Source organism: Paenibacillus sp. HJGM_3, assembly GCF_045062745.1.
In the GTDB taxonomy this organism is placed as follows: domain Bacteria; phylum Bacillota; class Bacilli; order Paenibacillales; family NBRC-103111; genus Paenibacillus_AA.
Window position 1 is genome coordinate 1 of the sequence record NZ_JBJGED010000032.1, and the last position, 56,280, is coordinate 56,280.

At 54.1% G+C, this 56,280-nt stretch carries 59 protein-coding genes and 1 pseudogene (1 of these 60 only partly in view); 44 read left to right on the forward strand and 16 right to left on the reverse strand.

What is annotated here, in order from left to right; translation table 11 throughout:
- Positions 1-327 (reverse strand): hypothetical protein (locus ACI5FR_RS27585; RefSeq protein ID WP_405460510.1); only part of this gene is annotated, 327 nt, incomplete at its 3' end.
- Positions 324-530 carry a helix-turn-helix transcriptional regulator gene (locus ACI5FR_RS27590; RefSeq protein WP_028608609.1) on the reverse strand — a complete coding sequence of 69 codons (207 nt, stop codon included), beginning with the start codon at positions 528-530 and terminating at the stop codon, positions 324-326. The genes ACI5FR_RS27590 and ACI5FR_RS27585, both read right to left, overlap by 4 nt.
- A gap of 274 nt (positions 531-804) precedes the next feature.
- On the opposite strand from ACI5FR_RS27590, the gene ACI5FR_RS27595 reads away from it, so the two are divergent.
- The 3 genes from ACI5FR_RS27595 to ACI5FR_RS27605 are packed head-to-tail and all read left to right on the forward strand — an operon-like array spanning position 805 to position 2,658.
- Positions 805-1,593 carry a hypothetical protein gene (locus ACI5FR_RS27595; protein ID WP_405460511.1) on the forward strand — a complete coding sequence of 263 codons (789 nt, stop codon included), beginning with the start codon at positions 805-807 and terminating at the stop codon, positions 1,591-1,593.
- A 5-nt stretch (positions 1,594-1,598) separates the two neighbouring features.
- The gene (locus ACI5FR_RS27600) at positions 1,599-2,057 is read left to right on the forward strand and encodes a hypothetical protein (RefSeq protein WP_405460513.1); all 459 of its coding nucleotides are present in this window, start codon (positions 1,599-1,601) and stop codon (positions 2,055-2,057) included.
- 28 nt (positions 2,058-2,085) lie between these two features.
- The gene (locus ACI5FR_RS27605; RefSeq protein ID WP_405460516.1) at positions 2,086-2,658 is read left to right on the forward strand and encodes a CBO0543 family protein; all 573 of its coding nucleotides are present in this window, start codon (positions 2,086-2,088) and stop codon (positions 2,656-2,658) included.
- 152 nt (positions 2,659-2,810) lie between these two features.
- Here ACI5FR_RS27605 and ACI5FR_RS27610 read toward each other — a convergent pair whose 3' ends face one another.
- The 4 genes from ACI5FR_RS27610 to ACI5FR_RS27625 form a co-directional block, all read right to left on the reverse strand.
- Positions 2,811-3,221 (reverse strand): VOC family protein, encoded by a 411-nt coding sequence (locus ACI5FR_RS27610; protein WP_405460517.1) that lies wholly within the window; start codon positions 3,219-3,221, stop codon positions 2,811-2,813.
- A gap of 130 nt (positions 3,222-3,351) precedes the next feature.
- Entirely contained in the window at positions 3,352-4,167 is an 816-nt protein-coding gene (locus tag ACI5FR_RS27615; RefSeq protein WP_405460520.1) for a DUF6597 domain-containing transcriptional factor, read from the reverse strand.
- 73 nt (positions 4,168-4,240) lie between these two features.
- Positions 4,241-5,380, reverse strand: coding sequence for a sensor histidine kinase (locus tag ACI5FR_RS27620; RefSeq protein WP_405460522.1), 1,140 nt, complete (start codon positions 5,378-5,380; stop codon positions 4,241-4,243).
- Positions 5,377-6,063 (reverse strand): response regulator transcription factor, encoded by a 687-nt coding sequence (locus ACI5FR_RS27625; RefSeq protein WP_405460524.1) that lies wholly within the window; start codon positions 6,061-6,063, stop codon positions 5,377-5,379. The genes ACI5FR_RS27620 and ACI5FR_RS27625 overlap by 4 nt, the downstream gene beginning before the upstream one ends.
- 187 nt (positions 6,064-6,250) lie before the next feature.
- Between ACI5FR_RS27625 and ACI5FR_RS27630 the strand changes: the two genes are divergently transcribed.
- The 18 genes from ACI5FR_RS27630 to ACI5FR_RS27715 all read left to right on the forward strand — a co-directional run bounded on the left by ACI5FR_RS27630 (position 6,251) and on the right by ACI5FR_RS27715 (position 19,626).
- The gene (locus tag ACI5FR_RS27630) at positions 6,251-6,727 is read left to right on the forward strand and encodes a DUF6220 domain-containing protein (protein WP_405460526.1); all 477 of its coding nucleotides are present in this window, start codon (positions 6,251-6,253) and stop codon (positions 6,725-6,727) included.
- A 257-nt stretch (positions 6,728-6,984) separates the two neighbouring features.
- Positions 6,985-7,377, forward strand: coding sequence for a VOC family protein (locus ACI5FR_RS27635; RefSeq protein WP_405460528.1), 393 nt, complete (start codon positions 6,985-6,987; stop codon positions 7,375-7,377).
- Positions 7,378-7,379: 2 nt separating this feature from the next.
- Positions 7,380-9,626 (forward strand): MMPL family transporter, encoded by a 2,247-nt coding sequence (locus ACI5FR_RS27640; protein ID WP_405460531.1) that lies wholly within the window; start codon positions 7,380-7,382, stop codon positions 9,624-9,626.
- Positions 9,627-9,764: 138 nt separating this feature from the next.
- A complete protein-coding gene (locus ACI5FR_RS27645) occupies positions 9,765-10,361 on the forward strand; it encodes a class I SAM-dependent methyltransferase (RefSeq protein ID WP_405460533.1) in 597 nt (198 codons plus the stop codon).
- 316 nt (positions 10,362-10,677) lie between these two features.
- Entirely contained in the window at positions 10,678-11,004 is a 327-nt protein-coding gene (locus tag ACI5FR_RS27650; RefSeq protein WP_405460657.1) for a PadR family transcriptional regulator, read from the forward strand.
- Positions 11,001-11,348 (forward strand): DUF1048 domain-containing protein, encoded by a 348-nt coding sequence (locus tag ACI5FR_RS27655; protein WP_405460534.1) that lies wholly within the window; start codon positions 11,001-11,003, stop codon positions 11,346-11,348. The genes ACI5FR_RS27650 and ACI5FR_RS27655 overlap by 4 nt, the downstream gene beginning before the upstream one ends.
- 9 nt (positions 11,349-11,357) lie before the next feature.
- Positions 11,358-11,708 (forward strand): DUF1048 domain-containing protein, encoded by a 351-nt coding sequence (locus tag ACI5FR_RS27660; protein WP_405460535.1) that lies wholly within the window; start codon positions 11,358-11,360, stop codon positions 11,706-11,708.
- A gap of 16 nt (positions 11,709-11,724) precedes the next feature.
- Positions 11,725-12,483, forward strand: a complete 759-nt coding sequence (locus tag ACI5FR_RS27665; protein WP_405460537.1) for an ABC transporter ATP-binding protein — start codon at positions 11,725-11,727, stop codon at positions 12,481-12,483.
- Positions 12,483-13,250 (forward strand): ABC transporter permease, encoded by a 768-nt coding sequence (locus tag ACI5FR_RS27670; protein ID WP_405460539.1) that lies wholly within the window; start codon positions 12,483-12,485, stop codon positions 13,248-13,250. The genes ACI5FR_RS27665 and ACI5FR_RS27670 overlap by 1 nt, the downstream gene beginning before the upstream one ends.
- 263 nt (positions 13,251-13,513) lie before the next feature.
- A complete protein-coding gene (locus ACI5FR_RS27675) occupies positions 13,514-14,311 on the forward strand; it encodes an alpha/beta fold hydrolase (protein ID WP_405460540.1) in 798 nt (265 codons plus the stop codon).
- A gap of 28 nt (positions 14,312-14,339) precedes the next feature.
- A complete protein-coding gene (locus tag ACI5FR_RS27680) occupies positions 14,340-14,789 on the forward strand; it encodes a YdeI/OmpD-associated family protein (RefSeq protein ID WP_405460542.1) in 450 nt (149 codons plus the stop codon).
- A gap of 26 nt (positions 14,790-14,815) precedes the next feature.
- Positions 14,816-15,250: a YciI family protein gene (locus ACI5FR_RS27685; RefSeq protein WP_405460545.1), complete on the forward strand. Its 435-nt coding sequence runs from the start codon at positions 14,816-14,818 to the stop codon at positions 15,248-15,250.
- Positions 15,247-16,503, forward strand: a complete 1,257-nt coding sequence (locus ACI5FR_RS27690; protein ID WP_405460547.1) for an RNA polymerase sigma factor — start codon at positions 15,247-15,249, stop codon at positions 16,501-16,503. Before ACI5FR_RS27685 ends, ACI5FR_RS27690 begins: the two co-directional genes overlap by 4 nt.
- A gap of 145 nt (positions 16,504-16,648) precedes the next feature.
- Positions 16,649-17,005 carry a YciI family protein gene (locus ACI5FR_RS27695; protein ID WP_405460549.1) on the forward strand — a complete coding sequence of 119 codons (357 nt, stop codon included), beginning with the start codon at positions 16,649-16,651 and terminating at the stop codon, positions 17,003-17,005.
- 95 nt (positions 17,006-17,100) lie between these two features.
- On the forward strand, positions 17,101-17,532 hold the full coding sequence (locus ACI5FR_RS27700) for a YciI family protein (RefSeq protein ID WP_405460551.1): 432 nt from the start codon (positions 17,101-17,103) through the stop codon (positions 17,530-17,532).
- A 73-nt stretch (positions 17,533-17,605) separates the two neighbouring features.
- The gene (locus ACI5FR_RS27705; protein ID WP_405460553.1) at positions 17,606-18,262 is read left to right on the forward strand and encodes a dihydrofolate reductase family protein; all 657 of its coding nucleotides are present in this window, start codon (positions 17,606-17,608) and stop codon (positions 18,260-18,262) included.
- Between the two features lie 104 nt (positions 18,263-18,366).
- A complete protein-coding gene (locus tag ACI5FR_RS27710; RefSeq protein WP_405460659.1) occupies positions 18,367-18,759 on the forward strand; it encodes a DoxX family protein in 393 nt (130 codons plus the stop codon).
- Positions 18,760-19,056: 297 nt separating this feature from the next.
- Complete coding sequence (locus ACI5FR_RS27715) at positions 19,057-19,626, forward strand: hypothetical protein (RefSeq protein ID WP_405460555.1); 570 nt, start codon at positions 19,057-19,059, stop codon at positions 19,624-19,626.
- 8 nt (positions 19,627-19,634) lie between these two features.
- Here the strand turns inward: ACI5FR_RS27715 and ACI5FR_RS27720 are convergent, their stop codons facing one another.
- Entirely contained in the window at positions 19,635-20,030 is a 396-nt protein-coding gene (locus tag ACI5FR_RS27720; RefSeq protein ID WP_405460557.1) for a VOC family protein, read from the reverse strand.
- 137 nt (positions 20,031-20,167) lie between these two features.
- Positions 20,168-20,779 (reverse strand): zinc dependent phospholipase C family protein, encoded by a 612-nt coding sequence (locus ACI5FR_RS27725; RefSeq protein WP_405460558.1) that lies wholly within the window; start codon positions 20,777-20,779, stop codon positions 20,168-20,170.
- A 100-nt stretch (positions 20,780-20,879) separates the two neighbouring features.
- Here ACI5FR_RS27725 and ACI5FR_RS27730 point away from each other — a divergent pair, with 100 nt between their 5' ends.
- From ACI5FR_RS27730 to ACI5FR_RS27760, 7 genes and pseudogenes are all read left to right on the forward strand, one after another.
- A complete protein-coding gene (locus ACI5FR_RS27730) occupies positions 20,880-21,587 on the forward strand; it encodes a DNA alkylation repair protein (RefSeq protein WP_405460561.1) in 708 nt (235 codons plus the stop codon).
- A gap of 202 nt (positions 21,588-21,789) precedes the next feature.
- Entirely contained in the window at positions 21,790-27,522 is a 5,733-nt protein-coding gene (locus ACI5FR_RS27735; protein ID WP_405460563.1) for an FIMAH domain-containing protein, read from the forward strand.
- Between the two features lie 183 nt (positions 27,523-27,705).
- Positions 27,706-28,386 (forward strand): response regulator transcription factor, encoded by a 681-nt coding sequence (locus ACI5FR_RS27740; protein ID WP_405460564.1) that lies wholly within the window; start codon positions 27,706-27,708, stop codon positions 28,384-28,386.
- A complete protein-coding gene (locus ACI5FR_RS27745) occupies positions 28,383-29,795 on the forward strand; it encodes a sensor histidine kinase (RefSeq protein WP_405460566.1) in 1,413 nt (470 codons plus the stop codon). Before ACI5FR_RS27740 ends, ACI5FR_RS27745 begins: the two co-directional genes overlap by 4 nt.
- Before the next feature lie 79 nt (positions 29,796-29,874).
- Positions 29,875-32,094, forward strand: coding sequence for an MMPL family transporter (locus ACI5FR_RS27750; protein WP_405460568.1), 2,220 nt, complete (start codon positions 29,875-29,877; stop codon positions 32,092-32,094).
- A 79-nt stretch (positions 32,095-32,173) separates the two neighbouring features.
- Positions 32,174-32,566, forward strand: a complete 393-nt coding sequence (locus ACI5FR_RS27755) for a DUF1259 domain-containing protein (protein ID WP_405460570.1) — start codon at positions 32,174-32,176, stop codon at positions 32,564-32,566.
- Between the two features lie 69 nt (positions 32,567-32,635).
- A pseudogene (locus tag ACI5FR_RS27760) lies at positions 32,636-32,716 on the forward strand (formylglycine-generating enzyme family protein); the annotation flags it as partial.
- Between the two features lie 30 nt (positions 32,717-32,746).
- Here ACI5FR_RS27760 and ACI5FR_RS27765 read toward each other — a convergent pair.
- Positions 32,747-33,151, reverse strand: coding sequence for a VOC family protein (locus tag ACI5FR_RS27765; protein ID WP_405460573.1), 405 nt, complete (start codon positions 33,149-33,151; stop codon positions 32,747-32,749).
- Between the two features lie 73 nt (positions 33,152-33,224).
- Positions 33,225-33,920, reverse strand: a complete 696-nt coding sequence (locus tag ACI5FR_RS27770; RefSeq protein WP_405460662.1) for an RNA polymerase sigma factor — start codon at positions 33,918-33,920, stop codon at positions 33,225-33,227.
- A 159-nt stretch (positions 33,921-34,079) separates the two neighbouring features.
- Here ACI5FR_RS27770 and ACI5FR_RS27775 point away from each other — a divergent pair, with 159 nt between their 5' ends.
- The 3 genes from ACI5FR_RS27775 to ACI5FR_RS27785 all read left to right on the forward strand — a co-directional run bounded on the left by ACI5FR_RS27775 (position 34,080) and on the right by ACI5FR_RS27785 (position 36,129).
- A complete protein-coding gene (locus tag ACI5FR_RS27775) occupies positions 34,080-34,670 on the forward strand; it encodes a TetR/AcrR family transcriptional regulator (RefSeq protein WP_405460575.1) in 591 nt (196 codons plus the stop codon).
- Positions 34,671-34,850: 180 nt separating this feature from the next.
- Entirely contained in the window at positions 34,851-35,675 is an 825-nt protein-coding gene (locus ACI5FR_RS27780) for an SDR family oxidoreductase (RefSeq protein ID WP_405460578.1), read from the forward strand.
- Positions 35,676-35,796: 121 nt separating this feature from the next.
- Positions 35,797-36,129: a DUF6220 domain-containing protein gene (locus ACI5FR_RS27785; RefSeq protein WP_405460580.1), complete on the forward strand. Its 333-nt coding sequence runs from the start codon at positions 35,797-35,799 to the stop codon at positions 36,127-36,129.
- Positions 36,130-36,178: 49 nt separating this feature from the next.
- Here ACI5FR_RS27785 and ACI5FR_RS27790 read toward each other — a convergent pair whose 3' ends face one another.
- The gene (locus ACI5FR_RS27790; RefSeq protein WP_405460582.1) at positions 36,179-37,318 is read right to left on the reverse strand and encodes an NADH:flavin oxidoreductase; all 1,140 of its coding nucleotides are present in this window, start codon (positions 37,316-37,318) and stop codon (positions 36,179-36,181) included.
- A gap of 176 nt (positions 37,319-37,494) precedes the next feature.
- On the opposite strand from ACI5FR_RS27790, the gene ACI5FR_RS27795 reads away from it, so the two are divergent.
- The 9 genes from ACI5FR_RS27795 (at position 37,495) to bshB2 (ending at position 43,413) form a co-directional block, all read left to right on the forward strand.
- The gene (locus ACI5FR_RS27795; protein WP_405460583.1) at positions 37,495-38,148 is read left to right on the forward strand and encodes a helix-turn-helix transcriptional regulator; all 654 of its coding nucleotides are present in this window, start codon (positions 37,495-37,497) and stop codon (positions 38,146-38,148) included.
- Positions 38,149-38,270: 122 nt separating this feature from the next.
- Complete coding sequence (locus ACI5FR_RS27800; RefSeq protein WP_405460586.1) at positions 38,271-38,630, forward strand: GIY-YIG nuclease family protein; 360 nt, start codon at positions 38,271-38,273, stop codon at positions 38,628-38,630.
- Between the two features lie 68 nt (positions 38,631-38,698).
- The gene (locus tag ACI5FR_RS27805; RefSeq protein WP_405460588.1) at positions 38,699-39,088 is read left to right on the forward strand and encodes an iron chaperone; all 390 of its coding nucleotides are present in this window, start codon (positions 38,699-38,701) and stop codon (positions 39,086-39,088) included.
- A gap of 46 nt (positions 39,089-39,134) precedes the next feature.
- Positions 39,135-39,374 (forward strand): 5' nucleotidase, NT5C type, encoded by a 240-nt coding sequence (locus ACI5FR_RS27810; protein ID WP_405460664.1) that lies wholly within the window; start codon positions 39,135-39,137, stop codon positions 39,372-39,374.
- A complete protein-coding gene (locus tag ACI5FR_RS27815) occupies positions 39,368-39,712 on the forward strand; it encodes a YrdB family protein (RefSeq protein WP_405460590.1) in 345 nt (114 codons plus the stop codon). Before ACI5FR_RS27810 ends, ACI5FR_RS27815 begins: the two co-directional genes overlap by 7 nt.
- A 209-nt stretch (positions 39,713-39,921) precedes the next feature.
- A complete protein-coding gene (locus ACI5FR_RS27820; protein WP_405460592.1) occupies positions 39,922-40,473 on the forward strand; it encodes a PadR family transcriptional regulator in 552 nt (183 codons plus the stop codon).
- 40 nt (positions 40,474-40,513) lie between these two features.
- Positions 40,514-41,665, forward strand: a complete 1,152-nt coding sequence (locus ACI5FR_RS27825; RefSeq protein ID WP_405460594.1) for an MFS transporter — start codon at positions 40,514-40,516, stop codon at positions 41,663-41,665.
- A 732-nt stretch (positions 41,666-42,397) separates the two neighbouring features.
- The gene (locus ACI5FR_RS27830) at positions 42,398-42,742 is read left to right on the forward strand and encodes a YojF family protein (protein ID WP_405460596.1); all 345 of its coding nucleotides are present in this window, start codon (positions 42,398-42,400) and stop codon (positions 42,740-42,742) included.
- 14 nt (positions 42,743-42,756) lie between these two features.
- A complete protein-coding gene (gene bshB2 / locus ACI5FR_RS27835; protein ID WP_405460598.1) occupies positions 42,757-43,413 on the forward strand; it encodes a bacillithiol biosynthesis deacetylase BshB2 in 657 nt (218 codons plus the stop codon).
- A gap of 78 nt (positions 43,414-43,491) precedes the next feature.
- Here bshB2 and ACI5FR_RS27840 read toward each other — a convergent pair whose 3' ends face one another.
- Entirely contained in the window at positions 43,492-46,434 is a 2,943-nt protein-coding gene (locus ACI5FR_RS27840) for a DEAD/DEAH box helicase (RefSeq protein WP_405460600.1), read from the reverse strand.
- Positions 46,431-47,999 carry an SWIM zinc finger family protein gene (locus ACI5FR_RS27845; RefSeq protein ID WP_405460601.1) on the reverse strand — a complete coding sequence of 523 codons (1,569 nt, stop codon included), beginning with the start codon at positions 47,997-47,999 and terminating at the stop codon, positions 46,431-46,433. The genes ACI5FR_RS27840 and ACI5FR_RS27845 overlap by 4 nt, the downstream gene beginning before the upstream one ends.
- 132 nt (positions 48,000-48,131) lie before the next feature.
- Here ACI5FR_RS27845 and ACI5FR_RS27850 point away from each other — a divergent pair, with 132 nt between their 5' ends.
- Together ACI5FR_RS27850 and ACI5FR_RS27855 are read left to right on the forward strand one after the other, a co-directional pair.
- Positions 48,132-49,226 carry a glycosyltransferase gene (locus tag ACI5FR_RS27850; RefSeq protein ID WP_405460603.1) on the forward strand — a complete coding sequence of 365 codons (1,095 nt, stop codon included), beginning with the start codon at positions 48,132-48,134 and terminating at the stop codon, positions 49,224-49,226.
- Positions 49,223-49,843 carry a glycerol-3-phosphate acyltransferase gene (locus ACI5FR_RS27855; protein WP_405460605.1) on the forward strand — a complete coding sequence of 207 codons (621 nt, stop codon included), beginning with the start codon at positions 49,223-49,225 and terminating at the stop codon, positions 49,841-49,843. The genes ACI5FR_RS27850 and ACI5FR_RS27855 overlap by 4 nt, the downstream gene beginning before the upstream one ends.
- A 19-nt stretch (positions 49,844-49,862) precedes the next feature.
- On the opposite strand, the gene ACI5FR_RS27860 is transcribed toward ACI5FR_RS27855, so the two are convergent.
- Complete coding sequence (locus ACI5FR_RS27860) at positions 49,863-50,615, reverse strand: spermidine synthase (RefSeq protein ID WP_405460607.1); 753 nt, start codon at positions 50,613-50,615, stop codon at positions 49,863-49,865.
- An 82-nt stretch (positions 50,616-50,697) separates the two neighbouring features.
- Between ACI5FR_RS27860 and ACI5FR_RS27865 the strand changes: the two genes are divergently transcribed.
- Positions 50,698-50,874 carry a hypothetical protein gene (locus tag ACI5FR_RS27865; protein WP_405460608.1) on the forward strand — a complete coding sequence of 59 codons (177 nt, stop codon included), beginning with the start codon at positions 50,698-50,700 and terminating at the stop codon, positions 50,872-50,874.
- On the opposite strand, the gene uraA is transcribed toward ACI5FR_RS27865, so the two are convergent.
- Positions 50,871-52,169, reverse strand: coding sequence for a uracil permease (gene uraA / locus ACI5FR_RS27870; RefSeq protein ID WP_405460609.1), 1,299 nt, complete (start codon positions 52,167-52,169; stop codon positions 50,871-50,873). The genes ACI5FR_RS27865 and uraA overlap by 4 nt on opposite strands.
- Before the next feature lie 228 nt (positions 52,170-52,397).
- Here uraA and ACI5FR_RS27875 point away from each other — a divergent pair, with 228 nt between their 5' ends.
- Entirely contained in the window at positions 52,398-53,459 is a 1,062-nt protein-coding gene (locus tag ACI5FR_RS27875; RefSeq protein WP_405460611.1) for a TolB family protein, read from the forward strand.
- Positions 53,460-53,631: 172 nt separating this feature from the next.
- Here the strand turns inward: ACI5FR_RS27875 and ACI5FR_RS27880 are convergent, their stop codons facing one another.
- A protein-coding gene (locus ACI5FR_RS27880; RefSeq protein ID WP_405460614.1) for a heparinase II/III domain-containing protein crosses the window boundary here: on the reverse strand, positions 53,632-56,280 show its 3' portion. 1,896 nt of this gene lie beyond the right edge of the window; only the last 2,649 of its 4,545 coding nucleotides appear in the window; its start codon lies beyond the right edge, outside the window; its stop codon occupies positions 53,632-53,634.

A 56,280-nucleotide genomic window follows, 5' to 3' on the forward strand; every position in this document is an offset into this window, starting at 1 on the left:
GGCAAGTGCTAATATTAAGGCTCCAAACACAAAAACCATCATGTCATATGCTTTCGCTTTTCCCCGATTAGCGATTGCCAAATTACGTTCATCATTCTGGTCAATCTCTAGCTGCTTTGCTGCGGCGGGATTATTCTTCATAGCGCTTCGAACGATTATTTCTCCCATACCGTGACCGAATATACCACAGCCAAGCCCTACACAGATATAAGGCAACGCTCGCAGCATACCTTGTGGATCATCAATTGTTTTGATGAAGTACAGACCACCTGCCAGCAGTCCTAAGCCTACAACGGTAAGAAAATAAGACGAAATCGTTTTTTTCATACATTTTCATCCTCCTCATAAATAAAGATTTCTTCGATACTCATACCGAAAAAGCGAGCAATCTTGAACGCTAAAAGGATCGATGGGTTATAACGTCCGTTCTCCAGCGAACCGATAGTTTGCCTGGAGACTTCAAGAGCCGTCGCTAATTCTTCTTGCTTAATTCCGCGTTGCTTGCGGATTTCTTCCAAACGGTTGTTCATGTGTTCACTCTCCTTATGGAAAGTTAGCTTTCCGTGAAAGGAGTATATCGTGCAACGCAAGCGATGTCAAGCGCACTTTCCATTTCGAATGTTTGGATGGGAAATGAGGATGGAACTTGAGGAAGTACCAGGGATGCGGATAGCCCTAATTTTCATTCTCTGTGGTGCCCGACAAGGCACGGGGGGGCGACCGGGCAGGATAAATTGTGAATAAATATCGCTTGGCCATGGAAATATATGCTGTAAGCGGTAACTATATAGTGATGGTGGTTGAATGAATAACTATTCAAATGACAATACGGCAAGAAGATATAAAGCGCATGTTAGTATCCTGGGCACAACTCAAGTACATCTTAGAAATCCTTATATTATTGCTTGGTGGTCCGCGGCGTTCCCTGGATTCGGGCACATGCTCTTATCGAAGTATGTTAGGGGGTATGCCTTATTCATTTGGGAAGTTGGTATTAACCTCAAAGCACATATAAATGCCTCCATGATTCATTCCTTTCAAGGGAATATCGATATGGCTAAAGAGGTTCTAGACACAAGGTGGCTTCTTATGTATATTCCGGTTTATCTTTTCGGCATTTGGGACAGCTATCGAACAACCGTCGATTTGAACAAGGTTTATATTCTAGCCGATCGTGAGGACCACCTTTATAATACTTTCGCTATGGGCGCTTTGGAGATTAACTACCTGGATCGCCGAAGTCCAATAAACTCCTTATTTTGGTCGTTTCTTGTCCCAGGTTTAGGGCAACTCCTTATCCATCGTATTTTAACTGCCATATTTGTCATTGTTGCAACCGTAATCTTTTTTTATTATTCGCATGCTCAAGAAGCGGTATTACTCTTGTTTTTAGGTAAAGTCAAAGAAGCTACCTCTGTTTTAAACCCGGAATGGCTCCTTTTTCTGCCCTCGCATTATGGATTCTCTGTATTTGATTCTTACATGAACACCATTGAAAATAACAAATTGTTCGAAAAGGATTTAAGGCGGTATTTAGTCATGAATTATCAATCGAAGAGATTCCAAATCCAAAAAGGACAAAAAGTGGAGTGATCCTCGTGCAGGTATTTTCAACGTTTGAAACAAGTTTGTTTTTAGAAATGGCTATTGCCACGTTAACCCAAAAAGGCATACCCAGTGAAAGCATATTTGCGGTTCCGCTGGATAACAGACAAGAAAACCATAAGATTTTGGATACCTTACATCGCTCAGACGGTACCAGTCTAATTGATATTGGTTTTGCAGTTGCCACAGGATTCTCAGTGATTGGAGCGAGTATCGGATTTAGATTGGCTTGGGGGCCTATTTATTGGGGGCTGATCGGTGGCTTTGTCGGATTCGTCCTTGGTTTTGCTATTCGCCTGTTTATTGAACTGGCAGTAAAGAAAAGGAGAAGAGTTCTGAGGGGCAAACATTCTGAAGTCATTCTGATTGTGGATTGTGAGGACTCTCAGGCTGAATTAATTGAGAGTATCCTTTGGAGCCATCTTGCGTTAGGAGTGGCGAAGGTACAATGATCGGCGAAATAAAGGAGTTGCATCTCTTATGTCAGCCCAATATCCTTCCTTTGAAGAAATAAAGGATGTAAACCATAAACTTACTGAAATGAGAGCGCAATATCACCGTCACCATGACCTTTTCACATTTCAATGGTGGCTCTTATTAGCGCTTTTAGTTGTACCCTGGATCATTTGGTGGAAGCTCGTGGATAAATCAAGAGTGAGGGAGATCTTACTATACGGAATTACATTAGCCATCATCATTGTTATTCTTGATGATATTGGTGGTGAACTGGGATTATGGTCTTACCCTTATCAACTCATAAGGTTCATTCCTCGACTAAATCCAGTTGATTTTTCAGTATTGCCTGTTTTCCACATGTTGGTTTATCAATATTTTAGAAGTTGGAAATCCTTCTTTGTTGCAAATGTAATCATGGCTTTCTTGATTGCTTTCATTGCTGAACCAATCTTTTCCTGGATAGGGATTTATGATTTGGATAATTGGAAATATTTTTACTCTTTCCCCATCTATATAGTTATAGCTTGTTTTGTTAGATGGTGTCTTGAGCTAATACATGAACGAGCTCATGTATTGCAGCAAAAACAGGATCAATAAGCAACGTTAGTTCAATAAGTAGGCAGATTTCGGACTCTTTTTGGGACCGAGGTGGGGAGGACTTCGCATCCTCCGCCGCAGTCGGTCGGACTTGGCCTATGCCGCCGTAGGCATCTTGCGAGTTCCTTGGACTCCAAGAAGTTGGATGAACGTCAATCGTAATAACCGCGCCCTTCACCTCTTTGAAACGTTGCAATAAACCAGCTGTTTCCGAATGCATCTTTGATACCGCCGTTTCTTTCTCCATACGGCATGTCTGCCGGTTCATACAGAGAAACGGCTCCTGCCTCCAACGCTCGCCTGTAGCACTCATCCGTGTTGCGAACAAAAACATGCAGGGATGTTTCATTGGCCGGCCACATCTCATTAGCATCCGATACTTCCACGATCCCATGTCCGATACGCACCTCTGCATGCGTAACCTTCCCCTTTTCATCCGTCGTGCGGTGAAGCACTTCCGCATCGAAAACGGCTTGCAAAAAATCCAACAATCGATCGGCGTGCTCCGCACGCAGTGTCGGAACAACGGAAGCATAATTTTCAGGCGTCCACTCGTTTCCCATCCTAATGTCCTCCTCGCGTTTAAGTGTGAAATGCATTCAGCGATAAGCTGCGGTTTTGTTATATGCTTGTTCCTCGATTCATTTTACAGCAAACCTCACACACCGTATTGTAAATAATTGACCCCATTCGTCATAAGCGAACATGGTTGTAGTGCCTCCCGGGAATCGTCTCATAATCAGTCGGGCTCAACCCGGAAAAAGAGCGAAAATCCTTAATAAAGTGAGACTGATCGTAATACCCGCAATCGACTCCGATATCTGACCAATCTAAAAGGTTTTGTCGGTCATTGATTTTCCATAGCACCCTTTGAAATCGTCGGATGCGGCTGTAACGTTTTGGGGTATAGCCGGTTTCCCTCTGGAATAGTTCGATAAATCTTCTGTGACTGATGCCGATTTGGTCAACAATGTGTCGAACGTGATCCGTCCGGGCACTTTTCCTACCGAAGTGCTCGATCGCATACTGAACCGCCGGATGGATATCAAGCGGCTTAACCGCCAAGTGCAGCAATCGGTCGTTAAGCACACGAAACATTTGCTCGACAGTGGGCAAATCGATCAGTTCCTCACGCAGATCTCCGGCTAAATGCCCCCAAATCGCATCCATCGATTGGATGACATTATGGAATTCATTCAGTGGGTAACCGAGAAACGGATGGGCGCCGCCAGGTTTAAAATGGATTCCAATCACTCTCGTTTCAAGCGAATTGCAGATCACGAAATGACTCGAATGAGGCCCGCAGACCAATACATTGTTGAGCCGCAATGTCTCGTTCGATGCAGTTGCCATGAGGACTTTATCCGCAGCTAAATCAATAATGAGATCAACGGAACCGTCCGGTATGGACAGCTCATTTTGACATGCCGTATTTTGGCTTTCCATGTACCAAAAATAATCCACAAATGCGGATAATTGTCTAGACGGTTTGCAGGTGTGTAGGATCATACCGAAACGGCTCCTTTTCGTAACGGCTTTTTAACAGTCTTCAAATCGAACTGTCGTCTGTGATTCTGGGTCGTCATTCCCTTAGTACTGGCAAATAAACGCTAAATGTCGTACCTTGACCAGGCTCACTCACGACGCGGATAAACCCGCCGTGGGCCCTCACAAAATGATGAGCGATCGCTAATCCGAGCCCCGCTCCGCCTGTATGCCGCGATCGGGCCTTTTCCACGCGATAAAACCGATCGAACAGGTGGACCAGCTCTTCGGGTGGAATACCGATGCCGGTGTCTTTCACGGAGACACATGTATAGAAGGCATTCCGATCCAGGACCTTGTCTTCAAGATCAACCGAAATCTGTCCGCCTTCCGGCGTGTAGCGGATGGCATTCGTCAACAAATTGATGAATACCTGCGTGAGCCGTCTCGCGTCGGCCATAACCGTGACCGGCCTCGTGTTCGAAGAGAAGCGTATTTCCAGTCCGCTCTCCTCCGCCTCCATTTTCACATCGTCAACAATTTGTTCCAGTCGGGCCGACAGATCGAGCGGTTTGCAGTCCAATGCCAACCGGCCCGCCTCAGCCAACGACAAAACATGTAGATCCTCCACGAGCAGGCCTAAGCGGATCACTTCGTCATGGAGTCTAAGCAGCATTTCCGGAGGGACATGTTGACCGGTCTGTTGAGCATTTTCCAATTTTAGCTGCATGATAGACAGCGGAGTTCGAAGCTCATGAGCAACGTCAGCTACCAATCGTCTGCGGGCATCCTCCGCTTCCCGAAGGCGCAGCGTCATATCGTTGAAGGTTTGAGCGACTTTCCCATACTCGTCTTTGGAGTTTACAGGTACTTGGACGTTCAGCTCGCCCTGCGACACGCGCTCTATTGCGGCAATAAGCTTTTTGAGCGGAAGGGTCAGCACCCCCGATAGCCAATAACTGAAGATCATCCCGATCGCCACAAAAAAGAACAAGCGCACGCCGTGTGTGACATTAAGCAGGGCTTTTAGCTGCATGTTGTCTAGGAAATAAGATTTAAAGATTTCGATTTGCTCTTCGGGTGTGGCGCTCAAGTAGTGGGCATCGATTCGTTCTCTTTCGAATTGATCGATCAAGCTGCTTGAGTAGATTTGTGTTGTAAGCGCGAAAGTGAGACTTACAATGCCCACAAGCAGCCCCATACAGGCAAATAATTTCATGCGGACCGTCATCTTCATGAACGTTCACCGAATCGGTAACCGAAACCGTATACCGTTTGAATATAACGAGGATTCGCAGGATCGTCTCCCAGCTTGCGGCGAAGATTCCGGATATGGGAATCCATCGTTCTTTCGTACCCCATATATTCGTCCTCTAATGCGGCTCTCAATAATTGCAGGCGGCTGAAAACCATTCCGGGACGCGCAGCCAGCGTGTACAAAATTTTGAATTCCGTCGGTGTCAATTGGATCTCCTGGCCGTCCTTGAATACCTGACATTTGGCCTCGGAAATGATCAGGTTGTCTCTTTCCAACAGCATCGACCTGTCTTCAGGACCTCGCAAGCGGCGAAGTAAAGCTCGGATGCGCGAAGTGAGCTCGCGCAAGCTGAACGGCTTCGTCAAATAATCGTCGGCCCCGATTTCCAAACCGACGATTTTATCCGATTCATCCGATCGTGCTGTGACCATGATAATGCCGCATTGCGATGTTTGCCTTAATTCACGGCATACGTCGATGCCGCTTTTCTCGGGGAGCATCCAATCCAGCACGACGAGATCAGGCCGCTCAGACCGGGCAATCGTGAGCGCTTCCTTCCCGGTACGGGCGGTCAATACCCGAAACCCCTCACGTTGCAGATAGGTGTACATCTCCTCGAGCATGCCCGGTTCGTCCTCGACAAGCAGCAATTTCGGCTCCATTCCAATCCCATCTTTCTGTTTAGTCTGCTTTCCAGTGTCTCAACGCAACACTTACCGCAAATTATACCGTTATCGAACATGTTCTTGTAGGAATCCACGCAAAAAGAGGAAGATCTGCATAAGTTCTCGACATTTACGGTTTAAACTGACGGTGAAATCTTATTTTAACGAAAGCGAGGATACAAAGATGAGCAACCTATCCGTAAACCGCAACGACCCTGAAGCCCCAGATCGCGTGGTGGAAATAACCAATCTTTCGCCGCTCGTGGTTAGAGCGCGGTTAGTGTTTAAGGGTATGGTAAGGATATTTGCGATTTGCATTTTGATCCAGGTGTTTCTTGCCGGTCTCGCCCTGTTTTGGGATTCGGCCCAATGGGCCAGCCATACAGGCTTTGCCAGATTGCTGATCGTGGTTTCGATCCTGATACTCGTGAATTCCTTCATCGCTCGGCTGCCGCTTTCCCTTCGACTGCGCAGCGCGAGTTTGTTCGGCATCATCATTTTGATAGCGGTCAGCGCCAAATTGCCGTCTGGAATCGGATATTTAGCTGCCCTTCATCCGGTACTCGCTCTGATGTTGTTTTTTGGAACGGTGTCCCTCGTACGGGAGACCGACGGCTTCATCAAACAAAAAAAGCAAGAATCTGCGAAGCAAAGCGTTTGAATTGAGTTTTGATCCGAATCTTCAACATGGATGGAGAGGAAAGATGCCACCCTAATCTATTCGGTTATCTACTGGTCTTTCTATTCCTTATCGTGTCTGGAGTATCGCTGCAACTGATTGCGCATGATGATGGGAATAGAACTCATTGGTTTCGAATCCTTGTAACGGTTCTCTATGGAATATCCGGTATCCTTGTTCTCTTTATTATGTTTCCAAGATACTAAAGTCAAAAAAACTTTTGAATGGAGGAAAAAAGAATGGCTGCTATCAAGGTACGTTACATCGTCGACGACGTAGATGCTACTATCGCCTTCTACACCCAGCATCTTGACTTCATTGTCAAAGCACATCCTGCACCCGGTTTTGCCGTTTTACAGAGAGGAGACTTGAATCTTCTCGTGAATGCCAAGGATGGTCCGGGCGGAGCCGCGCAACCCATGCCGGATGGGCGAAAACCGGAACCCGGCGGCTGGAATCGGATTCAAATCGAGGTCGATGACCTTGGCGACTTAGTCGAAACGCTGCGTAAAGCAGGCTTACGCTTCCGCAATGATATTGTCACAGGCTTTGGCGGCAAGCAGATCTTACTCGATGACCCGGCAGGTAATCCGATCGAACTCTTCGAGCCTCCAGGTCAAAAAGGAGAGTAGGCATGAAGGATCGAATTCGAATCGATAAATGGCTGGTAGGCCCAATAACCAGATGGGTCACGTTGCTTATTTGGTTAGTCGCTGCCGTGTTGTTAAACACGCTGGCACCTCCCATTAGCAAGGAAGTCGTAAACAATGCTCCCCCACTGCCTGACACCAAGCCATCCGTGCAAGCGCGTGAATTGGTTACGAGAGAATATCCGAACGCGGAAAATGCTTCTGCACTGTTCGTATGGCATCGCCAAGGAGGACTTACCGATACCGATCTGCAGCGCATCCAACAATTTACCGAAAGATTATCGACGCGTCCCGTACCGTATCAGACTTCCGTGCCGCCATTGCATCAAATGCCGCTTCAGGCTTTGAAAACGAAGCTGTCGGAGGACCGCAGCACCATCGTCTCACCAGTTTTCTTCAGTAAAAGCGCGCAATCGAATGAGTGGAAGGAAGGCGTAGATCAAGCGAAAAAAGAAGCGGCCGACATATTCGGTTCAGATCCGTTCGCCGTCGCCATCGATTCTCCGGCCGACTTGAACGCAAGAGTTACCGGTCAGGTCGGCATACAGATCGACGCAACCGGAGTATTCGGACAGGCCGACAAAACGTTGCTGCTCGCTACTGTACTGCTTGTGCTCGTGCTGCTGCTGGTCATTTACCGCTCCCCGATTCTGGCCATAACCCCGCTGGTCGCCGTAGGCATCGCTTACTTCGTCATCAGTCCCATCTTGGGCTGGATGGTGCACAGCGGCCTGATAACGGTGGAGAAGCAAGGAACCAATATCATGACGGTGTTATTGTTCGGCGCCGGTACGGATTATTGCTTGTTCCTCATTTACCGGTTCCGACAACTGCTCAAGATCGAACCGGACAAGGGCAAGGCACTTCGCGGCGCCATTACCGGATCGTCAGGGGCGATCGCGATGAGCAGTTTAACCGTCATTCTCGCGCTCCTGACGATGATCGCAGCGGAGTACGGTTCGTTCCGACTACTCGCCGCACCGTTTGGGATTTCCATCTTCATTATGGGACTGGCCAGCTTGACGCTTGTACCTGCTTTGCTAGCCATTATGGGGCGCGCTTCCTTCTGGCCGTTCATTCCGAGGACGCCGGGCATGCTGGCCGAACGAGCCAAGCGTAAGGGACATCCGGCCCCGGCTGTAGGCAAGCCCTCGCGCAATATGGTCGGTTCCCTTGTCGTACGTCGGCCTTGGCTCATTATGGTCGTGACCTGCATCTTGCTTGGCGGGTTTGCCTTATTCTCGACTCAGGTGAAGTTCACGTTTGATAAGCTGGCCATGTTCCCCAAAACGATGGCATCCATAGAAGGATTCACCGTCATCGGCGAGCAGTTCTCGCCCGGCCAGCTCGCTCCCGTTAAAGTGATCGTGGATACCGGCGGCAAGGATCGTGATGTTGCCCAGACTTTGGCCTCGCTTCCTTACGTGTCCCAAGTATCCGCGCCGCAAGCCGGGAAGACGAACCCGAAACTATTGGCGTATGACATCTCCCTTAACATGAACCCTTATTCGATGGAAGCGATGAATCTCATTCCGGAACTTCGCCAAACGATCGAAGGTGTGTTGCGTCAGTCAGGCGACACGGACGCTGCGACACATGTATGGATTTCCGGAGAAACAGCGGAGCAATATGACACGAAAGAAACCAACATACGGGATATGAGCATCATTTTGCCGCTGATTATTATCATGATCGCCACTCTCCTTGTTGTGTATTTACGTTCTTTGATCGCCGCGGCTTACCTTATTGTAACCGTATTGCTCTCGTATTTGTCGGCTTTGGGGTTAGGGTGGATCGTCTTGCACTACTTTATGGGCATGGACATGATTCAAGGCACCATCCCGCTATATTCGTTTGTATTTTTGATCGCGCTGGGCGAGGATTACAACATTTTCGTGATCTCTTCCATCTGGCAAAAAAGCAAACGCATGCCCTTGAAGCAAGCGATCAAGGAAGGCGTGGGCGAGACGGGGTCCGTTATTACATCGGCAGGTCTCATTCTTGCGGGTACGTTCGCCGTTTTGGTCACGATGCCGGTTCAGTTGATGGTGCAAATGGGTGTCATTACCGCGCTTGGGATTCTGCTCGATACGTTCGTTGTGCGTCCGTTCCTCGTACCGGCCCTTACTTTGCTCCTCGGCAAGTGGGCCTTCTGGCCCGGACGCCGTAACTCCGTTACAGACCCGAATTCAACAGCTATCGAAAAGCAATTCGCAGGGTCGTCTGCGTGAAGCAGGTCGCATGAAATTTACCTAATTTGATAAACTCAAGCGTTATGTGGCTTGAGTTTTTTCAATTTTTGTGCCGGCAAATTCTTGTGAATGCCCCAAGGCCTGGTTACAATAAATTATAGAATGGAGGTTGACAGGATGAGAGAGTGGGATGAAGTTTATACCAGCGGAAACTTTCGAGACTACTGGGATCTCCCATACCCGTCTCAAGAATTGGTCGCGTTCGTGGCTTCCATGGACCTTCCCTCTAACATTGCCGCTTTGGATGTAGGCTGCGGCGCAGGCAGCGAAGCCATTTTTCTTGCCCAGCGGGGATATCGCGTAATCGGTGTCGATCTGAGTGCCGCTGCCTTGAACATCGCAAGGGAACGGGCAAACAAGGCGGAGGTTCAGGTGGATTGGCGTCAGGGCGATGCCTTGAAAATGCCGTTGGAAAACCGGTGCGTGGATATGGTCAATGATCGAGGATGTTTTCACACTATCGCCGAAGAAAATCGGGGGCGATATGCGGAGGAAGTCGCGCGGGTGCTCAAACCGGGCGGGGTGATGCTGCTCAGAGGCTGTCGCGAGAAGGCAGAAGAAGGACATTTTGTCTTAGTGACCGAACAATCCGTGGACCAGCACTTCAGCCGGTATTTTAAACGCGGCCCGGTGCTGCCGATCCAGATGACGGTCGGCAAAGGTTATAGCGAAGAAGGAATGAAGGGCAACCTGGTCGTTTTGAAAAGAAAGTGAAAATCGACGCAGGGCGATCGCAAGAAGGCTGCAGCCTTCTTGCGTATGGACCGGTGGACGAGGCTAGGGCGGCTTGTGCATAAAACGGATGTAAAAAACTAAGCCTAAAAGAACGAAGAAGACGCCGGGGTAACGCCCGCGCGTCTTTTCTATTCCTCGATACGAATTGTAGAACCACCTCTCGCAAATGCCAAAAGGGGTGGCTTTTTCCTTTTCTTAACGCAAACGCTTGACAAAGGATCTACTACGTGATACTTTATAGTTGTAGTAAGTAATACCGCATACCAGTCATACAGAATAGCAGGGGGTGATTGTGCTGGAAAACATAACGGAAATGCTCAAAGGTGTTCTCGAGGGATGTGTCCTTGAAATTATAAGCCGCCAAGAAACCTACGGCTACGAAATCACGCGGCGGCTCAACGCCCTCGGCTTCACAGATGTTGTAGAGGGAACGGTGTACACCATTCTGATCCGGCTTGAAAAAAGCAAGCTGGTAGAGATCACCAAAAAGCCCTCCGACATGGGGCCGCCGCGAAAGTTTTTCACCCTCAATGAGGCGGGGCGCGAGGAGCTGCGGAGGTTCTGGGAAAAATGGGAGTTCGTATCATCAAAAATTAATGAGTTAAAGGAGAACAACCAATGAATTTTTGGGAAAAAATCACTGGCAGCGACATGACTAAGCAATTCAAGACATTTGAATCGCGAGCCCAAAAGCTGCCGGCCGACTATCAAGCGGCATGGGAACAAATCAAAGCCAATCTCTGGCCGCACTCCGATTTCACCGGTCGCAACCTCATGCCAATTCTTGATGGTGTGCTTGGCCTGCTCGAAGAAACGGCGGCGGACGGTCAGAGTGTCCAGGAGGTTTTGGGTGACGATATCAAAGGCTTCTGTTCAGCGCTGGCCGGTGAAGAAGGGGCAAAGACTTATCGCGACAAGTGGCGCGAGCAACTCAACAATAATATCGCAAAAAAATTAGGTAAATAGGAGGACAAAATGAGAATACAAGATATCATCAAAGGCAAAAAAGAATGGCGAGCGCACGTGGCTCGTGTCAAAGCGCTCCCGCAAGATTATCAGATTGTTTATAAAGAAATTCAAAAATATCTCTTTAAAGTCGGCCCTGTTGAGCTAACTGACGGGACGGGTTTGCTCTCGGGGATTGTCGATCTTTTTGAAGAAGGCGCGGCCTCGGGGAAAGGCGTGCTCGAAGTGACCGGCAATGACGTAGCGGCTTTCTGCGACGATCTAATCAAAGATTCAAAAACTTACGCTGACGTCTATCAAGAATCGGTTGACCAAGAAGTTAACAAGGCCATGAAGAAGGTAACGGATAAATTGAAGTAAAAGGAGGAATATCGGGATGGAAAAAGCAATTGAAGTGAAAGGTTTGCGAAAATCTTTCAAGGACACAGAAGTCCTAAAGGGCGTGGATTTTGAGGTGGAAAAAGGCAGTATTTTCGCGCTGCTCGGCTCCAACGGTGCGGGCAAGACAACGATTGTCAAAATCCTCACCACGCTGCTCAAACAGGACGGAGGCACCGCCGTCGTTAACCGCTTCGACGTTGCGGCAAAGCCCGACTATGTGCGGCAGTCGATCAGTCTGACCGGGCAATTCGCGGCCGTGGACGAGATTTTGACCGGGCGGGAAAATCTGATCATGATTGCGAAGCTGCGGCATCTTAATCATCCGCGTCAAGTTGCGGACGATTTGCTGAAACGCTTCGGCTTAACCGACGCCGCCGACCGCAAGGCGTCCACCTATTCGGGCGGTATGCGCCGCAGACTCGACATTGCCATGAGCCTGATCGGAAAACCGCAGCTCATTTTTCTCGACGAGCCGACCACAGGGCTGGACCCCGAGGCACGCATTGAGACTTGGAAGATTGTCCGGGAGCTTGCTGACGGCGGCACGACGGTATTCCTGACCACTCAGTATTTGGATGAGGCTGAGCAGCTTGCCGATAAAATTGCCATTTTGCATAAGGGCAGGATTATTGCCAAGGGCACGCTGGAGGAACTGAAAAAGCTGTTCCCGCCCGCAAAGACGGAGTATGTGGAAAAACAACCTTCATTGGAGGAGATCTTCCTCGCAATCATCGGTACAAAGGAGGCTATGTAATGGAGGCGATAAAGAAACACTTTTTTAGCGATATGGGCGTTATGCTCGGGCGCTCCATGCGCCATATTACCCGCAGCCTGGACACGATCATCACGGTCTGCATCACTCCGATTGCGATGATGCTGCTGTTCGTCTATGTGTTCGGCGGCGCCATCCAAGCCGGTACGGATAACTATGTGAACTACCTGCTGCCTGGTATCCTGCTGATTGCGATTGCTAGCGGGATAGCTTATACGGCTTACCGCCTGTTCATGGATAAGCAGCGGGGCATCATCGAGCGGTTCCACACCATGCCGATTGCGCGTTCTGCTGTACTGTGGGGGCACGTACTGACCTCGTTGGTCTCCAACTTCATTTCGGTTGTCGTCATCATACTCGTAGCGCTCATTATGGGCTTTCGTTCGTCGGCAGGGGTACTGCCATGGCTTGCCGTAGCCGGTATACTGGTGCTGTTTACTCTGGCGTTGACTTGGGTCGCGACCATTGCCGGACTGTCCGCCAGCTCGGTGGAAGGTGCAAGCGCGTTTTCCTATCCGCTTATCTTCCTGCCGTTTATCAGCTCGGCGTTTGTGCCGACCGAGTCGATGCCGTCCGTCGTTCGCGCCTTTGCCGAAAACCAGCCGGTGACCTCGATCGTGGAAGCCATTCGTGCGCTGCTGTCCGGTCAGCCCGTGGGCAATGATATATGGATTGCGCTTGCGTGGTGCATCGGAATTATGCTCGTAGCTTATCTCTTTGCGATGAGGGCGTATAAAAAACGGGTGTGAATAACAGTCTAAAAGATGGTTTGAAGGAAAACGCCAAGCCGGGAGACATAATCCTAGGTTTGGCTTTTTTTCTTGCGGGTGATGTCAGCTTCGCAGGTACTACCTTGGATCGTAACGAGAGTTCAAGCAGGGATCACCTTCTGAAAGTCGAAAAAGTAAAAGCGAGCCCCCAATTTATTTTGTGAAAAATATCAGCGCGTCTGTCGAATATCGATGATCCCATACGTTGTCTTAATAGAGGTCAAATGAAACCAGGAGGCACTATGAATACGGTAACTTCGAAAGACGGCACAAAGATTGCTTACAGTAAGCTTGGAAGCGGCCCGCCGCTCCTGTTGATTGACGGGGCGCTTTGCAGCCGAACGAATGGCCCCAACGGCGCCTTGGCGGCTCTGCTGCAGGAGCATTTTACCGTGTATACGTACGACCGCAGAGGTCGCGGAGAGAGTGGGAATGTCGCCGCCACCTACGCGGTTGATCGTGAAATTGAGGACATCTCCGCATTGATCGAAGAAGCAGGGGGATCCGCTTTTGTGTATGGCATATCCTCCGGTGCTGCGCTGGCTCTCGAAGCGGCGAAATGCCTTCCGTCGATCAAGAAGCTGGCGTTGTATGAGGCTCCATTCGTGACCGACGACAGTCGTCAGAAGGTTCCTGATGGTTACGAAGAACAGATGGAGGCGCTTATCGAAGCGGATCGGCGCAGCGCGGCCATCAAGTTATTCATGCGGAAGGGCGTTGGGCTCCCCGCCCCGGTCGTGGCTATGATGCCGCTGATGCCGGCTTGGTCCAAGCTCAAAGCGGTCGCCCACACGCTCCCGTATGACACCCGTCTGACGATAGAGCACCAGAAAGGCCGCAAAGATACGCTGGGCCGATGGTCAAACGTCCATGTTCCCGCGCTTGTAGCGGTCGGCGGCAAGAGTCCCGCTTGGATGCGGAATGCCATGGAGTTGTTGGCAAAGACCCTGCCGAATGCGAAACACCAAACTTTGCCCGGTCAGACGCATATCGTGAAAGCCGCCGTCTTGGCACCTATACTGGTATATTACTTTAAATAAAAAAATAGGAGCAGTGGGAGGTAATCAAATGGCAACGTTTACGGCCAACCTAGAGTTGCACGGAAAGACCGCGACAGGGATTGAGGTGCCGGAGGAGATTGTGGTTGGATTGGGCAACGGCAAAAAACCGGCCGTTCGCGTCACGTTTCGCGGGTACACTTATCGGACTACGATTGGAGTTATGGGTGGCAAGTTCCTAATTCCGGTCAGCGCCGAGCACCGGGAGAGAGCCGGGATTGCCGCCGGCGACTTGGTTGAGGTGCAGCTGGAGCTCGATACCGAGCCCCGCGAGCTTGTCGTGCCGGCCGATTTCCTGGAGGCGCTGGCACAGAACGAGAAGGCGAAGTCCTTTTTTGAAGGACTGTCTTACAGCAACAAGCGGCGTTTTGTATTGAGCATTGAAGAGGCCAAGACGGCCGAAACTAGACAGCGGAGAATCGAGAAAGCGGTCAGTTCATTAGCCGTTGAAAAAATCTAACCAATCGTTACAGGAGGGATAAATTTATGAGATTCATGATGATTGTAAAAGCCACGCAGGAGACGGAAGCCGGTCAACCTCCGAGTCAGGAGCTCGTGGATGCGATGTTAAAGTACAACGAGGAGCTCGTGAAAGCAGGCGTGCTGGTTGCCGCCGAGGGTCTTCATCCGACTTCGAACGCGATCCGGATCTCTTATCCGGAGCCCGGAGGTAAACCGAAAGTGATGGACGGGCCTTTCACGGAGGCGAAGGAGGTGATCGCCGGCTTCACGCTCATCGAGGTCAAATCCAGGGAGGAAGCGATCGAATGGGCGATGCGGATGCCGGATCCCTACGGCGACGGCAAAGGCGAAATCGAGCTGCGCCAAGTTTTCGAAGCGCCGGAAATTTTTATGGACCCGGAGTCGCTCGCGAAAGAGGAGCATTTGCGTGAAACGGTGACGAGGCGGAAAAAACCGTGACGGATTCGGCCATTCATCGTACGATCGACGCGATCTGGAGAATCGAATCGGCCAAAATCATCGCTTGCCTCGCACGGATGGTCCGCGACGTCGGACTGGCGGAAGACCTGGCCCAGGACGCGCTGCTGATCGCCATCGAGCGCTGGCCGTCCGACGGCATCCCGGAAAAGCCTGGCGCCTGGCTGATGACGACGGCCAAACGGCGCGCCCTTGACCTGCTCCGTCGCAACAAGCTGCGCGAGCAGAAGTACGAGGCGATCGGCAGGGAGATGGATATGCAGCAAGAAGCGGATTTTGATGCGGTGCTGGAAGAAGATTTCGGGGATGATTTGCTGCGGCTGATTTTCACGACCTGTCATCCCGTCTTGTCGACCGAGGCGCGTGTGGCGCTCACGCTACGACTGCTCGGCGGGCTGACGACCGAGGAGATCGCCCGTGCGTATCTGGTTGCCGAGGCTACGGTCGCCCAGCGGATCGTGCGTGCGAAAAGGACGCTTGCGGAAGCCCGCGTTCCATTCGAAGTGCCGCCGAAAGCCGAGATGGCAGCCCGGCTGTCGTCTGTGCTCGAGGTCATTTACCTCATGTTCAACGAAGGGTATTCCGCTTCCTCCGGCGGGAGCTGGATTCGGCCGATGCTGTGTGAGGAGGCGCTGCGGCTCGGACGGATCCTGGCCGAGATTGCGCCGGGGGAATCGGAAGTACACGGTCTCGTTGCCCTCATGGAAATCCAGGCTTCACGGTTTAAGGCTCGGGTGAACGCAAGCGGTGAGCCTGTGCTGCTGCTGGATCAGAACCGGGCGCTCTGGGATCACCTGCTGATCCGCCGCGGGCTGGCCGCCCTCGATCGCGCGCAGCAGGCGGGCCGTCCCCTGGGTCCCTATGCGCTGCAAGCCGCAATCGCCGCCTGTCATGCGCGGGCCCGGACGGCGGCGGAGACCGATTGGGTGCGCATCTCCGCGCTGTATGATGCGCTCTCTCAGGTTGCACCGTCACCGATTGTAGAGCTCAACCGCGCAGTCGCCCTATCCATGGCGTTCGGCCCAGCGGTGGGGCTAGAGATCATAGACGGGTTAATGTCGGAACCGTCCCTGCAGCGCTATCACCTGTTGCCGAGCGTTCGCGGTGATTTCCTAATGAAGCTTGGCCGCAAACCGGAAGCCGGCCTCGAATTTCAGCGGGCCGCATCGCTTACTCAAAACGTGCGCGAGCGTGAATTGCTCCTGAAGCGTGCTGCCGAATGTGCGGAGGAGTGACGAATCTCGCCCCCGCCGCTTGGACTGCAAACCGCCCGAAAATGGGTGGTTTTTATTTTTTCTTTTCCCGGCTCGTCGATTTCTCTCCGTTCCATTCGTTGTGTGAATAGAGGCAACTCTAACACATAACGGGAGGGAATGATTCATGCGATTCATGATGATCGTCAAGGCCACGAAGGATTCCGAAGCCGGCAAACCGCCGAGTCGACAACGGCTTGAGGCTTTGTCTAAGTTCAAGGAGCAGCTCAAAAAGGCGGGGGTGTTCGTCGCCGCCGAAGACCTCCAACCGAGTGCTAACGGCACTCGCCTGTCGCACCTCGATCCGGGTGGGAAGGTCCGGTTGACGAATGGCCCTTTTTCCGACGCGGAGGGGCTAATCGCGGGCTTCACGCTGATCGACGTCAGGTCCAGGGAAGAAGCGGTGGAATGGGCCCTTCGCATGCCGGATCCCCACGGACTCGGCGAAGGGGAGATCGAAGTGCGCGAGGTGAAAGAAATGTAGCAATCATTTTTAAAATTTTTTGTCCCTTGTCGATTCCAGCTTCACCCGTTCGTTGTGTTTATAGAGGTCAATCAAACACGAAAAGGAGAATAACGATGAGATTCATGATGATCGTTAAAGCGACAAAGGATTCCGAGGCCGGCGTTATGCCGAGTCCTGAGCTGTTAGTCGCCATGACAAAGTATAACGAGGAGCTGGCGAACGCCGGTGTGCTCGTTGCGGCCGAAGGACTCCACCCGAGCTCGGGCGCAATCCGTATTGCATATCCCGAACCTGGAGGAAAGCCGAAGGTGGTGGACGGTCCTTTCACCGAATCGAAGGAGTTGATCGCAGGTTTCACGCTAATCGAGGTGAAATCCAAGGAAGAAGCAATCGAGTGGGCGATGAGGATGCCCGATCCGCACGGCTTCGGGGAAGGGGAAATCGAGCTGCGCCAGGTGTTCGATGCGCCTGAATTGACGATGGACCCGGATGCGTTAGCCAAGCTGCAACACATTTACTCCACCACGAGATCCATGGAACGGTAGACGACTTGAAGGTACTAAGCGCCACTGAACCAACCGTCAGAAGTAACCCATTCTTTTCCAAGGAGGCTCTTAAATGACTGATAACGACTCAATTAAAAGAAAACTTATTACTACAACATTCCTAACATTAGACGGGGTAATGCAAGCGCCAGGAACAGATAAAGAAGACCCTTCCGGCAATTTTAGTTGGGGAGGATGGTCAGTCAAGTACTGGGACGAAATGATGGGCAACTTCATGCAAACGATCATGGAGAATCCTTATGACTTGCTTTTAGGAAGACGAACATACGACATTTTTGCCTCCCACTGGCCCTATGTGAAAAACGATCCCGCAGCCGACAGCTTAAACCGTGCACGCAAATATGTTGTCTCTCAAAACGATTTAAAGCTTGAATGGCAAAACTCTGTGACGGTCACAGGAGATGTGGTGGGCGAAATCAATAAGCTTCTTGAACAAGATGGCCCTGATCTGTGGGTACATGGCAGCGGGAATTTGATCCAAACGCTCCTTGCACACCATTTAGTGCACACCATGCATATATGGACATTCCCAGTGCTCGTTGGAACCGGAAAACGCCTCTTTGCCGATGGCACAAGAGCAGAAGGATTGAAACTCGTTGATTGCAAAGTAGCGACCACTGGCGTAATTATCGCCTCTTATGAACGAGCCGGAGATCTCCAAGTTGGATCTTTCGCTCTCGAGAATTTACCTGCAGAGAAGCGGGTATAAAGCAAGCGACGTGTCCTTCGCCCCGGAATACGAGGCGCGTCAATAAAATCGAGGAGGATGAGATTAAAATGATGGTTGAACGGGAATTGAAGATGAAGACGAACATGAAGACTGATATTTCTAAAGGGCGGGTATGGACAGCGCGGATCATGAGCGGGATCGTCATTCTGTTCATGCTAGTGGACGGAATCGGGAAGATTGCCGGGCCTGAACCCGTTGTAAAAGCTACGCTCGAACTCGGATTTACGGAGCGGCATATGGTGGTCATGGGGGTCTTGGGCCTGCTTTCCACCCTTCTGTATATGATTCCTCGCACATCCTTCTTGGGTGCGCTGCTGTTGACGGGTTATATGGGCGGTGCGATGGCTGCTCAACTGCGAGCAGATACCCCTCTTTTTTCAAATCTGCTTTTTCCGTTGTACGTAGCGATTTTATTTTGGGGAGCCCTCTGGCTTCGGGATGAGAGATTACGCAAGCTCCTGTCCTTCAAAGGCTGACGCTGCGGGATTTCGGTTAGAGAGAACGCCTTCCAATTAAAACTGGGAGGATGTTCTCTTTCTTTTTTATAGCTTGTCACCATCGCCTAGGATATGGTATTTTTATAGAACTTTATTTCAAAGGGGGTTTTTGCCATTATCAGAAAATTATTTGATGCCATCCAATCCAAAAAGATTGTACGTTATGAAACTCAAGGGGAGCCCATTGTAGGGCAAGAATTATTAACCTTATTGAACGATTCCATTTCACCAAGGGTTGCTCCATTTGGTCTTAAGTGGCGTGGAGATTACCTTTGGGTGGGTGAAACTAAGAATGGCATAAGAAATCTTGTTCAATACTACACATTTACTAAAAGTGGCAATCGAGGTTGTATAGCATGGGGAATTGCTCTCGACTTTGTAATGGTGCCGAAGGGCAAAAAGCTAACTTCTAATAGAACCGAACAATCCGCAATGATCCACATGGGGGAATGGGCCGAGGGATATGCGAACTCTTTTCGAGGAAAAGAGATGAAAGATGGGAATGGGGTTGCTTCTCATTATCGAGACATAGCTAAGAAGACCATCATTCAGGCGATGGAGGGCGAACTCGATAACATTCGTTCTTTTTTTGATCGAGCCAGTACGCTGGAGGGCATTATTGGAATTGCGGAAGAACAAATCCATCATCCCAAATCTCCCATTTACACGATGAAATTCCCGTCACCGCTTTACATTCTTGCGTTTATCTATGCCTATCGAGGAGAAATGGACAAGGCTCTAGACTGTCTGGAAAAAGAGGCATACTTCTCGGATGAAAAGAACCTTGTCCTGAAAAATCGGGTTAAGGACCAACTGTTCCAACTCTCTAAAAATCCTGCCCTATAAGTCTTCAGTTATCCATTCACTATGCTGATCAAATTGCCATCGAGATCCCTTGCAGAAAAGTATCGAAAACTCGAATCCAGCGAGGAATGGATCTCGCTCACTTCAACTCCTTTTTGGGTTAAATCGGTATGGACTTGATCGATATCCTCCACAATGTAGTTAAAGAAAATATCGCAACCGAAATCATTCTTGGGAAACTCCACAGGCTTGTATTCATGTACCTGGACCAAACCAAGAGTGGGCATGGAGCTCCCGCCCCTCATCCCCGCAGCCTTGTACTCTGCGTGTTTGAACCGCAAAGTGAAACCAAGATTCTTACTATACCATTCGATAGATTTCTCCAGATCCCTTACTGGCATAAACACGGCGGCAACGCCTCTGAATAAACACTTGCTGGCTTCCATCTTGTCACTTCCCTTTCCTCTAATTAAATTTCATTCACTTATAGAACGATTTCAATGCATGAAACCAAACATCAAACCTTAAATAAATTTACGGATCGGACAAGCTCTTCGTCCATAAGCCTCAGGATAAAGGCGCCTTACTCCGAACGAATTAGATCATTCATAAGCCTAGTCCCCTTGTCCACTGAAGTCTCGATATATCCAACGATTTGCTCAAAAGTAAAAACACTCAACGCCGCTTGAAGTGAACTTGGTTCATAATTCAAATCTTCCAATAAATCCGGTAGAAAAGTTTCAATGTCTTGGACTTTCACTTCTTGTAAGGGGACATATTCAACCTTTTCAATACCCTTAATTAAATCAGTGGAGAAATTATAGTAACGCAATAACTTCCCATTCAATAAACGGAAATCATTGTGATACCTGCCGAGCATATCCTTATCTTTGTCTAATCTATTTTTTAACCAGGATAAAAAGAAGCCCTTGAGCCATAGATCATCCGCAATCAAATGCGTATAGTAACCCAATATAAAATTAGAATGTTTATGGGAATTATACTTTTGGATGAACGCTTCATAGTCAATACTTCTGGAGTAATCGCTAGGATCCCCAACAAAGAAATGAGAGAGCTCTTTAGGAGAAACCGCATCAGGTACAACTCCACCTAACAAAAACGGTAATTTATCCTGAATTGAAAAATGGTTGGCTATGTGATTAGCTATAAGTAGATGCATGACTCTCGAGCCCATTCCCGAAAACCCCTTCCTGACGTTTACCTGAACTTCATCAAGGATACCATAATATGGAGGCTTGAAGGGCATCACCTTGAAAGAAAGGAAGTGTGAAACTATGAATTTCGAAACGGTTATGCAGGAGCTTGAAGCTCTAGGCAAGGAACGGACCAAGAAGATTTACCAATCCAATGGCGCACACGAACCGCTGTTCGGCGTGGCTACCGGCGAGATGAAGCCGATCGTCAAGAAAATTAAAATCAATCAGCCGTTAGCGGAGCAGCTGTACGCCACAGGGAACTACGACGCCATGTATTTTGCCGGGATCATTGCAGATCCCAAGGCGATGACGGAAGCGGATTTTGAGCGTTGGATCGATACGGCTTATTTTTACATGCTGTCCGATTATGTGGTGGCCGTAACGTTGGCGGAAACCGATATAGCGCAAGAAGTGGCCGACAAATGGATCGCAAGCGGCGAGGAGCTGAGGATGTCGGCGGGCTGGAGTTGTTACTGCTGGCTTTTGGGGAATCGTCCGGATGGTGAATTTTCCGAAAGCAAACTGGCCGATATGCTTGACCTTGTGGAAAAGACGATCCACGATGCTCCCGAACGAGCGAAATACGCGATGAATCAGTTTATTTTTACGGTGGCCGTCTCCTATGTGCCGCTTCATGATAAAGCGGTCGAAACCGCAAAGGCGGTAGGTCCGGTGGAGGTCAACCGGGACAAGCCCAAGAGCAAGTTCCTTAACGCTTCCGACAATATTCAAAAGGCAGTAGATAAAGCGCAAATTGGCTTCAAACGCAAACATGTACGGTGTTAAATTCCCACTAGCCTGAACCTTATTGACGGTCGATCAGCCCTGTACTTTTGGGCTATGGGCCGTTATTTTTTTTGCCCTATCAAACTTTGTGCATGAAATGACATGCTTCTGTAATTAAACCCATACCTAAACAATCATAGAGAGCTTTATCATTAAGGGTGAAAGATCCAGCTTCTACTACAATTATACGAGGAGGGTAAACGTGAGAACAGGTTACACTCGTAAGATCCTTAGTATGATCATGGCCGTGGCTCTTGTCATGACGATGGTCGTACCGGTCTCGGCGCATCCTAGTATTACTAGCGAAGATGGCATAACCCAGCATATCCAGCAAGTCGTGATGAACACCTCGAACTCTTCCGCTACATTCGGCAGTACGGCGCTTTTGGTGGATGGAAGCGTATACATGCTAGGCGGAAACGGGAACGGGCAGCTTGGAAACGGGACGATAGGCGGGTCGAGCGCTGTTTTTACGCAAGTCCTGAAAAGTCCAGGCACGCCGCTTACCGGCATCACGCGTATTTACCAAAATAGCGGCACGATGTACGCGTGGAGCCAGTCCGAAGGCAAACTCTATGGATGGGGGCGCGCTTTCGGAGGAAAATTGGGGATACTCGGGGGAACGGGTACTACTCCGACCGATGTTTCCTTCGCAACCGAATTAAAATTCAACGGCGAGAAAACGCTTTCAGAACTCGGTATTAGCTTTGACGGTTCTCACGCACAGACGTTAGGCGGCATAGCGGGCTCCGACGGCACCAAGCCCAGCACAATATTGGCCATCGCCGCCGACGGGAAGGTTTATTCCTGGGGCTCTACCGGCAGCAATAGCCTTACGTCGAACGACTACCGCCTCGGCCGCGATATCAGTGTGGACCAGGCCGTTTATTCGATGAACGGGTCGTATAGCAGTGTATTGCCGGCTCAAGTGGTCTTCAACCCTTCCAATCCGAGCGAACGGGCGATAGCGGTTGCCGGCACGGACGATGTGCCAAACGTCAATTATATCCTTTCGGAGACAGGCGACCTGTATGCGTTCGGGAATGGGCTTACAACCTCGGCTGCTCCAACCTTTGTGAAAGTCAGCCATCCCGACTCGGCGGCAGGCCGAAAATTTGTAAAAATGAGCGTTTCCTCCGGCGGGATCGCGATTCTGCTGGACGATCAAGGATTTATCTATACGACCTTTAACACAGGCGGCGCCAATAATGTGTATTCGGCTGCCGTCAGAACCGCAACCCGTCCTTCAGCGGTTTATGGCGACGGGACGACAGGCGGGATCAACGGGAATGCGGCAGCAGGCCTAACCTTCAAACAGGTTTACGCTCTCGGTCCGACGAGCAACCACATCATGTTCGCCACGGCCACCGACGGCAGCGTGTATGAGTGGGGTTCGTCCGCCGGCGGAGCCGTCCATGGGGTACGATTCGGCGATGGAACAGCCGTGAAGAAAGACGTACTGACCGCAGTCAAAAATGATTATTTGCAAGACGCCGAGTATATGAGTATGTTCCGGACCACGGCGGCCGCGGTAAAGGGCAATGTCATCTATACGTGGGGTTACAACGCAGGCGTCGATCAGCTCGGCAACGGCTCCGGTCTAGGCCAGACCGCTTCACAAGGCACACCGAAACCGATCAACGAAGCGGCGCTCATTCATGTTCCAGCACTCGCCGCTCATAGTAATGACGATTCGCCGCTCGCGATCACCTATTCGCCAGTGAGTAGTGCAACCGGGGTCGCTCTTGATGTCGCTCCGAGCATCACCTTCAACAAGATTCTGTATGTGGCGGGCGGCCATTCCCTTGCCGATACGGTGAAGGTGTACAAGGGCACGAGTAATGCAGGCACTTTACTGTCCCCTGGTACTTATACGGTCACGAATGCCGGTAAAGTGCTCACGATTACTTTTGCAAACTCGCTAGAAGAATCATCGGATTACTATGTTGAAATTCAAGGGGATACACTCAAGGATTTCAAAGGGACAGCCGTTGCAGCCCAAGGCATAACCTTCAAAACGGTCGGGCAAATATCGGCAGTACCTTCGCCTGCCGCTAATGCGACCGGTGTTTCGGTCAAAGTAAAACCTACAATTACATTCAATAGGGCTGTAACCAGCGTCGGGGACCTGAATACGTCGGTCGAGCTGCATCAGGGTACGCCCGCCGGCACGCTTGTCCCATCAACGGCTGCGTTCGAGAATCAGAACACCGTTGTGAGAATTTCGCCGGTATCCCAGCTCTCTTACAACACCGATTATTTTGTAGTCCTGAAAGCTAACGCCTTCGAAGACCAAGATCATGTCATCTATCCAACCGCAGACACGGTCTTCAAGTTTACAACCTCCGACCCGCCCGCATCCTCGTCGGCTGTGATCAAGCAGGCGGTGACCTTTACCGGATCGGTCGCGGATGGAAGCGCGACTGCTCTGCTGACGACCGACGGGAAGGTATATGTCAACGGAAATAACGTCAACGGAATCTATGCAAGCGGTTCGCCTGCCATGCCGGGCGGCGGATTGACAGGCGTATTCAGACCGGCTTATACAAGTGCGGGCGTCGAACTCAGCGATATCGATATGATTTACACAACGCAGGGCAACCTGCTATTCGCCTGGGATGGGACGAACCAAAAACTGTATGCTTGGGGCAAAAACGGCTTTGAGCGTTTAGGGATTTGGAACTCAGCCGCATCGGTTCAGTGGGCCACTCCATCCACGTTCCACAATACCTCCATCGATTTTGCGGGTGAACGCCGTTCTATTACCGGAAGCGTCGGCAGCACTTATGCAATCGACCAAGACGGGGCGGTATGGTCGTGGGGCCAGGCATCCGCAGCCAATGGCGGCAGTGAGTCGAACGGCTGGAATAACGACTATCGGCTGGGCCGCGACCTTCCCGGTATCCCCGTCTCTGCAGGCGTATTAAGACCGGTCTGGGAAGCGCAGGCCTCTAATGGGGTCAAATATCTGGATGCCGGCAAGGCCTGGTATTCGGTAAAGCCCGAAAAAGTTGTCTTTAACCCTTCCGACCCGAATGAAAAAGCAATCGAGGTAGCCGGTGCCGGTACGAACGCGGCGTTCATCTTGACCAATTACGGAAACATCTACGCCTTTGGAGGAACGGGCGCAGGTCAGTTCTCATCCGATTCGGCGAATCGCTTTGCGAAGGTCGTTCACCCTGTATCGGGGCGCAAATTCGTAGATATTAGCGCGTCCGTCAACGGGACGGCCATCTTGCTTGACGATATAGGTCAGGTCTATACGATGTTCGCAGGCACATTCTCCAACAATAAAGCCAACCTTGCTCCGCAGAAGGCGACAGCCATTTACGACGCCGCAAACGGCATCCCGAACGCGGAAAGCCTTATTTTTGACGACATCCTGGCCTTTGGCGGAGGTACCAATGTCGCCTATATGGTCAAGACTGCCGATGGCAAGGTCTATGTATGGGGCAGTAACCAAAATGCCAAGCTGGGACTCGGACTCACGGACACTACCGCTTCGGTTCAGTTCGCTACCGAGAACACTGCGCTTCAGGGCGCAGATGGCTTCTTCGGACTTAACGAAACCGCGGTAGCTTGGAAAGGCGACATCATTTACACATGGGGTTCCAACCCTTACAACACGCTCGCAAACGGCACGACCATTGAGGGATTCAGCTATTCTCCGTTGCCGATTACTAAGCCGTATCTTGCGAATGTCCCCAGCTTGCAGGCTATCGCTCCCGACGGCGATCCGCCCGCTGCACCCGAGACGGCGCTTGAGGGGACAAACGCAAACTTTGTTTATAAGCCGGCCGTATCGCAAGGGATAAACAACAACATCCTGGTGCCAAACTTTATCGGTTGGGGCGGCCAATATAACCATCAGCTGTTCTCCGACCTCAACAGGACGGTTTACAACGCCACCGACGCGGGGCTGCAAAACCTGAGAGAAAAACTGATTAACCTTAATCCGAAATATACCCGCATTTTCTACGATCCGGATCCACAGAGGGCGGTTCCGTATATCAATACGGCGGCAGGCGGCAATACGGGATATACGGCGCTGTACACCGACCTGAACTACGAATCGCTCGAAAAAACGCTACAGCTGGCCATGGACACGAATTCAGCCGTCAATCTCACCTATTGGCATCCGGCCACTGAGGTAAACGGTCAGATCGTGGCAAGCAGCAGTATGGATTGGGATATCAGCACAGGGATGGCGCGCTGGGCCAACCAACTGAAGACCTTTATTGTGGATAAAGGGTATACGTGCATCAAAGCCCTTACGGTCTACAATGAGCCGAACGGCAGCTCCTCTATGGACATGGCGAAGTACGTACAGGTGTACAGGGCGCTGGACACTGCCCTTAAGAACGAGGGCATCAGAGATCGCGTGAAGATTGTAGGCGGCGACCTGCTGGATGGAAACCAGAGCGCCTGGTTCAATTATCTGGGTGCCAATCTGAACGACGTAGTGGATGAATACTCGATCCACCGATATTGGATTGACAGTTCAACGAGATACAGTGCGCTACTCACCGTGCAGGCGATTATTAACGGTATGCCTGAGAACCAGCGCAAGCCGGTTCAAATCACGGAGTTCGGTCCGAACAAGGGGTATATGAACCCCAATTACAGCGGAAGCCAGGCCAATCTTCTGAAATTTGCTTACGAAACCGCGGGCTTTAATATTATGTCGGCTTCGCTGGGCTTTGACGGCACAAGCAAGTGGGACATTTACCATGCCAAGTATGACGGCGATATCCAGGATTTCAGCATGGTATTGGACGCAAGAACCGGGTATCAGCTTCGTCCCGAGTATTGGGCGTTCCTGCTGCAAACCATGACGTCGGAAACCGGCTGGAACAGCGTAAAGGTCCGCTCCGGGGACGGCGATGGCGGTTCCGCCAATAAGATCGTCGCGGCACTGGAGAGCCCGGACGGTTCGGAGCAAAGCCTCTTCCTTCTGAATCAGTCTACAACGGCTGCCACGAGTATAAGCGTGGAAGGGTTGGATACTTCCAAGACTTACTACGTGTATATGTGGAACGAGAACGGCGACGGCAAGATCACCGCGAAGGGAGCCCTTGCCTCGTCCGGCACGGCGTCGGCGCAATCGTCCAATGCCGCCGGAGGCGTATACAAGGTTACGGGGATTAAAGGGAATTCGTTTGCCGTCTTGACGACCCGACAGCTAGACCCGGCCAGATGGGCCGATGTTTGGGACTATGACGCTACTCCCGATGTGTTCATAATCCCTCCTAAAGAGACGATCGGAGTACCGGCAGATACAGAAGTGGAGATCGGCTTTAATGTCGAGTTCCTGAACCGGGATGGGATGGGCGACATCAACAAGATTGTTCCGACAAGCACGCCGCAGTACTTGGAAGGACCTAACTTCGCCGGTATTGTAAAAGTATACAAGGGAACCGACAACACCGGTACGGCGCTTATAGAGGGGACTGACTTTGTGGTCAAGTTCAAGACCGGCGTAGGTTATACCTACAAGGATAAGAAGTTGGTAGTCAGCTTCCCGAACGGACTTGAATTGAATACGGACTACTATGTGGAAGTCCAGCCGAATGTGCTGCGGCATGTCAGACCTGATCCGACTTCCATCCCGTATTCGTATGTGAACACGGTGCCGGTCGGTTCGGCCTTCAAGACCGTGTCGCCGGCCACGTTGTCCGAGATCAGTAACCTCGTGCAAGGGTATATCGATTCCGGGGAGCTGGATGGTCCGCTCGCCGCGCAGCTCAGCAACAGTTTGGCACAGGCGCTGCACCAATATGACATGAGCTCACAAGCCAAGGCGGCCAAGCAGCTGGAGGATTTTTTAATGCATTTGAATAATCCTCCCATGCAGGATCACGTTTCAGCCGAAGCTAAGTCTTTCTTAAATCAAAGAGTTGCAGCCTTGCTTGATTCCTGGCAGCTGGGAGCGTGACACGAAAGGACAGAGTCGTCAGAAGTAAACTTCTGATGCTCTGTCCTTTATTTCATCCTAGAGTTTACCGGTTGCCTTCGCGATCGATCAAACCCCGATCAAAGCCTGGCTTTGTCGGGGCGTTTTTCTTTCCCTTTTGGCGATGCTATGATGGGAGAAGAATGACGAAGGGCGGGCTGCGCCGTGAAAACGAACATCTTGATCGCCGATGACGATCCGCATATTTTGGAGCTGCTCCGCTTTTATTTGCGCAGGGAGCATTACGAGGTCATGGAAGCCGCTGACGGCGGCGAGGCGCTTCGCTTGCTGGAGAACAGGGAAATCCGGCTGGCGATCGTCGACATCATGATGCCGGTCCAGGACGGTCTCGCCTTGTGCCGGGAAATCCGCGACCATTACGATATTCCGGTCATTTTGCTGACGGCGCGGGGGGAGCTGGAGGACAAGGAGCAAGGCTTCCTTGCCGGTACCGACGATTACCTCGTCAAGCCATTCGAGCCGAAGGAGCTGCTGTTCCGGGTCAAGGCGCTGCTGCGCCGCTACCAGACGGTGTCCTCGGAGACGATCCGGTTACACGAAACGGTGATCGACCGTAAAAGCTACGAGGTCAGGGTGGCGGGCGAGGTTGTGCAGCTCCCGCTCAAGGAATTCGAGCTGCTGGCCCATCTGGCTTCATTCCCGAACCGGACGTTTACGCGGATTCAGCTGATCGATGCGATCTGGGGAGCCGATTACGACGGCGACAGTCGGACGGTCGATGTTCATATCAAAAGGCTGCGCGAGCGGTTCCAGGACAAATCCCGCGATTTCGCGATTACGACCGTGCGAGGGCTCGGCTATAAGCTAGAGGTGACCGGCGAATGAGGACGCTCTATGTGCGAATAGCGCTGACTTTCGTCCTCGTTGCCTTTGTCAGCTCGCTGATCGGACTGCTGGGGGTCAACCTCTATTACCAATCGAACATCCGCGATTACAGCGAGCATAAAATGCGTCATATCGCGGAACAAATCCGCTCGTTGTACGAACGGATGCCGGGGCTGGACGAAAACGACTATTTCCGGCACATCGCCAGTCTCGGCTTCCAGTTGTACGCCGTAAAAGCGGATGGGCAGGGGAGCTTCTACGGGGCTCCCTTCCGGAGCGTCGAAATCGATCCCGCCGTCGTGACCCGGGTGCTGGGCGGGGGCGACTATGACGGGATTGTCGAGGAGCCGCACCGGCTTTCCATCATCGGCTATTTCGAGAACAGCTTGCAAAACAGCGTCGGCCTCCCGTTCGAAGCGAAGGGGCAGCGTTACGCTTTGTTCGTCCGGCCCGACCTGGAGCAGCAGCTCGGGGAAGTGCGCATCATCGTCGCGCTGTTGCTCGGGCTGACGTTCGCTTGCAGCATCGCGTTTATTTTATTGTTCACGCGGTTTATCGTTAAACCCGTTAAACAGCTGACGGCCGCGACCCGCAAAATCGCGGAAGGCGACTATAACATCGTCCTCGACTCAGGAAGGCGGGACGAGCTTGGCAACATGGCGCGTCATTTCATGCGGATGTCGGAATCGCTGCAAAAGCTGGACGAGATGAGGCAATCGTTCGTTGCGAACGTTTCGCACGAAATCCAATCGCCGCTCACCTCGATTCAAGGTTTTGCCCAAGCCGCCCGCGAGGATGGCGTAGCCCGAGACGAGCAGCATCATTATTTGGCCATCATCGAGGAAGAAAGCCGCAGGCTGTCGCTGCTCGGCAAGCAGCTGCTTACGCTCGCCGCGCTTGATAAGGACAGCGGGGCGGTCAAAAAAACGTCGTTCCGCCTGGACGAACAAATCCGGCAGGTCGTCTTGGTAAGTGAATGGCAGCTGCGTGAAAACGGGACGGATGTCAAACTGGAGCTTTCGGAAGCGGTCGTGAACGCCGATAAGCAGCTGCTGCATCAGGTGTGGCAAAATTTGCTCGCGAACGCCATCAAGTTTTCCGAACCCGGCGGGGCGATCAGCATCGGCTTGAACGCCGGCAAGGAAATTGCCGTCACGGTCCGCGATACGGGAATGGGCATTCCGGAGGCGGAGCTGCCTCATCTTTTCGATCGTTTCTACAAGGCTGACAAAGCGCGCAATCGCAACCGGTCCGGCAGCGGCCTCGGGCTCTCGATCGTTCACAAAATCATCCGGCTTCACGGAGGTACGATCGATGTCCAAAGCCGGCTCGGGGAAGGAACGGCGGTTACCGTGAGGCTGCCTGTCCCGCCGAATCCGTCCGTAACCCAAACAGACCACAAATTGTAATATGCCGTTCATCGCCTGTTCATATTTCTTTTCTACGATACGGAAGGGAAAGAAATCATGGACAGGAGGATGATGACACATGATGCGGCTTATTCATAACATCACCGGATGGACGGGCAGCCCGAAAGGGGCCAAAATCGTCCTGATCGTTTGGCTTGCAGCCATAATCGCATTAAGCGGGGCGGCACCCGCGGCCAAAAAATTCGCCGTCAACGCCGGAGAAGGAAGCATTCACGACGATAAACCTTCTGCGCTTGCGACGCAAATCATGGAGGAACGGTTTCCGTCGGACGAAGGCTTGCCGGCATTGATCGTGTTCAGCGGCAAGGCGCCGGTTGGCGCGGAGCAGCGGGCCCGAATCGCCGAGTTCAGCAAATGGCTCGCTTCCGAAGGAAAGCCGGAGCACGTTGCCGGCGCCCTGCCGTTTCACCAGCTGCCGGAAGCTTCGCAGGATCAGCTGTTTTCGAAAGATAAAACAACGCTTATTTTTCCGGTCAGCTTGAAAAAGGGAATCGCTTCCGATCAGCTCTACGATACGATCGGGCAGCTGCGTGAAGGGCTTGACCGAATCGGGACGGCTTCGATGCAGACCGAAATTACCGGACCGGCCGGCATTGCCGCAGATACGACGAATCTGTTCAAAAACGCGGATTTTGTGCTTATGTTCGCGACGGTCGGCTTGATTCTGGTCATTCTGATCGTCATTTACCGTTCGCCGCTGCTGGCAGTCATTCCGCTCGTCATCGCGGGCGTCGTTTATCAGGTTGTCGACCGTCTGATCGGGCTTGCCGGCAAGAACGGCTTGTTCCTGATCGATAAACAGTCGCTTTCGATCATGATGATTTTGTTGTTCGCTGTTTTGACGGACTATTGTTTGTTCGTGTTTTCACGGTACCGCGAGGAGCTGCGCAAGGGCAGCGGCAAATACGAGGCGATGGGCGAAGCGATGAAGCACGTAGGGGAGCCGATTCTGTTCAGCGGCGGAACGGTGCTCATGGCGATGTTGACGCTGTTTGCGGCGATATTCAAGCCGTATCACCATTTCGCGCCCGTCTTTTCGATCGCGATGGTCGTTATTTTGCTCGGCGGTTTGACGCTGATCCCGGCGGTCTTCGCGCTGCTTGGCCGCAAAGCGTTCTGGCCGTTCGCGCCGAAGCCGGATACGGCCGGCAAGCCGGCGAAGCCCGGGATATGGGGCGCGATCGCTTCCTATGTCGTCAAGCGGCCCGGCGTTCCGGCAGCCGTTCTGCTTGTCATGCTTGCAGGGCTTTCGGTCAATTTCGGAACGATGAGCTTCTCGTTCAACTTGATGAAGTCGTTCCCTGACGATATCTCGTCGCGCAAAGGCTACGAGCTGCTGGAGCAGAAGTTTCCGAAAGGCCAGCTTGCGCCAGTTTCGGTCGTGCTGGAGTCCGACAAAGAAATCGTATGGGACGAAGCGTTCGTCCGCAGCCTGACGCAGCTCGCGGGCGAACTGGGCAACCAACCGGGCATCGATTCGATAACGCCTGCGATCAAGCAAGAGTTTGCCAAGCCGGGAGCGGCGCTGCCGAGAAATTTATTATCGGCGGATAAACATGCCGTTAAGCTTCAAATGATCACGACCGACAACCCTTATGACCGGTCGGCGCTGGACGCCATGGAGCAGCTGCGGGAAAAGAGCGAGTCGCTCATCGCCGCGAGCGGGCTACAGCCGGCTGACTTCCGGATCCATTTTGCGGGACAAACGGCGGAGCAGCTGGACGTAAGCGCGATGAACGAACGGGATACGATCGTCATTTTCTCGCTGATCGCGGTGTTCATTACCCTCATGCTGCTGCTGCAAACGCGATCGATCCGGCTTTCTCTCCTTATGATCGTTACGATCCTGTTATCTTATACGGCGACGATGGGGCTAGGGTGGCTGATCTTCCATTTCGGTCTCGGCTATGAAGCGATCAGCTACCGGCTGCCGGTATACACCTTCGTTTTTCTGGTGGCGCTCGGGGTCGACTACAATATCGTGCTCGTGTCGCGCATTCGCGAGGAAGCGAAGCGGGTGGAATGGAAGGAGGCCGTTCGGAGAGGCGTCGCGCTGACCGGAGGCGTTATCTCGTCGGCCGGACTCATTTTGGCTGCAACGTTCTGCGTGCTGATTACCCAGCCGCTGCAGGAGCTGTTCCTGTTCGGCCTGACGATGGCGCTCGGCATTCTGATGGATACGTTCCTCGTGCGCGGCATACTGCTCCCGGCGATCATGACGATCATGGGCGGCGGAAAGCGAGCAGTAGCGGTGGGGCACAGGACAGAGGCGGTTTAACAACTGTATTAGACGATCATCTGGGTCAATCCTGTGCCTGTCCTCATACCATAATGGAAAACAGGGGAGGGAAAGCAGGATGCCCAATAACGCTTCGCTTTGTGAGCAGTTCTCCAGAATTATCGGGGGTGAGCCCGGCTTTGCCGGCGGGAAATGCGTCGCGACCATCAATCGAAATCTGATCAGAGCCACAATTTTGGGGAAAAGATTTAGCGTAACGTCTTCTTTTTCATTTGAATCCTTAAATGAAAGAACCGGCAGAGCGCTTTGTTTAGGTAGAGCGGCATTTTTGCAAAAAGAAGTCAATCGATTCATTACGGCCATTCGTAAAGAAGGCATAAAAGTTACGTCTGTCCGTAACGAATGGCTATTCGAGCGGCCCCGCTTGATTTATATCAATATTGAAGCGGTTGATAGACCCCTTGCTTTCGCAAGAAAAGTCAGGCGAGCGTTAGATGCTATTCGTAAGTGAGATGTGTCGAAGTCATGCCCTCTTTGATTAAGGAGGGCGTTTTATTTTGCAGGCAAAACCGATCCCTTACGTCGCCGGAGTCACCCTACGTTTCGTATCGATGATCTCGGCTTTCGTCTTGCCAGATCCCTGTCAGCCGTGCAGCAATAGAAAAGAGGGGCGATCGCCCCTCTTCATGGCTTACTCCACTTCGTCCTCTTTCGGCCATCCGCCCCATATGCCAAGATGATTTCCGCTCGGGTCGAAAAACTGAAAGCTGTACCCTCCGCCCTTTTTGTAAACCATTTCTCGAACTTCTACGCCCCTTCGAATCATGTCCTCATGGAGCTCCTGAATGTTATCCACTTGGAAAGTGAAAAAGGGCTTTCGCTCCCCTTTGGTGGTGATGAAATCCAATCGGGGCAGCTCGTCGGTGCGAATCAAACCGAATCCCATCCCATTCAAGTTCAACCATGCTTCATCATCGCCCTCGTTATAGGGAAAACAAAAGCCTAGCCCAAACATTTCCGTATACCACTGAACCGACTCCTTAACATGTTTCACAGGCAATTCGATAACTTGAAGATGAAATGATTTAGCCGCCAATGATACTCCTCCTTAATGATTTTTCATATTAATAGAACGGATCTTAGTCGAGAAAAGAAATGGGTGACGGATCCTATTTTTTGGAACTGATACGCAATAGATGACCGTTCGGGTCAAGAAAATCAAAGTACACGTATTCCTCATGCACCCACACTTTCGCTACGTCCAGACCGCTCGCGCGAAGTGTACTGTACGAACGATAGATTTGATGGATATTTCCGCTCCGAAAGGCGTCGATAAACAATTCCATTAACTCATGAGACATAGGTTCCGAAGAATGGATCGTTGTCTTCTTCTGCTCATAGCCCTCCGGTTCTGCGGCAAGTCTGGTTAAACGTTGGCGGGCTCTTTTCAAGGCTTCTTTCACAGCCCCTTCCGTGGACCCGATCCGGGATGCCGTTTCTCGGGCGGTGAACCCGAATATGTCGATCATCAAGATCAGAACGGATTGCCTCACGGACAATCGCTCCGCCATTGCCTCGAAAGCTGCTCGAATGTTTAAATCGCCCTCATGTGGATCCACAATCGGTTCTTCCGTAAGAGGGAGGGAGCGAATGGTTTTCTTCCTTAATGCGTCGATCCAAGCATGCTTCGCGATGCGAAAGAAATAAGCTTTGTTCAAAACGGAGTCCTCTTTAAAAGTGCGATACGCTTTCTCCATGGAGGTCTGAAATAAATCCTCTCCATCGGCCTTATTCCCAGTGAGACTGTTGCAATAAGCTTTTAACGCAGCAGTATGAGGTTCGAGTACCCTTTCGAACTGTGTGATCGAGAGTCACCGCCATCCCATTAACAAAGTCGTTTTCCTCATAATACCACATGCCCTTTAAGATGGGCCGCCATGTTGACTTTGAGTGTACGCTCACTAATAATGTGGAATAGAGCTGTCGACCAAAACAATTGCCAACCGATGCGAGGGATCACATGAATGGAACTCCGTGACAGAATTCTGGATGCGGCCGAGCAAGTCATTCGAACCCAGGGACTTTCCAAGTCCACAACGAAGGAAATTGCCCGTATGGCCGGTTGTTCCGAGGGTTCGCTGTACAACCATTTTCAGAGCAAAGAGGATTTATTCATCCGGGTCATGAAGCGCCAACTGAAGGATTTTCTGTCCGTTTTGGTCAAGCTTCCCGAGCGGAAGGGAACCCGAACCGTAGAGGAGAATCTAGAGGAAGTGACGCTGGCCGCACTCGACTACTTTTATCTCTCCATCGCCATGACCGCCTCCATGTTCACGGAACCCGTGTTTCTGGAGCGCCATCGGGAAGGCTTCCAACAGCGCAACGAAGGCCCTCACCGTGCCAACGAAGTTGTAGGGGCTTATCTGGCGGGCGAACAGAAGCTGGGCAGAGTTAGTGACGCCATCGCCCCTAAAAGCGCCGCGGATTTGCTGCTCGGTGCTTGTTTTCAGCATGCGTTTCACCTGCAATTTTTGGGTCATGATGAGTCGCCGGAGGCGAGGCGGCAGTTCGCCATGGACATCTTGCAGACCCTTATGCAAGGACTTCTGGTTTGATTCTCGTCGATCCGCCCTCCACAGGAAGCCATTGACATTGGAAAAAAGGTCTTATATAGTAGGATTGAGTGAGCGCTCACTCATATTGCTATTGAGCCACGAACTGTGGCACCGTGTACGCTGTACTATGGGTGAGTACCCACTCAATCACCAATAACTCCCTATGAAGAGGTGAAGAGGATGATTTTAGTAACAGGCGCAACCGGAACGGTAGGCCGTCACGTTGTTCGAGAGCTGCATGCGGCCGGCCGCAAGGTACGGGCACTGAGCCGCAATCCGGAGAAGGCGAGCTTCCCGGAAGGTGTGGAGACGACCGCCGGAGACTTGACGAAGCCGGATACGCTGGCGGAGGCTCTAACTGGGGTGGAGAAAGTGTTCTGGGTGCTGCCGCTTGCAGTGAACTTGGAATTCCCGAGGATCGCTCGGCAGCATGGGGTTCGGCATATCGTTCTGCTCTCTTCGATGGCAGTCGAATTCGGCGAAGCCAACGCCATTGGGCGCAACCATTTGAAAGCCGAGCAAGCCGTCCGGGAGTCGGGTGCGGACTGGACCTTTCTCCGGCCGGGCGGCTTTATGACCAATACTTACCAGTGGGCGGACTCGATCCGATCCGCGGGAGTTGTCCGGGTCCCATTCGGCGACATCAGCTCCCCTGCCATCGACTCGCGGGACATTGCCGCCGTAGCTGCGAAGGCGCTCAGCTCCGACGGGCATGAAGGCAAGATCTACCCCTTAACCGGCCCGGAATCGATTACCGCCAGCGAGCAGGTGCGCATCCTTGGGGAATTATTGGGACGTCAGCTCGGCTTTGAGACAATCCCGAACGCTATCGCCCGTGAAGCCATGCTCCGGCATATGCCCGCAGAGATCGTGGACGCCCTGGTTGATCTAAATAGGCAAAGTCAACGTTTCTCCAGCGTGCTCTCCACGGTAGAAGAAGTGACCGGTCGGCCCCCTCACACCTTCAAGCAATGGGCGGGCGATCATCTCGACGCTTTTCGTTGAACCTGCTTGAAGCATCATTTGGATATGAAAGGAGGGATCTCCTATAGCGATCCCACTGAAAAATAACTCCGGCTCACGCCGCTCTTTGCTTGTCGTACTGTGGGCAGCCCGGGTCTTTGCCTTGACCATAGCGGTGCAAGTGTTTATTGCAGGAATGGCCTTGTTCGTGAATGCGGACTGGACGGCTCATACAGTCTTTGCCCGGTCCTTCGTTATTCTTCCGATTGTGATGATTCTGGTATCGTTCATCGGGCGTCTACCCGTTACCTATCGCCTGAGAAGCATCCAACTGCTTGTCATGGTGATCTTGATGTTTGTGACAGCCGGTTTATCGTCGGTCGTCGCCATTATATCCGCTCTTCACCCGGTTATCGCGGTGGCCATGTTTTCGAGCGCGATGACGCTTGCGAAGCTGGCGGCAGCGGATTCTGGCGCACAAGGGGCGACTGGGTGAATACCGGATGACGGAGACTCTCTACGGAGGGTCTTTTTTCATTGTCCTGTTAATACAAAGTCCTAAGCGACTCCATGGAGTAAGGCTTCCGCTCGTCCAGCCGTCCAGTACGAGCTTTCTCGGCCCAGGCCGGATCCGCGAGCAGCGATCGTCCGACGGCCACCAGATCGAATTCTTCGCGGGCTAGCCGGTCGATCAGCTCGTTCAAACCCGTGGGCTCCGGCGCTTTCCCTGGCTGCGCGGCCCCGGCGAATGCATCGCTCAAGCTTACGGAGCCGACCGTGATGGTCGGTTTTCCGGTGATGGATTTCACCCAGCCGGCCAGATTCAGAGGCGAGCCTTCGAATTCGGGTTCCCAGAATCGGCGGGTTGAGCAGTGGAAGATATCTACACCCGCGGCGACTAGCGGTGCGAGGAACGCAGCCAGCTGTTCCGGCGTGTCGGCCAGCTTCGCGGTGTAGTGCGACGACTTCCACTGGGAGATGCGAAGCCCGATGGGGAAGTCGGGGCCAACGGCTTGCCGGACGGCGGCAATGATCTCGGCCGCGAACCGGGTCCGTCCGGACCAATCATCTCCGCCGTAGCGGTCGGACCTCCGGTTCGTTTGGCTCCAGAAAAATTGATCGATCAAATACCCGTGAGCACCGTGAAGTTCTACCCCGTCGAAGCCGAGCCGCTTCGCATGGGCCGCAGACTGAGCGAAAGCTTCAATTACGGAATGGATCTCCGATATGCTCATAGGCTCGGTTACCGGCTGGCCGGACAGGTCGAGACCGGACGGCCCGATCGGGAGCGCCTCCGGATTCGGCGGTTGCCCGACGCGCCGCGTCATGCCCACATGCCACAGCTGGGGAAAGATGAGCCCGCCCGCTGCATGCACTTGCTCCACGACGGCGGCCCAGCCATCCAAGGCGGCTCCGTAGAAGTGGGGAATCGCCGGGTTCTCTGCGGCGGCCGGATGGTTGATGACGGTCCCCTCCGTGATGATCAGACCAACACCGTTCTCGGCCCGGCGCCGGTAATACTCCGCGACGTCGGGTCCCGGAATACCACCCGGCGAGAACGCCCTCGTCATGGGCGCCATGACGATACGGTTGGGGATGTTCAGCTTGCCCAGGGTGAATGGAGCAAATAACGGTTGAACCGACGGATGTACGTCGGGGGTCACCTTGTTCGAATCGTTTTGCATATGTATGTTCCTCCTATCGAGAGATCTAAAGTATCACTTTACATACCAGAACCTTTATAAAGTTTTTATTTTCAAAATATAAGGTTTTGTTTTGACTTTGTCAATTTTTTTCTTTACAATGTGGATGGTTCATTATAGCCTAGGAAGATCAGGCCCATTATTGGAGGCAAGATAGGATGAGTCAGAAGGACCAGGCATCCGTAACATCCACCAGAAGAGCGATCGTGACCTTGCTGAAGCAGCACGGCCCCATGGATGCGGTGACGTTAGCTTCCAAGCTGTCTTTGACCGGCATGGCGGTGCGCCAGCATCTATATGAGCTGCAGAACCAGGAGGTCGTAGAGTACGAAGAGGAAGCCCGTCCCATGGGCAGGCCGGCCAAGCTGTGGAGGCTCACTTCCCGGGCGAACGGCTGGTTCCCGAATGGATACTTGCAGCTATCGGTCGGGTTGCTTCAGTCGATCCGGGCGTCGTTCGGGGAGGAAGGGTTGGAGCAAGTACTGGCAATCCATAATCATGCCCAGAAGGAGCATTATAATACCCTGTCGGAGGCAGCGTCTCTGTCGGACAAGCTGCAGAGGCTGTTCGAGCTCCGCATGAACGAGGGGTATTTCGCCGAAATTCAGGAACAGGACGACGGGAGCTTCTTATTCATCCAGAAGCATTGCCCCATCCTGGACGCCGCTACAGCATGCAACGGTTTTTGCCGCAACGAGATGGAGTTGTTCCAGTCCGTGCTGGGCGATCATGTTGGAATCGAGCGGGTCGAATATCTCGTGTCGGGCGATCGCCGGTGCACTTATCGAATCATGGAACAGAAGCTTATGTAGAGCTGCCCGCTTAATCGAGTGGGCTTTTTTTGCATTGACATTTAATAGCGGCTATGATATCACTAAATTACTAATTTAGTAAATTAGTAAATATGAAGTGGATAAGAAGGGAACGAAAAACGATGGACAAGCAAAAACGCAAGGAACTGGTAGAGGAATTCAAGGAGATCAAGACATATATGGGCGTCATCCGGATTAGCAACAAAGCCAACGGCAAAATGTTCGTAGCCACCTACCCCAATCTCAAAAACAAATGGCTGATGCTGCAGAGCCAATTGGAATTGGGGAGGTTCGCGAATCTCGAGCTGCAAAAAGACTGGAAGGAGCTAGGCCCCGAGGCTTTCACGTACGAGGTGCTGGAGCAAAAAGATTCCGGCGATGTGACCGATATTAAGTGGGAGATGAAGGTGATGGAGAAGCCGTGGCTGGAAAAATTGCAGCCGTACGGAGCTAGAGGCTACAATAAACCGCCTAGGAACTGATATAATGGTGGCAACAACAGGCAAATCCTTGTAGGAATTCGGAAACGGAAAGGAGAGCGGGAGAGGCTATGCAAGGCGAGAAAACCGGGTATGAATCGATCGATCACTATATTTCCACGTTTCCTCCGGAGATTCAAACGATCTTAACCCAATTAAGGAAAGTCATCCGGGAAGCGGCTCCGGAGGCCAAGGAAAAGATCAGCTACCAAATGCCTACCTATGAGTTGCATGGCAATCTGGTGCATTTTGCGGCGTTCAAGCAGCACATTGGATTTTATCCCGCTCCGGGTGGAATTGAGGATTTCCAGGAAGAGTTGAAGAAGTACCCCCAGTCCAAGGGGGCGATCCGATTTCCGCTCAACAAACCGCTGCCCTACGAATTGATTGGCCGGATCGTACAATATCGGGTGGCCAGGAATCTCGAAAACGCCGCTTTGAAAAAGCTGAAGAAGAAGTAGCTTGAAATGCCCTCTTGGATGAGAGGGCTGTTTCTTTTTGCTTACGATGACAGTGACCAAGCTTGAGGCCTGTGTGGAGGCGAATGTGGACGTAATGATCGACGACGGACCGCACTATGCCGAGCAGTTCGCGCTAGCGGATAGGCCCCTTATTCTGTATGAGCAGCCATACAATAGGGCCGTCGCCCATGATTTGATCTATCGGGCATCCAATTGGACGGATGTCAAAAACCATCTGGATTCCCTGGCCGAACAATTCCAAAGGAGGGAGACGTTACGTTGCTGATCGCGATCAGATCCTTCTTCCTGCTTATCGTTTTCCTCTCGGAGCTAGCCGCGTTGATTGCCTACGGATACTGGGGCTTCCGGTTAGACTATCCGGTAGGGATCAAAGTGCTGGTCGGTGTTGGACTCCCTTTGCTTGTCGCTATAGGTTGGGGGCTTTTTCTCGCTCCGAAGGCCTCCTACAAAGTATCGGCAGCAATCCGATTCGTGCTGAAGGTTTTCGTGTTCGGCTTCGCTGCGGCAGCCCTCTATGCAGTCGGCCTACCGAGTCTCTCGTTTGTCTTGGGCGGGTGTGTAGTGGTGGCCCATCTAATGGTTTATGTGTTGGGTGACAAGTAGGGTTTGTTAAGAAAGTTCAATTATACTCATTGACAATGAGAATCAATTTCATTTAAAATAAAATCAATAGCCTCAAGCTTATTGACGATCGCCAACCCGGTACTTTTGGGTCGGGGGGCCGTTATTTTTTTTGCGAAAGGCGCTGGATAAATATATCGGTTCGACATATAATATATATCGATACGACATATACAAGGTTGGGATTCGAAATGTACGAATTGTTCGTATTGGGCGAGTTGATGACAGGCGAGAAGCACGGCTACATGCTGCAGGACGTGCTGAAGAACGCGGTCGGGCTGGGGCGGAAAATCAGCTCAGGGACGCTGTACCCGCTCCTCTCGCGCATGACGGAGGAAGGTTGGATCCATCTGCGTACGGAAGAAGAGACGAAAGGAGGCCGAACGAAGAAAATCTACGCGATCACGGAAACCGGACGCGCGCGATTCCTGGAGCTCATGGCGCAGCCGCTGGACGCCAACCCGGACCCCGACACGGAGCCTACGTTCCGGTTCAAAATGGTGTATTTTCAGTACGTCCCGAAGAAAGTGCGGCTGGACTGCCTCGAGCAATATTTGCATATTGTGAAGCGGGCTTACAAACATGTGGCTGATTTCGAGTCGTATCTCTTGACGCACAAGCCGGAGCCGGAGAAGCAGCGTGTACAGCTGCTGCGGGTGTTCGACCATCGCAAACGGCTGGGTGAGGTCGAGATCCAGTGGGTCACAGAAGAGATCGAACGGGTGCGGTCGCAGGAAGATTAACGAGGCAAAGTTCTCGTTTGCTATTAGGAGGAGAGAGAGTATGGAGAGACTCTGGACGAAGTCCTATATCAGCATGATGGTCGGAATGTTGGTCTTATTCACCGGGTTTTATTTGCTATTGCCCACGATGCCTCTCTTCATCAAGGAAATGGGAGGCAGCGAGTCGCAGGTCGGCCTCGCGGCGGGAGCCTTCACGCTGACCGCGGTCGTGTTCCGTCCCCTCGTCGGGGGGCTGCTCGACCGATACGGCAGAAGGCCTTTCATGATCTGGGGACTCGCCCTGTTCGTCTTGTCGATGTACCTGTACAGCTGGGTAGGCGGAATTGTGATTTTGCTGGCTTTGCGTATCCTGCACGGCGCGAGCTGGGCGTTCTCGACGACGGCGGTCAGCACCTCGGTCACGGACATCATCCCGGTCTCCCGCCGGGGGGAGGGTATGGGCTGGTTCGGCATGGCGATGACGGTGGCGATGGCGATCGGGCCGATGCTGGGTCTCTGGGTGCAGCAGAACGGGTCGTTTCACAGTTTGTTTTTGCTGGCAACGGGGCTGTCCGCGGCATCGCTGGTACTTGTGTTCTTGACTCGGATACCTTTTGAACCCAGCGCGGGAACGAGGAAAATCCAGATTTTCGATAAATCGGTTCTTCCCGTCACGACGGGGGTCTTCTTCCTGGCGGTGGCCTATGGCGGCATCACGACGTTTTTGCCTCTCTTCGCAACCTCGATCGAAGTCAACTCCGGCACCTTCTTCTTGGTGTACGCCTTGGCGCTGACGTTGGCCCGTCCGTTCGCGGGCAGGCTGTCCGACCGGCTAGGGGAGGCTGCAGTCATCCTACCGGGCCTCGCAGTGACCGTATTGGCTTTGTTGGTCCTGAGCTTCTCGAGCGGGCTCGGGGGTGTCATCGCCGCCGCCGTACTGTACGGATTAGGGTTCGGTTCGGCGCAGCCGGCACTGCAAGCGGCCAATCTGCGGTTGGCCCATCCGGACAAGAAGGGGGTGGCCAATGCTTCGTTCATGACCGCCTTCGATCTCGGCATCGGCTTGGGTGCGATCGTGCTCGGCTGGGTCTCCCAGCATACCGGCTACGAGGTTTTGTTCAGCGTGTGCGCCGCTTCTGTGGCCGTATCGGCTATGATCTTCGTGGCCGTCGTCAGGCGGCGATTGGCGGAGAGCCGAGTTATGGCGGGTTAGGGGTTGGGCCCTTTCGCTCAGGACCAGAGCTCCGATCAACTTACGCAATACGCTCGTTGTAATGCTAAGTTTACAAATAAGCAGGGGAACTTTACTAATATAGCGCCATTTTAACGATTTTCGGCAAATTGTTAGGCTAACCTGCGTTAATAGTAAGGTCAACTTTACCAATAACGAAGGTTAGGTTAACAATACAACTCATTTCGGCACAAACAGGTCAAAACTTGTAAGGCAACTAAGCTTATTAGTAAATTATGCCTTACAAGATGGACGGCAAGAAAGGATAGAACGGTTTCACGGGGGCGAGAGGCGTCCGGAGCGTCGTAGTTCGAATTTGCCGAACTGCAGGTCATCGGAAACGCTGTTGCTGCTGAATAGTTGGATTTTGCCGCATTAGAGCGTACTATTCGAGTAGACCTGCTGCGAACCAGACCTGTAAGTAGTTGAAATCGAACTGCGTCCACCTATTTCGCCCCACGATGTCATTTAATTTGACGAAATCGAATTACTCGGAGGACAGATCCAGCAGCGAGCTGCAGGTTCTTCCTGCAAGATCAGCCTGCCAGTCCCCTTTCCTGTCGGTTCCGTGTCCTCATCGAGAGAACCAGCCGGATTCCAGCAGCACACGGAACAGCAGCATCGGCCCACGCAGGCGGTGGTTTTCGTTTACACAGGAAAGCGTGGTAGAATAAGAGGAAATAAGCAGCGAGACCAGTAGAGGGGGAGAGCACGATGAGGCTGATCGAGCCAGAGGCCATCCAGCACAGGCTGGAGAGTATGAGCGGGGAAGAGCTGTACATCCATCTGGAAATGACGACGGGCGCCTATGCGGCGCATTTCGATCAGTCCAAGCATCCGGCCGCGACCTTCATCACCAATGCGAAGATCCGGTTCAGCCAAGGCTCGATCCAAGGCGGAGGGCCCTATCGCGTGGGCTTGAAGATGGAACAAGGCTGGGTCTATTCGGAAGGGCTGACCCATTATGAAGAGACCGACACCGAGAGGCTCATCCTGGCCGGGCACGATACGCAGGGCAAGCTGGTCGTCGCGCTGCAATTGGGCCGGGAGCCCTTCTGAGAGGAGAGGACCGTATGGAACGACACATCCTGGTCGTATTGCCGCATCCGGATGACGAATCTTTCGGCTTAGCGGGCACGCTGGCCATGCACATCGCACAGGGGACGCAGGTCACCTACGGCTGTCTGACCCTCGGGGAGATGGGACGGAATATGGGTATCCCGCCGTTCGCCACCCGGGTGACGCTGCCTGCGATCCGCAAGCTCGAGCTGGAAGCGTCCTGCCGCGCCATCGGCATCCAGGACCTGCGCCTGCTCGGCTTCCACGACAAAACGATCGAATTCGAAGACCGCGATCTGCTCGACGGGTGCATCGAGAGCCTCATCCGCGAGGTGAAGCCAACGCTCATCGTCACCTTCTACCCGGGCTACAGCGTACATCCGGACCATGAAGCATGCGGGGCCGCGGTCGTCCGGGCCGTCCGGAGACTGCCCGTCGGGCAGCGGCCGCCCGTGCACGCCATTGCTTTCTCCAAGAACCATGAGGAAGCGATCGGCAAGCCGGATATCGTTAACGATGTGAAGGACTATTTGCCGCAAAAGAAGGCGTCCATCGAATCGCACCGCTCGCAATTCCAGGCCGCGGAGCTGCTGGGCAGCCAGCAGTGGGGCGAGCAGGAGTTTCTGGACCGGTTCGGGACCGAGCGGTTTTGGACGTATCCCATCGATTGAGCGGAAATAAGGGGCTGACCTCCGAGTAGAGCAACTGCCGTTGCTACTCGAGGGCCAGCCCCTTCGTTGTACGCACCATCACCACGACTGGCGCAGGGCGAACAGATCGCGCAGCTCGTCGTTCGACAGCTCCGTAATCCAATTCTCCGACGTCGAAATAACGTTCTCGCTCAAGCTCATCTTGCTTTCCAGCATCTCGTCGATTTTCTCCTCCAGGGTGCCCAGGGAGATGAATTTGTGCACCTGCACGTTGCGCTTTTGTCCCATCCGGTACGCGCGGTCTGTCGCCTGGTTCTCGACTGCGGGGTTCCACCAACGGTCGAAGTGGAACACATGATTGGCCGCCGTGAGGTTGAGGCCGACGCCGCCCGCCTTCAGCGACAGGACGAAGATGCCGGGGCCCGAACCGTCGGGAGCCTGGAACGCCTCAATCATCCGGTCGCGCTCGGCCTTGGCCGTGCCGCCGTTCAGGTACAGAACGGGCTCGCTCCGATGCGCACCCAGCACGTCGGCGAGCATACGGCCCATCCCGACGTACTGGGTGAAGATCAGGCACGAGTCGCCCTCGTCGCGAAGCTCGTCGACCATCGCCACGAGCCGCTCCAGCTTCGCCGACCGCGCGACGAACGCCTCGCGGGGCTCTTCGGGCCAGCCGGCCAGCTCCTCGGCGGTCGGCGCGGCCTCCTTCGTCTGCAGCACCGGATGATCGCAGAGCTGCTTGAGCTGCGTCAGCGCCGCCAGAATCGCACCTTTGCGCTCGATGCCCTCGAGCTCGGCCATCCGCTCCATCAACCGCTTGACCGTCTGCTCGTAGAGGGCGCCCTGCTCCGCGGTCAGATTGATGTACACCTTCATCTCCTGCTTCTCCGGCAGATCGAGCTGGATCGCGGGATCGTTCTTCTTGCGCCGCAGCATGAACGGCTTCACGAGCTTCTGGAGCTGCGCGGTCCGCTCCGCATCCTGATGCTTCTCGATCGGCGCCGCGAACCGCTGCTGGAACCCGCGCTGACTCCCCAGGTACCCGGGATTCAGAAAATCATAGATCGACCACAGCTCCGACAGCCGGTTCTCGATCGGCGTGCCGGTCAGCGCGATGCGGTGCAGCGCCTGAAGGGAGCGGACGGCGGCCGACTGCTTGTTCTGTGCGTTCTTGATATTCTGGGCTTCGTCCAGACAGAGGGAGCTCCAGACGATGCCTTGCAGGGTCTCCTGGTCCAGTAGAGCCGTCGTGTATGATGTAAGGACCACGTCCATCTCGCTCCAGACGGACGCCGCCTCCTCGCGCGTCAGCCGGCCCTTCCCATAGTGCAGATGCACCCGCAGCTCGGGGGCGAAGCGGGCCAGCTCCTTCTGCCAGTTGCCGAGCACCGAGGTCGGGCAGACGAGCAAAGCCGGAGTGTCGGACTCGGCCCGATGCTGCAGCAAGTAGGCGATGAACTGGACGGTCTTGCCCAGTCCCATGTCATCGGCCAGGCAGGCGCCTAGCCCGAATGAGCGGAGGAGGCTGAGCCAGCTGAAGCCTTCTCGCTGGTATCCGCGCAGCTCGGCCCGCAGGCCTGCCGGTGCGGCGAGCGGCTCGATGTCCGACGGCTGGCCGAGCCGGCGGAGCAGCGCGAGCAGGTGGGCGTTCAGCTCCACCTCGAGCTGGACCCGGTCGTCCTCCGCCGCTTCCTCGCGGGAAGGACGGTTGCCGGCAGGCGACTGCTCCCGATCCGCTTCACTTAGCAGGTGAAGCTGCAGCACATCCTGGAGGGACAGGCCCTCCTCCGGATTCATGCTGGCCATGAGCCGCCGGATCTTCTCCATGAGCGCCGGGTCGAGCAGCACCCATTCGCCCCGGAAGCGGATGAGCCGTTCCTTGCGGCTCAGCAGCTCGGCGAATTCCGCCTCGGTCAAGTCCGCGTCGCCGATGGCGATCCGCCAGTCGAAGGCGACGATGGCGTTCAGCCCGAACAGCGACTGGCTCCGGCCCCCGGCCTCGGGGGCCACCTGCGCGCGGAGGCGCGGCTTGCGCTTCGACGCGGCCTCCCACCAGCCGGGGAGCATCACGCTCCAGCCGTCGCTCAGCAGGTCGCGGCTGTCAGCCGTCAGGAACCGCCACGCGGCTTCGTCGCTCAGCGGTTCGGCGAACAGCTCGCCGCGGTGCACCGTCTCCGGCAGCGCCGCCGCGAGCCGAGCGGCCCAGCCGGCCGAGCGCTCCCGGACGTAGGGGCTCCACTCGTGAGCCCACACGCCGGAAGCGTGGCCGTCCGCGAGCAGCCGGATCGGCACGACCGCCGATCCCTCCGACCGGTCCTGCAGCACGAGCCGCAGGCGCCAGTCCGGCGCTTCCCCGTCCGGCTCGAGCAGCTGCAGAGCCGGGCGGAACGGAGCCGGATCCGGCTTCCAGCCGAGCGCATCGAGCCACTCTGCCTCCGCGAGCCCCACCGTGGCCGCGCCGGCCCCGCCCGCCGGCCCCCCGCGGAACAGCGCCGGATACTGCCGGCGCAGCTCGGACATCGCGGCTTCGTCCGCATAGTGCTCCGAGACGACGACGGCGGAGAAGGCGGCTTGCAGACCGGTCAGCCTGTCGCCAAGATCATCCAGACGGCGGAGCGATTCCGCCTCCGCCTCCTCCAGCCCTTCGGAATCGGCAGCCCATGTCCACTGCAGCTGGCCCCCCAGATACGCTCTATAGCTGGGCCGATAACGGCCGGCCCGAGCTTCCCGGAGCAGCAGGGGCGCGGTCTCGAGCAGGGCGGTCGTCACTTCATCCCCGCCCGACCACCGGACGATGTCCACGGTATCCGGTTCGGCGAAGAAGCCCAGCACCATCTCCGCAGGGAGCACGGTTACGACGAGCTCCCCGGCGTGCCGCTGCTCCAGCAGGGTGCCATAGCAGGAGGGCTCATGCCAGGCGAACAGCAGGCTTCGGAATTTCTCGCTGGCCACAGCTCTCCCGTCCTGCTGCCCCCAGAGCAGAGCGTCTCCGTTATCCGTGAGCACCGCATGTACAGTCATTTCCACCAAGTTGAGATTCATTCCGCCAGCTTTCCTTTCTTAATCTCCTCATGCAGCGCCCGGAGCCGGTTATGCCGTTCCAAGAACCCGTCCAAGAAACCTTCCCACCGGTCGATTCGTTTCAGTTTTTTGTAGATTTTAAACAGCCGCTTCAGCAGCTTGACCGCCAGCTTGTAATTTTGTCGGTTCTTCTGGCTCACATAAAACTCGATCCCCTGATGATAATACGGCACCAGCAGCTCAGGCGCTTCCTTCTCGATCGGCTGCAGCACGCTGACGCGATATTGGAGGGGGTCACGGCCTAGCCAGAGCTGGATCTCCAGCCAGGGCTTCCAACGGTGCTGCTCGTACAGCCAGTTTTCGATAAAGGGCGCCGAAAGGGGCAGCATGCCTCTAAGGAAATCCAACATCGGCTCTTCGACTTCGGGACGATGAACGGCCGCTTCCTTCCAGAACGCCATATAGACTTGGAACTCCTGGCCCCGCAGGTGCTGGAATTGGGGTCTCATCCGGCTCAACCAATCCACCAGAGCTTTCCAATTGCGGGAAGCGGATAGATGATTGAGGAAAGGGAGGAATAAACTCGCAGGCGCTTGAGTGAACGAATCGCTCGCTTCCAAGGCTGCCCAAGCTTCTTCGATTTTGGATTGCTGAAGGTAATGGAACGCCTTCAAGGCCTGAAGCGGAAAGGAGAGCGACTCCCCGGGCAGTTGCTCGAGCTCGTCCAATTCCTGGGACACCCACCCCCCCGCCTCCGGTCGGGAAGCGATCAAAGCTTTCCATAGCGCCATATACAAGCCATAATCCCGCATCCGCAGCCCAGGCTCTTCCGCTATTTGTTGCCTCATATACCTCAATGTCTGCGTGAGCCGTTCCGTGGACAGGGTGAGATTGAAGGCGGCGGATTGCTGCCGCAATGTATGCTGCACATCCTCATACATCCGCTGCAGCGCGAATCCAGTGTAGTGGCCTGCATGGCCCTGAGCGTCCAACTCCTTCAGCTTACGCAGGACGAACAAGTGCTGATGCAGCTCATAGTAGAGCCAGTCGATGGCGGTGAACGGGATTGAACGAGGGCTGAGCCTCTGCAACTGATGTCGCAGCATCTCCGTATACTTCCCAGGGTCGTAGGCCGGCTTTACAAAAGAAGTCGCCTCCTCCCAGAACGCATGCCAACCGGCGACATCGAGTTGGGGCAACTGCTGAAGCACCGACTGTGCGGGGGCTGCCGTCTGCACTCGCTTCTGGTACATGCGGGCGTTCACAACTTGAGAAGCCGGGTACCCGAGACGATCCGCCAGCTCCATAATGACGGCCGCAAGATGCTTGCAATTCGAGCGAACCGGGCAGGTACAGGTGCTGGATGCGAACCGGTTCAGATTCAACACGACCTGATACGTCTCCGTGCCGGTCACCTTTGCTTGCACCACGCGTTCCTCCGCGGTAATGCGCAGCGACTCGACGAATTGCTGCTTGAAATATTGATACCCCCGGCTCAAGGTCACCTCATTGAAATGACGGCCTACTTGCCCGAGAAGCTCTTCCCACTGCTCATCGTTTAATGCAGGTCGATTGCTATCACTCATTTTCCAAAAAACTCCTTGCCAATCATGAAAGATTCTATCAATCTTATTATAGAATGGGAGACGGGGAAATTCGACACCTACATGATTCGGCAGCCTCCCTCATATGTTTGATAGTGGAAGGGGGATTAGCCTTTGTGGATCTTGTTGCTGCTTGTTGTCGGATGCCTATGTGGGTTTCTGTTGTTTCGTCAAAACACATTGACTGTCGCTCCCCCCTCGAATCCCGGGCAGCGTAGGCTGTCCGTCATCATTCCTGCGAGGAACGAAGCTTTGAATCTGCCGGCCCTGCTAGCCTCCCTCCGGTCGCAAACGATGCGGCCCTATGAAATCATCGTGGTGGACGACGGTTCGGAGGACGGTACGGGGGCGGTTGCGGCCAGCTATGGGGTGAAGGTCGTGAAGAACGGAAGCCTCCCTGAGGGCTGGACCGGGAAAAGCTGGGCGGTCTGGAACGGGTACCGGCATGCGACCGGCGATACGTTCGTTTTCCTGGATGCCGACATCCGCTTGGCGCCTCAAGCGCTCGCCTCCTTGATCGAAGCCCGCGAGCGCACCGACGGTGTCATCTCCGTGGTCCCGTACCACTACACAGAGAAGTTTTACGAACGGCTGGCCCTGATCCCGAATGTGCTGGGGACGTTTGCGTTTACATCGATTTTTGAGAAGAGCAATCCGAAGAAAGGCTTGTACGGCTCCTGCATCGTCGCCTTGCGGGAGGATTACGAGACCATCAACGGGCATGAGAGCATCCGGGCGGAAATATTGGACGATCTGTTCCTCGGCTCGAAATTCGTGGAAGCGGGCATCCCGGTCACGAACTATATCGGCGGCGGCCTGGTGTCGTTCCGGATGTATCCGCAGGGGATCCGAAGCGAGATCGAAGGGTTCAGCAAAGGTGCCGTCTTGAGCACCTCGACCCTCAGTCCGTGGACGATCGTCCCGGTAGCTCTCTGGGTGGTTGGACTTGTCGTCTCCGAATCGGTGTTTGCCTTTGTCGGCACTTCCTGGGTGTGGCCTCTACTGATCGGGTATTTGCTATACATGGCGCAATTGTTTTACTTCGTTAAATATGTGGGGGTGTTCGGGATCGTCATGCCGGTCCTGCATGTGCTGTCGACTCTGTTCTTCCTGGGCATCATGGTGTACTCGGCTTATCAAGTTACGGTGTTGGGACACGTTCGCTGGAAGGGCAGGCAGGTGCGGGTAGGCGGGAGGCGGGAGCTATGATTGTTGTGCTGACGGCGGTCGCCTTTCTATCGGGGTCGCTCATGTTTTCGTACTGGCTGGGCTTGTGGGCGCGCCACAACCTGAGGCTCGTCGGCGACGGCAATCCGGGGGCGCTGAACCTGTGGAAGGCGTCGGGCTATAAGCTTGGTCTGGCGGGCATCGTGCTCGATTTTGGCAAAGGGTATGTGCCTGTTCTGCTGGTGCTGGCGCTGGGCCACGATTATGTCTCCGGGCTCGGAATCGTTCCGGTCGCGCTCGCTCCCATCACGGGACATGCGTTCTCTCCGTTCCTGCAGGGGAAGGGCGGCAAAGCCATCGCGGTCACTTTCGGCGTCTGGAGTGCGCTCACGCGATTCGAGGTGTCGCTCGCGTATGCCGTCATCCTCGCGGTGCTGCTCGCGGTATCGCGGTGGATCGCCAAGGGCAGGACGACTTCCGAGGCGGACGGCCTGCAGGTTGTGGGCGGGCTGCTGCTCGTCGGCGGGTACGTGTGGCTCAGGGCGTTCCCGGTCGAGATCGGGTGGGTGTGGCTCGGGAGCTTCTTGCTGCTGTCGTATACACATCGGGCCGAGCTGACGAGGTGGTGGAGGCGGAGGCGAAACCGCCGCTTGATATAGACAATGCGGATGGGAAACGTCATTGCTGAGCCCAGTCATCCCTCAACACATACCCCGCCGCCAGCTCAATCTCCCGAAACCCGGCCATCTGCCGGCCTTGATACACAAGCGGGGCGTTCCCGCCCATAAGAATAATGTTCTGCAGCTCCGTCATCCCTTCCGAAGGCAGCAGGAACGACTTCGTATACGGGTACACCTCGCGCAGCGTCGTGTGTACGGCACGGATGTGCGGGTCCTGCTCGTGCTTCGCCATCAGGTTGAGCAGCACCGCCCCTCGGGGATCCAGCTTCCTGCGCGTCAGCTCGAAAAATTCCCGCGAAACAAGCTGCCGAGGGGTTCCCAGGTGCGTAAAGGCGTCGACGACGATATAGTCGAAGCTATGATCCCGCTCCCCCTGCAAGAGCACCCGGCCGTCGCCGACCGTTACGTTGTCCTGAGCGTACCCGAACCAGCTCCGACTGACCTCCACGACCGCTTCATCCAGCTCCGCCACCCGCACGCGCTTGTCCGCATAATGACGGGCGAGCGTCCCGATCCCATGGCCGATCACGAAAACGTCCTCGAACGATGGACGATTCATCTCCATTAGATGGATGAGGGCCCGCGGGTATTCGAACACGATCCGGTCCGGTTCATCGAGATCCATAGCCCCTTGCACAGCCTCATTCGAAAATTGCAGTACCCGAAACCGTCCTCTCTCGCCATACAGCTCCGACGTCTCATAGACGGTGATCGTATGATGCGGGGTGGAGATTTGATGCAGAGCTTGCATAAGGTCAACTCCGTTCATTTTCCGTTGAAGGTATAGTTTTGACATGCCAAGGGCGTATCCCTGCTAGAGAGGGCTCAGGGCCATGCTGTTCGGCGGCAAGACATTGGCCGACCCGCTTCGGCAGCAGGCCGGGTCCTGGGAAGGGGCGCAGTCGATCCTGATCGGCATTGCGGCGAACAAGTCGATCGCGGAGCGGCGTCCCATTCGGGTCCGCGGCTTGCTGGAGGGCGAAGGGGTATGGAGCGGTGCCCATTCCTAGTGCGACGAGGCCTCGTGGTCGTTCGACAGCCGGGTGATCTCGAACAGCTTGAACAGCAGGCTGAATAGGATCGCAACTACGGTCGCGAGCGCCATGCCTGAGAGGGAGAAGCTGCCGATCGCGATGCGCACGCCGCTCAGGCCGGTGATGAGGACGATGAGCGTCAGGAACAGGTTGGTCGGCCGGCTATAGTCGACCTTCGACTCGACGAGCATCCGGAAGCCGGATGCGGCGATAACGCCGAATAACAGAAGCGACACGCCGCCCATGACGGGGACCGGGATGTTGGAGATAAGCGCCGAGAACTTGCCCAGGAACGAGAGCAGGATGGCGAACACCGCCGCGCCTCCGATGACGAAGGTGGAGTAGACACGGGTGATGGCCAGCACCCCGATGTTCTCCCCGTAGGTCGTGTTCGGCGTGGAGCCGATGAAGGCGGACAGCATCGTGGAGATGCCGTTGCCGAGGAGCGACCGGTGTAGTCCGGGATCGCGGGACAAGTCCTTGTGCACGATATTGCCGGTCACGATGAGATGCCCGATATGCTCCGCGATGACGACGAGCGAGGCGGGCAGGATCGTCAGGATCGCGGCCCATTCGAACGTCGGGGGCGTGAAGGTCGGAGCGTCGAACCATGGCTTGTCGGCAACGGCCTCGAAGCTCACCTCGTTCAGGAAGACGGCGAGCACGTAGCCGGTGACGATCCCGAAGAGGATCGGGATGATGCGCATGAAGCCCCGGAACAGCACGGAGCCGAGCAGCGTTACGCCGAGCGTGACCGTCGACAGCGCGATGGCCCGGCCGTCGGGCGTCCAGTCGGCAGCCGCATCGGCCGGCGGGATCCAGCCGGCCATCCGGGCGGCGACCGGCACGAGCTCGAGACCGATGACGGCGATGATCGCGCCCATGGCGGCCGGCGGGAAGAGGACGTGGATCCAGCCGGTCCCGGCGGCCCGGATGAGCAGGGCGACGACGGTGAACACGAGCCCGGCGGCGAGGAAGCCTCCGAGTGCGGCCGCATAGCCGCCGGCCGGCGCGGCGTGCTGGCCGATGACGGCACCCGTAGGGGCGATGAAGGCGAAGCTCGAGCCTAGGTAGGCGGGAATCTTGCCTTGGCAGATCCAGATGTACAGCAGCGTGCCGATGCCGTTCATCAGCAGGCAGATCGCGGGATCGACGCCGAGCAGGTTCGGCACCAGCACGGTCGAGCCGAACATCGCGAACAGGTGCTGCAGGCTCAGCATGAAGCTTTGCCCAAGGGGCGGTCTTTCGTGAACTCCGATTTCTTGTCTCATGGCGATATGTTCCTCCTGGCAGCAATTGGGCTATGATGACCAGCATGATCTGGATCGGCCGCTTTCATACTGTATCATAACGCATGCCGCCCTTTCCGACAAAAAAGGCGGCCTTCCACAAAAAGTGAAGCTTGCCGCTCCCCTTCCTTAAGCCTATACTGCGGGTGAAAAGTCGGCCGCGGTGTCAGATCAAACCGCCGGCCGCTCAATAAAGGGGGAGTGTGGAAGATGAACGTTCAGCTGGACCGCCGTGTCCGCCAAGAGAACGGACGCGAGCTCGTGTCGCTGGGGCTAGACGGGGGCCACGTCGGGCATCATTATTTCACCGCGATGAGCTGGTTGTCGGACAGCCGGCATCTGGTGCTCGCCATTGGGATCGATCCCGAGACGCTCGCTTGCTCGTATGCAGTCGTGGATACCGTTACGGGAAAGGGCGAGCTCATCGTCGAACGGTCGGAGTGGGGCTGCGGAGTCGTGTCGCGGCAGGATGTGTTCTTCGGCCTGCTGGAGGAAGGGACGCGGGTGTTCGCTTACGATGCGTCAACGGGGCGACTCGATGTGATTGGCCAGGCGGAGGCGGGGACGAGGCTGCACGGACCGTTGTCCATCGCAGGCGACGGGGAGACGATCGGGCTCAGCTGGAGCCGCGGCGACCGCTCGGTCATCGGGGTCCTTCACGTACGTACGGGGGAGCTGGAAGCGATTATCGAGCCTTCGTTCTCGGAGCCCTACCCGGTGGCCAATCACGCGATGATCAATCCGGTTCATCCGGAGCTCGTGTTCTATGCGCACGAAGGCCGCACGGAGCACATCCCGGACCGGCTCTGGGTGGTGAACCGCACGACGGGCGAAGCCCGCAATATATTTCGCCAGCAGAAGCTCGAAGACGGCACGCACGGACAATACGTCGGCCATGAGATGTGGGCGCCTGACGGGAGCGGGCTAATCTTCGTCGCTTATGCGCAAAGTCCCTGGAAACCGACCGGCATCTATTATGCGGAGAAGGATGGGGAGACGTCCCGGTTCGTGAACGGGGACCACAAGTACTGGCATGTAGCCGCGAGCCCGGACGGGCGCTGGCTCGTGGCGGACACCCAGGAGCCGGATCATGTAGCCTCCATCGTGCGGATCGAGGCGGCAAGCGGGACGTCCGAGTTGCTCGTCCGCCTGCCCTATTGGCCACGGCATCCCGGCCATCCGCACCCTTCTTTCAGTCCGGATGGCCGCCGGATTGTATTCACGTATGCGGGTGAAGGCGGCGCCTTGCGGGTAGGCATCCTGGAGCCCTGACAAAGCTGCCGTGTATCCCATGAAGCGGAGTCCTGTTTGCGCAGGGCTCTTTTGTATCATAACGATTCCGCTTTTCCCAACAAAAAGGCAGCCTTCCACAAATAAAGCCGGTAACCAGTCATAAAGACAGGAACCGGCTTTCCATTATTCTGTCATTCCGACATAGAATCCATTAATTCTTAGTGCCGTCTTGTTCGGCAACGAGGGGAATGACGAACGGCTGCCCCGCTTGAATGTCGTACACATATCCTTTTGAAAAATCGTTCGTATCCTTATAGCTTCGGATGAATGTAATGTCGCCGACATCAAGCGCGTACGTGTGCGACCCAATTTCCCGAACCCCCAGGATCAGGTAGGAGGCGTTGCGCACGCCGTCATTCTGAATCCGGATCAGATTGCCGATTAGCCGTGTTGGATCGATCCCTTTCAGATTGGCGTTAACGATGACCTCATTTTTGACGGAAAGTTCCTTCGTGAAGTCCACAACCGTACCGGTTACGGAGGATTGGATGCCGTTCAGCATTCCGCCTTTGGGCCCGCTTATTTTAGAGCCTTCGTGCACAAAAGCGTGCTCCGTCGAGCCGTTCACTTCGGAATAGACGCCGAATGCTCCTTTGAAATGGATCCGATCGCCTACGATGTACATCATCTCCGGATTTAATGTGCTGATAATCGTATCCGTACGTCCGTTTGTCAGCTTCACTTGTACCGCGCGCGCTTCGTTCGGGTCCACGGCCGCACCGTCCTCGGTCTTGATACTCACGGACGAGATGGATTCGATAAACCGTTCCCCTACATAAGGCTCGATTACGGAAGTGAACAAGCTGCGCAAATTTTCCCCCGAACGGTGGGCGATCATGTATTTCAGGCTGGCCGGATTCCCAGGTTTGTTCTGCGGAGGAATCCCATCCGCCAATGCCACCTCGTCGACATCGTTCAGCATCGTCAATCGGAGATGGATATCCGTCTCCGGCTTGATCACTTTATACGAGTCCACGATGTCCCAATCGACACTGAACCCGCCTGCCGGGGACGCGGCCCTCTCAACGTTTTTCAGGAAATGGAACCCGGCGCCGGTGTAGCCGTATCCGCTGCCGGCATTTTGCTCCGGTCTTTGCCCGTATTCCACATTGGGCCCGGCATAGGTTCCCGTAGGCTGCGGGACCAATTGAAGTCCATCGGTGGTTACAGCACCCTCCGCGCCGTGGAAACTGAAATGATGGTCGTTGCCGCCGTATACCCGGAAGAAGTCGACGTGATAAGAATTCGCGTCATCCACTTTGATCATCGCCGTCGTACGACGATACATCTCGGTTTGCGTATATACGAGGGGAGCCTCGGCTTCAAACAGCTTCACCCGGTCCCCATCCACATACGCTCGAGGAATGGCCACGATTTGTTCGTTTTGCGCCGTCTTGTCGACCATCACGGTGTTATGGCTGATCGTGTTCCTTACCCATTCGTGACGATGAGGCTGCACGCCGTCGGCCACTTCCGGGTAACCCAAGTCCGGCGAAACGTCCAGACCGAATGCATGCACGCCGATGTTCAGCGTGTCCCGATGACCGTGGCCGCCGTTGCGCCCATAGTACATCCACAGATCGCGCAGCGTGTTCTCCCCGTAGGTCGCATCCCGGCGGGTTCTCTCCTGCTCGTTCAGCAGCGCCAGTTCGATCAAGCCAAGCTTGTAGCCTGTCGCTTTTTCATAGCGTCCCGTGCTGACGAACGTAATTTGATGCGAGCCTTTTGTCAGCGGCCCCAAAGATACCGGCTCATGCTCGTAGTTCCCTCCGAAGAAATCCATCTGCGCGACGGTCTGGCCGTCGATCTTGACGTCATAAACACCGTACGCCACATTCCGCAGCGGCTTCACGCTGACCTCATAAGTATCGGTTGCCGGTACGTCAAACGAGAAGGTAATCGAGTCCCCGGGAGCGGAAGCCCCGAACTCGATGGCTGCACTATCTACGATCGGTGCGACAGCCTTGCTCTTTTCCACAATGTCCATACTGGGGAAGCGGTAGCGGATGCCGTAATCGAACAGCGGAGCCTCGCCGTCTCTCAACGCGGTAAAGCCGTAGCCCCCCATGTAGGTGCTGTTCATATTAAGAGGACCTGACTTGGCGATGACCGATTCGATGTCTTTTTTGATTCTTTCCGGATCGGGAGAATAAATGCCCCCGTTAATGCCTTCTGTGCTGTTATTGTTCAAGAAATAGGCCAGTTGGGCGAATACCGGATCGCCGTAGAGATCAAACGCCTTGACCGCTTGCTCCAGCTTCAGCGATACGCCGGGAGCGCCGGTTGCCGCGTTGTCCCCGATCGGGACATTGTACTTGCCCACCATCAGGAAGGGATAAAGGCTTTTGAACATTTTGGCGTACTTCACGTTTTTGAACAAATCGGCCGCCGGATACTTGTCGTACCAGTTCAAAATATCGGCCGTAATCCGGTTGTAATCGACCCAGATGCGGTTATATTGCGGAGCGGACTCGTTGCCTTGGCCGTCCCGGTCCACGTCGTTCACAAGCATGCTCATGATGTTGCCGCCCGTTACCCTGTACGGATCGCTGAGGAGTTCGCCCGGCTGGAAGTTGAAGTCGAGCCATTCCTTCGTCTCCGGAAGAGTATCGTACACGACCGCCGCCATGGATAATGTAGATTGATGTGTTCCTGTATTACCGCGGATTTGCGCGTTTTTGACGCCCTGGTATACCTCGCGTACGATTCCGTCTTCAATGTTTCGGCGAATGGCCGCTGCGGTCGATTTGTCCGCTATCTTGTATTGATTGGCCTTGCCCGACAAAAATCGGATCAAATC

Bases quoted from the DNA above. Each gene is read 5' to 3' on its own strand.
- ACI5FR_RS27590 (WP_028608609.1), bottom strand. From the start codon at position 530: ATGAACAACCGTTTGGAAGAAATCCGCAAGCAACGCGGAATTAAGCAA.
- ACI5FR_RS27595 (WP_405460511.1), top strand. From the start codon at position 805: ATGAATAACTATTCAAATGACAATACGGCAAGAAGATATAAAGCGCAT.
- ACI5FR_RS27605 (WP_405460516.1), top strand. From the start codon at position 2,086: ATGTCAGCCCAATATCCTTCCTTTGAAGAAATAAAGGATGTAAACCAT.
- ACI5FR_RS27610 (WP_405460517.1), bottom strand. From the start codon at position 3,221: ATGGGAAACGAGTGGACGCCTGAAAATTATGCTTCCGTTGTTCCGACA.
- ACI5FR_RS27615 (WP_405460520.1), bottom strand. From the start codon at position 4,167: ATGATCCTACACACCTGCAAACCGTCTAGACAATTATCCGCATTTGTG.
- ACI5FR_RS27620 (WP_405460522.1), bottom strand. From the start codon at position 5,380: ATGAAGATGACGGTCCGCATGAAATTATTTGCCTGTATGGGGCTGCTT.
- ACI5FR_RS27625 (WP_405460524.1), bottom strand. From the start codon at position 6,063: ATGGAGCCGAAATTGCTGCTTGTCGAGGACGAACCGGGCATGCTCGAG.
- ACI5FR_RS27630 (WP_405460526.1), top strand. From the start codon at position 6,251: ATGAGCAACCTATCCGTAAACCGCAACGACCCTGAAGCCCCAGATCGC.
- ACI5FR_RS27635 (WP_405460528.1), top strand. From the start codon at position 6,985: ATGGCTGCTATCAAGGTACGTTACATCGTCGACGACGTAGATGCTACT.
- ACI5FR_RS27640 (WP_405460531.1), top strand. From the start codon at position 7,380: ATGAAGGATCGAATTCGAATCGATAAATGGCTGGTAGGCCCAATAACC.
- ACI5FR_RS27645 (WP_405460533.1), top strand. From the start codon at position 9,765: ATGAGAGAGTGGGATGAAGTTTATACCAGCGGAAACTTTCGAGACTAC.
- ACI5FR_RS27655 (WP_405460534.1), top strand. From the start codon at position 11,001: ATGAATTTTTGGGAAAAAATCACTGGCAGCGACATGACTAAGCAATTC.
- ACI5FR_RS27660 (WP_405460535.1), top strand. From the start codon at position 11,358: ATGAGAATACAAGATATCATCAAAGGCAAAAAAGAATGGCGAGCGCAC.
- ACI5FR_RS27665 (WP_405460537.1), top strand. From the start codon at position 11,725: ATGGAAAAAGCAATTGAAGTGAAAGGTTTGCGAAAATCTTTCAAGGAC.
- ACI5FR_RS27670 (WP_405460539.1), top strand. From the start codon at position 12,483: ATGGAGGCGATAAAGAAACACTTTTTTAGCGATATGGGCGTTATGCTC.
- ACI5FR_RS27675 (WP_405460540.1), top strand. From the start codon at position 13,514: ATGAATACGGTAACTTCGAAAGACGGCACAAAGATTGCTTACAGTAAG.
- ACI5FR_RS27680 (WP_405460542.1), top strand. From the start codon at position 14,340: ATGGCAACGTTTACGGCCAACCTAGAGTTGCACGGAAAGACCGCGACA.
- ACI5FR_RS27685 (WP_405460545.1), top strand. From the start codon at position 14,816: ATGAGATTCATGATGATTGTAAAAGCCACGCAGGAGACGGAAGCCGGT.
- ACI5FR_RS27695 (WP_405460549.1), top strand. From the start codon at position 16,649: ATGCGATTCATGATGATCGTCAAGGCCACGAAGGATTCCGAAGCCGGC.
- ACI5FR_RS27700 (WP_405460551.1), top strand. From the start codon at position 17,101: ATGAGATTCATGATGATCGTTAAAGCGACAAAGGATTCCGAGGCCGGC.
- ACI5FR_RS27705 (WP_405460553.1), top strand. From the start codon at position 17,606: ATGACTGATAACGACTCAATTAAAAGAAAACTTATTACTACAACATTC.
- ACI5FR_RS27710 (WP_405460659.1), top strand. From the start codon at position 18,367: ATGAAGACTGATATTTCTAAAGGGCGGGTATGGACAGCGCGGATCATG.
- ACI5FR_RS27720 (WP_405460557.1), bottom strand. From the start codon at position 20,030: ATGGAAGCCAGCAAGTGTTTATTCAGAGGCGTTGCCGCCGTGTTTATG.
- ACI5FR_RS27725 (WP_405460558.1), bottom strand. From the start codon at position 20,779: ATGGGCTCGAGAGTCATGCATCTACTTATAGCTAATCACATAGCCAAC.
- ACI5FR_RS27730 (WP_405460561.1), top strand. From the start codon at position 20,880: ATGAATTTCGAAACGGTTATGCAGGAGCTTGAAGCTCTAGGCAAGGAA.
- ACI5FR_RS27745 (WP_405460566.1), top strand. From the start codon at position 28,383: ATGAGGACGCTCTATGTGCGAATAGCGCTGACTTTCGTCCTCGTTGCC.
- ACI5FR_RS27750 (WP_405460568.1), top strand. From the start codon at position 29,875: ATGATGCGGCTTATTCATAACATCACCGGATGGACGGGCAGCCCGAAA.
- ACI5FR_RS27755 (WP_405460570.1), top strand. From the start codon at position 32,174: ATGCCCAATAACGCTTCGCTTTGTGAGCAGTTCTCCAGAATTATCGGG.
- ACI5FR_RS27775 (WP_405460575.1), top strand. From the start codon at position 34,080: ATGGAACTCCGTGACAGAATTCTGGATGCGGCCGAGCAAGTCATTCGA.
- ACI5FR_RS27780 (WP_405460578.1), top strand. From the start codon at position 34,851: ATGATTTTAGTAACAGGCGCAACCGGAACGGTAGGCCGTCACGTTGTT.
- ACI5FR_RS27790 (WP_405460582.1), bottom strand. From the start codon at position 37,318: ATGCAAAACGATTCGAACAAGGTGACCCCCGACGTACATCCGTCGGTT.
- ACI5FR_RS27795 (WP_405460583.1), top strand. From the start codon at position 37,495: ATGAGTCAGAAGGACCAGGCATCCGTAACATCCACCAGAAGAGCGATC.
- ACI5FR_RS27800 (WP_405460586.1), top strand. From the start codon at position 38,271: ATGGACAAGCAAAAACGCAAGGAACTGGTAGAGGAATTCAAGGAGATC.
- ACI5FR_RS27805 (WP_405460588.1), top strand. From the start codon at position 38,699: ATGCAAGGCGAGAAAACCGGGTATGAATCGATCGATCACTATATTTCC.
- ACI5FR_RS27810 (WP_405460664.1), top strand. From the start codon at position 39,135: ATGACAGTGACCAAGCTTGAGGCCTGTGTGGAGGCGAATGTGGACGTA.
- ACI5FR_RS27820 (WP_405460592.1), top strand. From the start codon at position 39,922: ATGTACGAATTGTTCGTATTGGGCGAGTTGATGACAGGCGAGAAGCAC.
- ACI5FR_RS27825 (WP_405460594.1), top strand. From the start codon at position 40,514: ATGGAGAGACTCTGGACGAAGTCCTATATCAGCATGATGGTCGGAATG.
- ACI5FR_RS27830 (WP_405460596.1), top strand. From the start codon at position 42,398: ATGAGGCTGATCGAGCCAGAGGCCATCCAGCACAGGCTGGAGAGTATG.
- bshB2 (WP_405460598.1), top strand. From the start codon at position 42,757: ATGGAACGACACATCCTGGTCGTATTGCCGCATCCGGATGACGAATCT.
- ACI5FR_RS27840 (WP_405460600.1), bottom strand. From the start codon at position 46,434: ATGAATCTCAACTTGGTGGAAATGACTGTACATGCGGTGCTCACGGAT.
- ACI5FR_RS27845 (WP_405460601.1), bottom strand. From the start codon at position 47,999: ATGAGTGATAGCAATCGACCTGCATTAAACGATGAGCAGTGGGAAGAG.
- ACI5FR_RS27855 (WP_405460605.1), top strand. From the start codon at position 49,223: ATGATTGTTGTGCTGACGGCGGTCGCCTTTCTATCGGGGTCGCTCATG.
- ACI5FR_RS27860 (WP_405460607.1), bottom strand. From the start codon at position 50,615: ATGCAAGCTCTGCATCAAATCTCCACCCCGCATCATACGATCACCGTC.
- ACI5FR_RS27865 (WP_405460608.1), top strand. From the start codon at position 50,698: ATGCTGTTCGGCGGCAAGACATTGGCCGACCCGCTTCGGCAGCAGGCC.
- uraA (WP_405460609.1), bottom strand. From the start codon at position 52,169: ATGAGACAAGAAATCGGAGTTCACGAAAGACCGCCCCTTGGGCAAAGC.
- ACI5FR_RS27875 (WP_405460611.1), top strand. From the start codon at position 52,398: ATGAACGTTCAGCTGGACCGCCGTGTCCGCCAAGAGAACGGACGCGAG.